This is a genomic window from Streptomyces sp. Act143 (assembly GCF_003143935.1).
In the GTDB taxonomy this organism is placed as follows: Bacteria; Actinomycetota; Actinomycetes; order Streptomycetales; family Streptomycetaceae; genus Streptomyces.
In genome coordinates, this window is the sequence record NZ_QFRX01000001.1 from 6,060,846 (window position 1) to 6,118,516 (window position 57,671).

A 57,671-nucleotide genomic window follows, 5' to 3' on the forward strand; every position below is an offset into this window, starting at 1 on the left:
TTCATGCCGAAGACCGACTCGACGGACGGCGCGGGAGCCTCGGACCGGACCGGTGCCGCCGGTGAGGTCAGCGAGGCGCCGCAGCAGGACGGCGGACAGAGCGGCGGCCAGGACGCCAGCAGTGAGCCCCGGCCCGAGCAGACCACCCCGAAGGCGGACGACGACGCATCCGGTTCCGCCGAGCCGCAGTCCAGTGCCGGCCCCGACGTCGCCGACGGCTTCACCCTGCGCTCCGACGCCGCCGGTTTCCGCGTCGCCGTGGCCGACGGCTGGGACCGTACGCCGGAGAACGGCCGCGGTCAGGTGGTGTACTCGCACGGCGACTTCGACCTGATCCTCGTACCCGGGCGGGACGGCGCGGACGAGTTCGGCGAGGACCCCATGGCGTACCAGCGGGAGGACGAGGCCGAACTGCAGCCCTACCGGAACTCCAGTTGGGCCAGCGCCTCCGGGCTGAAGACGATCTCGGTGGGCGGGAGGACCATGGCCGAGGGGCAGTTCACCTGGACCGACAGCGCGGGACGGGAGCTGTTCGTGCGCAATCTGGCGATCCTCGTCGGCGGGAAGTACCACGTGGTGCAGGTGCGCGGCCCCGAGGCGGAGCGGGACGAGGTCACGCGGCTGTACGAACAGGCGGCGGCGACGTACGAAGTGACCGGCTGAGCGCGCTCCGTGCCGGTTGCCTCCCGCTGCTGAAAGCGACAACTGTCACAGTGCCGTTTCCTTGGCACCCCCGTGGTTCCCTGCGTACGGGCCGGTCTTTACGCTGACCCTGTCAAGACCATTGCGGGGCAACGTGAATCAGATGCAGGGCCTGCTCATCGCGGGCCGCTACCGGCTCGCCGACACCATCGGCAGCGGCGGCATGGGCCGCGTGTGGCGGGCCCACGACGAAGTGCTGCACCGGGCCGTCGCGATCAAGGAGCTCACCGCCGCGCTCTACGTCTCCGAGAGCGACCAGGAGCGGCTGCTCCACCGCACCCGCGCCGAGGCCCGCGCGGCGGCCCGGATCAACCACTCGGCCGTCGTCACGGTGCACGATGTCCTCGATCACGACGCCCGCCCGTGGATCGTGATGGAGCTGGTCGAGGGTCGTTCGCTCGCCGACGCGGTCAAGCAGGACGGGCGCATCGAGCCCGCCGAGGCCGCCCGGATCGGCCTGTGGGTGCTGCGCGCGCTGCGTGCCGCGCACGACGCCGGGGTCCTGCACCGCGACGTGAAACCGGGCAACGTCCTGCTCTCCCACGACGGCCGCGTCCTGCTCACGGACTTCGGCATCGCCCAGATCGAGGGCGACACGACGATCACCCGCACCGGCGAGGTCGTCGGTTCCGTGGACTACCTCGCCCCGGAGCGGGTGCGCGGCCATGACCCGGGTCCGGCATCGGACCTGTGGGCGCTGGGCGCGACGCTGTACACGGCGGTGGAGGGCCGCTCGCCGTTCCGCCGCACGTCCCCGCTCGGCACCATGCAGGCGGTCGTCGAGGAGGAACCGGCCCAGCCGGCGCACGCCGGCGCGCTGGGCCCCGTCCTCACGGCGCTGCTCCGCAAGGATCCGGCCGACCGGCCGAGTGCCGCGGCGGCGGAGCAGATGCTCGCCGAGGTGGCGGAGGGGCGGCGGGCGAGTGCGGCGCAGGAGTATGTGCCGACGGGCGCGGTGCGGTACGAGACGCCGACGACGGGGGCCGTCGGTGGCGGAACCCGGACCGTGCAGACGGCCGCCGCCACGCCGTACCCCCCGGTCGCGCCGGTCGCCGTGGGCGCGACCGCTTCCCCCGGGCGTCGGCGCGGCTGGCGTACGTTCGCCCTGGTCGTCGCCGTCGCGGCCATCGTGGGTGCGGGGGGCGCCGTGGCGTTGCAGCAGTGGGACTCGGGCAGTTCTTCCGTCTCATCGGACGGGAGTCCGACGCCGACCCCTTCGCCGTCGAGGAGTGCCCAAGGGGCCGTTCCCGCCGGCTGGGAGAAGTACGACGATCCCCTGGGCTTCAGCCTGTACCTGCCCAAGGGCTGGGACCGGACGGTCTCCATCGAGGAGAAGGACGGTCTGGCGCAGGTCGACTATTCGCCTGACCAGGGCAAGACCCTTGTGCGTGTCGCCGTCGACACCGCGCCGGACTACAACAGCTCCTACGATCACATGCGGGAGCTGGAGGCGGCGAACAAGCCGCGGCTGAAGGACTTCGCGACCCTGAGCATGAGGCAGGAGGTCTACCGCGACCAGCAGAGCGTGCGCTGGGAGTACACCTGGACCCAGCTGCCGAAGGACTCGCCCTTTCCGGGGCCGTACCGGGCGCTCGACGTGGCGTACATGACGCGTGGCGGTGTCGAGTACGCCCTCTACACCGCCTCGCCCGCCGCCGACTGGGACGCCACCAGCAAGCGGTTCACCTCCGTGCTGCGGGGCTGGCAGCCGAACCCCTCCTGACCCGCCCCAACTTGGCCGGTCAGCGCCCCGGAAGCCGACCGTCCGGCGATGCATCATGGGGCCCATGGGGACCCAGGGGGACAACTTCCGTGTCGTAGCGGGGCGTTACCGCCTGGAGGTGCGGCTCGGGCGTGGTGGCATGGGAGTGGTCTGGCGGGCCACCGATCTGCTGCTCGGACGGCGTGTCGCGGTCAAGGAGCTGTCCCTCGACGAGACGTTGTCCGAGGGCGAGGCCCGGTGGCAGCGGGACCGTACGCTCCGCGAGGCGCGGGCCGTCGCGCAGCTCAGGCACCCGCACATCATCGTCGTCCACGACGTCGTCGAGCAGGACGAACGGTTCTACCTCGTCATGGAGTTGATCGACGGCGGCTCCCTCGCCGACCGGATCGCCGGGTACGGCCCGGTCGGGGCGGCCGAGGCCGCGCGGATCGGGGCCGATCTGCTGAGCGCGTTGCGCGCGGCGCACGCGGCCGGGGTCCTGCACCGGGACATCAAGCCCGCGAACGTCCTGCTGGAGGCCGGTACCGGCCGGGTCGTCCTCACCGACTTCGGGGTCGCGCAGGTCGCGGGCGCGACCACGCTCACCGAGACCGGGTCCTTCGTCGGCTCGCCCGAGTACACCGCGCCGGAGCGGATGACCGGGGCGGGGACCGGCCCCGCCTCCGATCTGTGGTCGGTGGGCGCGCTGCTCTGCACGGCGCTGAGCGGTGATTCGCCGTTCCGCCGCGACTCGTTGAGCGGCGTGCTGCACGCGGTCCTCTCGGCTGAGATCCGCCCGCCGGCGCAGGCCGCGCCGCTGCTTCCCGTCGTACGGGGGCTGCTGGAGCGTGATCCGGAGCGGCGGCTGGACGCGGAGGCGGCGGAGCGGATGCTGCGGACCTTTCTGGAGACGGGGCACCTGCCGGTCGCGGGGAAGCACTCGCTGCGGGGTGTGCTGACGGCCGTGGTGCTGGTCGCCGCGATGGCGGGGGCCGGGGTGTCGGGGGCGGCGCTGTTGCTGCACGACAAGGGCGGTGGCGGGCCCGCGCCGTCGCCGAGTCCGTCGGTGAGCACCTCGGCGACCGCGTCGGCCACCTCGAAGTCGGCCACGCCGAAGTCCGTCACCCCGAAGTCGGCCACGTCGAAGTCCGTCACCCCGAGGTCGGCCACGTCGAAGTCCGTCACCCCGAGGTCGGCCACGCCGAAGTCCGTCACCCCGAGGTCGGCCACGTCGAAGAAACCTTCCTCCTCCTCCCTCTCGGTGTCGCCATCGGCGTCCTTTCCGGCACCCGCCCTGACAAACCGGAGATAGCGGACCGCCCGAGTCACGGCTCTGTGACCGGAAAGCGCTGTGGGTGGATACACCGGCGCTCGCCGCGATATGGATGGACCCATGAGCAGCAACGGGGGAGCCCCTTACGGGTCCGACGAGCCAACGAGTTTCGGTCTGCAACCGCCGAGCCCGCCCACGGCGGTACCGCACCCCGACAACCCGTACAACCCGTACGCGGCACCCACCCAGGTCGTGCCGCAGCAGGCCGCGCCCGCGGCGCCCTCGGTGCCCGCGCCGGACCCCGGCACAGGGCGGCTGATCGCAGGCCGCTACCGGCTGCTGGCCAAGCTCGGGCACGGCGGCATGGGGACGGTCTGGCGGGCCAAGGACGAGACCGTGGACCGTGAGGTCGCCGTCAAGGAGCCCCGCGTACCGGATCATCTTCCCGAGCGTGAACGCGCCAACGCCTTCGAGCGGATGCGGCGCGAGGCGCGGGCCGCGGCCCGGCTCGATCACCCCGCGGTCGTGAACGTGCACGACGTGGCGGTCGTCGACGGCCAGCCGTGGATCGTCATGGAGCTGGTGCAAGGGCGCTCCCTGGGCGACGCGTTGCAGGAGGGCACCCTCGGGGCGCGCGAAGCGGCGAGAATCGGCCTGGAGGTGCTGGCGGCGCTGGAGGCCGCGCACGCCGCGGGCGTACTGCACCGGGACGTCAAGCCGGACAACGTCCTTCTCGGGCGGCACGACCGCGTCGTCCTCACCGACTTCGGTATCGCCCAGATCGAGGGCGAGACCAGCCTGACCGACACCGGCGGTTTCGTCGGCTCGCCCGAATACATCGCCCCCGAGCGGGTGTTGGGCCAGCGCCCGGGCCCGGCGTCCGACCTCTGGTCGCTGGGCGTCGTCCTCTACGCGGCCACCGAGGGCGTCTCGCCGTTCCGCCGCAGCAACACCCCGGCCACCCTCCAGTCCGTCCTCAACGCCACGCCCGCCGCGCCCGCTTCGGCGTCCGGCCCGCTGGCCGAGGTCATCACGGGCCTGCTCGAGAAGGAGCCGGGCCGCCGCCCGAACGCCGCTCAGGTGCGCGCGCTGCTGGAGAAGGCCGCCGAGCCTCCGGCTCCGGCACCGACGCAGGTCGTACGGGTCGCGGCGGAGGGGCCCGCCAAGGGGGTCCGGCTCGGCCGCAAGACCCTCATCGGGTTTGGTGCGGCGGTCGTCGCGGCAGCGGTGGCGGCGTACCTGGTGATCGCGGACCCGTTCGCGGGGCCGTTGCCGGACGACTGGAAGACGGTGCACGAGAAGGACGTCGCCGCGTCACTGGCGGTGCCCTCGGGGTACCAGCCGGGGTACCCCGACCGGAAGACGGACGAGGGGCACTGGGTCACGTACACCGACTGGAGCGGCAGCATCTGGATCGGCCTCACCCTCGACAAGAAGGCCGAGGACACGAGCGAGAACATCGCCGACTCCGCCGCCGCCGAGATGTACGAGGACAACAAGGAGTTCAAGGACCGCGGCGAGTACGACCTCCAGATGCCGGAGAACCCGAGGACGGACACCGACGACGGTGCCACGTACCAGGGGAAGCCGGCCGCCCGGAACACGATCACCTACACGACCGACGACAGCCAGCACCCGCGCCCCCGCGAGCTGCAGATCTTCTACTACAAGACGTCCAAGGGCGACATGTACAAGCTCACCGTCAGCTATCCCGGCAAGGGTGATTTCACGGCCCGGGGCAAGGAGGTGGCGAAGACCGCCATCGCCAACCTGGACGTCGACGTGCTCTGAGGCCCGTGTCCCCGGCGCACCGCCGCCCCGCGTCGACAAGCGCCCACGGCACAAGGTACTCATGGGACATGAGCAACGACGGGGGCGGCGCGAGCCCCAAGGGACGACTCATAGGCGGCCGTTACCGGCTGGTCGAGCGCATCGGCTCGGGCGGCATGGGCACCGTCTGGCGGGCGCTCGACGAACTCGTGGACCGCGAAGTCGCCGTGAAGCAGCCGCGGTTGCCCGGCGACCCCGAGGACGAGGCGCATCAGCGCGCCTCGCACCGGCTCTACCGGGAGGCCCGTGCCGCCGCCCGCGTCGACCATCCCGCCGCCGTCTCCATCCATGACGTGGTCGTGGAGGACGGACTCCCCTGGATCGTCATGGAGTTGGTCCGGGGCGAGTCCCTCGACGCGGTGCTCCGCCGGGGCCCTGTCGGCCCGGCCGAGTCCGCCCGTATCGGCCGCGCCGTTCTCGGCGCCCTGCGCGCCGCGCACTCCGTCGGCATCGTCCACCGGGACGTCAAGCCCGCCAACGTCCTGCTCGGCACCCACGGCCGGGTCGTCCTCACCGACTTCGGCATCGCCCATGTCCAGGGCGAGGAATCCCTCACCGTCAGCGGTGAGTTCGTCGGCTCGCTCGACTTCGTCGCGCCGGAGCGGATGGCCGGCAAGGGCGCGGGACCGGCCTCCGACCTGTGGTCCCTCGGTGTGCTGCTGTACGCCGCCGTCGAAGGGGAGCCGCCGTTCCGGCGTTCCACGGTGGAGTCCACCCTCGCCGCGGTCCTCTCCCACGACCCGCCGGAGCCGGAACGGGCCGGGCCCCTCGGGCCGCTGATCACCGCGCTGTTGGCGAAGGACCCGGACCGGCGGCCGGACGCGGCGGAGGCCGCCGAGGTGCTGGAGGCGGCGGCCGAGGGGTGGCCCGTACCGCCGCTCGCAGCGGTGGCGCCGGCCCAGAAACCGGATCGAATACCCGAGCTGGGGGAGGACGCCGACACCACACGCCTGCGGAAGCCGGAGCCGGCCGCGCAGCCGGACATCACCCCCGTGCCCGTCCCGGCCGCGCAGCCGGACATCACCCCCGTGCCCGAGCCGCCCGCGCAGCCGGACACCACCGCCGTGCCCGTCCCGCCCGCGCAGCCGAAGCCCCGTCCTCTGTCCCACCCCCTGCGCCGCTCCCTGTCCCACCCCCTGCGCCGACCCCTCCCCGCCGCCCTCCTCGCCGTCGCGCTGGTCGGTGGGGCGTGGGCCGGTACCTCCTACTTCCTCGCGGACCCCGCGCCCGCGGACCCCAGGGAGACGGCCGCGGTGCAGACCGCGACACCCGCTCCGAAGGCCACGGACGTCGTCGACGAGCCCTGGACCCGGCACCGGGAGAAGGGCATGAACGCGGTCCTCGCCGTCCCGAGCCGGTACACGGAGTCCGTGCGGCAGGGCAGCCCGAACGACCAGCCCCGGATCGTCATCTACGAGTCCGGTGAGAAGTCCGGGGACATCCAGGTCCGCCTCAGCCAGTGGGACAAGGCTCCCGTCTCGCTGGAGACGCGGGCCCAGCAGCAGTCGCTGGGCTGGGCGTCGTACGGAGACGCGGACACCCGGATCACGGACACCAGCCTGGACGGCTACGACGCGCTCCTCGCCGACACCACCTACGACGACGAGGGCTTCGGCTCCACCCGGGTCATGCAGCTGACGGTCCTGACCGGCGACGGCCGGATGTACGAGCTGCGCGTCGACATGCCCAAGGGGACCCCGCAGGAGAAGGAGGGCACCTCGGTGTTCAAGGCGGCCCGTGACCGGCTGGAGATCGGAAAATCGTCCTCCTGAGGCGAACCCGGGGTGATCGTCCCCGCACAACGCCCTGATCAGCAGGTTTACCGCCAGTGATCGCTGGCGCCGTGTGTGCAGTCCGTGAATCCCTGTTACCGCCGGGTACCCAAAGTTCCCGCCCCGGCATACCCTGCGCGTCATGACGGACTCGCAGGCCCCGGAACTGACCGGCACCAACCCTCTCGCCCCCGCCCCGGAGGGCGCCCGTACCGCCGCCGACGTGGTCACCCCGGAGCTGGTCGCGCAGCTCACCAAGGGCGTGGTCGGCTCCGGTCGCACCGCCAACCACACCCCGTTCACCGGCGAGAAGCTGGCCGACCTGCCCGAGTCGACGCCGGAGGACGTGGCGAAGGCCTTCGAGGCGGCCCGCGCCGCGCAGGCGGTGTGGGCGCAGACGCCCGTACGGCAGCGCGCGGCCGTCCTGCTCCGCTTCCACGACCTCGTCCTGGAGCGTCAGGCCGAGGTCCTCGACCTCATCCAGCTGGAGACCGGCAAGGCCCGGCTGCACGCCCACGAGGAGGTGCAGGCCGTCGCGGTCGCCGCCCGGCACTACGGCCGCCGCGCCGCCGCCTATCTCAAGCCCAAGCGGCACGCGGGCGCCATGCCCACCCTCACGCGCGTCACCGAGCTCCGTCATCCGCGCGGTGTGGTCGGCCAGATCGCCCCCTGGAACTACCCCCTGGAGCTGTCGGTCGGCGACGCGCTCCCGGCGTTCGCCGCGGGCAACGCGGTCGTCATGAAGCCCGACACCGAGACCTGCCTGACCGCCCTGTGGGCGCGCGACCTGCTCATCGAGGCGGGCCTGCCCGCCGACGTCTTCCAGGTCGTCCTCGGCGAGGGCCCGGTCGTCGGCCCCGAGGTCGTCCGGCACGCCGACTACGTCTCCTTCACCGGCTCCACCCGTACAGGGCGCGAGGTCGCCCGAGGCGCGGCGGCCCGGCTGGTCGGCGTCTCCCTCGAACTCGGCGGCAAGAACGCCATGCTGGTCCTGGAGGACGCGGACATCGAGAAGGCCGCGGCCGGCGCCGTCCGCGCCTGCTTCTCCTCCGCGGGCCAACTGTGCATCTCCATCGAGCGGTTGTACGTCCACGAGTCGATCGCCGACGCCTTCCTGGAGCGGTTCGCCGCCCGTACGAAGGCCATGCGGCTCGGCAAGTCCCTCGCCTACGGCGCCGACATGGGCTCCCTGGTGGGGGAGCGGCAGCTGGAGACCGTCACCCGGCACGTGGAGGAGGCCGTCGCCAAGGGCGCCAAGGTCGTCGCCGGTGGCGTCGCCCGCCCGGACATCGGCCCGTACTTCTTCGAGCCGACCATCCTCGACGGAGTGACCGAGCCGATGGCGATCTGCGCCGAGGAGACCTTCGGCCCGGTGGTGTCCCTCTACCGCTTCAAGACCGAGGACGAGGCGGTCGAGGCCGCCAACTCGACGTCGTACGGCCTGAATTCCTCGGTCTGGACGAAGGACGGCAAGCGGGGTCGCGAGGTCGCCGCCCGGCTGCGTACGGGGACCGTGAACGTCAACGAGGGCTACGCGCCCGCCTACGGCAGCGTCCAGTCCCCGATGGGCGGCATGAAGGACTCCGGCCTCGGCCGCCGCCACGGCTCCGAGGGCATCCTCAAGTACACCGAGGCCCAGACGGTCGCCCAGCAGCGGCTGCTGCCGATGGCGCCGTCGCTGGGGATGGACGACGAGAAGTACGCCCAGTTCATGAGCCGCAGCCTGCGGCTCATGAAGGCGTTCCGGTTCCGGTAGGGAGAGAGAGCACACGTGCCACAGGACGACTACGACTACGACGTCATCGTCGTGGGTTCCGGATTCGGCGGTTCGGTCAGCGCTCTTCGCCTCACGGAGAAGGGCTATCGCGTGGGCGTCCTGGAGGCGGGCCGCCGCTTCACCAGGGAGTCCCTCCCCAAGAACTCCTGGGACCTGAAGAACTACCTCTGGGCTCCCCGGCTCGGCATGTACGGGCTCCAGCGCATCCATCTGCTGGGCAACGTCATGGTGCTCGCGGGCGCCGGGGTCGGCGGCGGGTCCCTCAACTACGCCAACACCCTCTACGTACCGCCGAAACCGTTCTTCGAGGACCCCCAGTGGCGTGACATCACGGACTGGGAGGAGGAGTTGAAGCCGTACTACGACCAGGCGCGGCGCATGCTCGGCGTACGGCTCAACCCGACGATGACCCCGTCCGACGTCCATCTGAAGGCGGCGGCCCAGCGGATGGGCGTCGGCGACACCTTCCACCTGGCGCCCGTCGGCGTCTTCTTCGGTGACGGCCAGGACGCCGACGGCTCGGCGAAGGCGAAGGCCGGTGAGCGGGTCGCCGACCCCTACTTCGGGGGCGCGGGGCCGGACCGCAAGGCCTGCACCGAGTGCGGCGAGTGCATGACCGGCTGCCGCCACGGCGCGAAGAACACCCTCAATGAGAACTACCTCTACCTCGCCGAGAAGGCGGGCGCGGTCGTCCACCCCATGACGACGGTCGTCTCGGTCACGGACGACTCGCAGGGCGGGTACGCGATCGTCACCCTGCCGACGGACCAGAAGCGCAAGGGTCCGGGCCGGACGTTCAAGGCCCGCCGGGTCGTCATCGCGGCCGGCACCTACGGCACCCAGACGCTGCTGCACCGGATGAAGTCGGGCGGGCAACTGCCGTACATCTCGCCGAAGTTGGGTGAGCTGACGCGCACCAACTCCGAGGCGCTGGTCGGCGCGCAGACCGACAACCGGCGCTACCGCAAGGTGACGGGCGAGCCCAAGGTCGACTTCACGCGCGGCGTCGCCATCACCTCGTCCGTCCACCCGGACGAGAACACCCACATCGAGCCCGTCCGCTACGGCCGGGGCTCCAACTCGATGGGCGGCCTCTCCATCCTGCAAGTCCCCTACGCCGAGGGCTCGTCGAGAGTGCTGGGGTGGCTGACGAACGCCGCCCGCCATCCCGTCCTCGTGCTGCGCTCCCTCTCCAACCGGCGGTGGTCGGAGAAGACCATCATCGGCCTGGTGATGCAGTCGCTGGACAACTCCCTGACGACGTACCTCAAGCCGGACGGCGTGGGCAAGGGGCTGCTGACCGCCCGGCAGGGTCATGGCGCTCCCAACCCCAAGCAGATCAGGGCGGCTTCGGAGGCGGCCACCGCGATCGCGGCGGAGATCAACGGCTTCGCCGGCTCCAACGTCGGCGAGCTGATGGGCACCCCGCTGACGGCCCACTTCCTGGGCGGCTGCCCGATCGGGGCGAGCCCGGAGGAGGGCGTCATCGACCCCTACCACCGCCTCTACGGCCACCCCGGCATCTCGGTCGTCGACGGCGCGGCCGTCTCCGCCAACCTGGGCGTGAACCCGTCCCTGACGATCACCGCCCAGGCCGAGCGGGCGATGTCGTACTGGCCCAACAACGGCGAGGCGGACCCGCGCCCGGCCCAGGGAGCGGCGTACGAGCGCCTGAAGCCGGTCGAGCCGCAGTCACCGGCGGTCCCGGCGGACGCCTTCGGCGCGCTGCGGCTGCCGTTCCTGGGGATGCCGGCGGTGCCGCCGAAGTCGTAGAGCCGCACCTGGCCACAGACAGAGAGAAGGACCTGCGCCCCCCTCCGAACGCAGGTCCTTCTCTTTTCTTGCAATTAGCTCTTGTTACGCCTCGGCGCCGGCCTTGCGGCGACGCATCGCGAACACGGCGCCGGCACCGGCGACGACCGCGACCCCGCCCACGAGGCCGATGGTCGGCAGCGCGGAGCTGGAGCCGGTCTCGGCGAGGTTGCCGGTCGGCAGCTCGGAGACGTCGCCCTGCGGCTTCTTCACGGAGCCCTTGCCGTTGTCGCTCGGCGTGGCCTCGCCCGGCTTCGGGTTCGAGGAGCCGGCCTTGAGGACCGAGAAGTCGTACTGCGCCCAGCCCTCGGCGATGCAGTCCTGACCATCGACGTTGTCGAGGTAGGCGCCGGAGCCGAAGGAGTAGGCGTCTCCGGCCGGGGCCTTGGCGTCGATGCTGACGCGCAGGCTGACCGACTGGCTCTTGCCCGCCTTCAGCGCGTCGACGTAGAAGAAGTAGTCACCGGCGAAGTCGTCGTCGCCGATGCGGTCCCAGGAACCCGTGTCGGGGTTCTTGAACTCCAGGTCGACGTACGGGCTCAGCCACTTCGCCTCGTCGATCTCGTAGTTCTCGACCTCGGCATAGAAGGCCACACCGTCGACCGTGGTGTCGGACTCGTTGGTGACGACCAGCTTGAAGTTGTGGAAGCCGTCACCGGCGACGATCTTGCCGGGCAGGCCCTTGATGTCCGCGGAGACCTTGGCGTCCGAGAAGTCCTCGTCGAGTTCCTCGCAGTACGGGACGTCCGGGTCGGTCGGCTCCTCGCTCGGGTCGGCCGACTCGGAGGGCTCGGGCTCACCCGTCTCGGACGCGGAGGCGGACGCGCTCGGCGACGTGGAGTCGGTGGCCGAGGGCGAGGCCGAGTTGGTCGGGTCAGCGGTGTCGCTGGGCAGCGAGGTGTCGCTGGGCGTCGGCTCGGCCGTGTCGGACGGGGTGCCCGAAGGCGTCTCGGTGACCGTCTCGGTGGGGGTCGGCGACGTCATCTCGTCCGCGAACGCGGCGGGCGCGGACAACAGCGCGAGCGGGGCTATGACAGCCGTCGCGGCCGCTGCGGCCATGGCACGGCGAAGCTTCATGAAAGACCTCAAGAAGTCCGGTGTGCTGCGCGTCGCAGCACGCGAGTGGGGCAGGTGGGGCCTCGCGTGTGGGGCGCGGGTGTGGCCCTTGGTTCGCAGGGTTTGATCCGTGAAGACTGTGAATGGTTGCCCCTGCATTCACAGAATTCTTATGTGGCCTGGGTCACATGCCTCGTGTGTGTCCTGAGTCACAGCCGGACCCCGCTTGTGAAGGCGCTTTCCCAGCGCCTAGAACTAACGCTCGTGTCTGACAAGCCTGCCGAGGAGTCCTCCTCGACCCCCGAAGTCCCGGACGACGTCTGGGAGCAGTTCGCTCGCGCCAACGAACAGGCCGCTCCGAAGGAGCCCTCCGCCCGCGCCCGCATGGTCACGGACCGGCTGCGGCAGCAGGAGGCGCGGGGCGAGCTGCCGGAGGGGTGGCGGACGGGGCCCGCGTGGCGGGAGAAGAAGCGCGGGCGAGGGGTGTGGAAGGCCCTCGGCGTGCTGCTCGCCGCCGCCGTGGCTGTCGTCGCGATCAAGCCGTCGCTGCTGCCCGGCGACCCCTTCGGCTCCGGCTCCGCCGACGAGGCCGGCGGAACCCTGCCGGCGGAGACGGCGGCGCCGACCGGCCCGCCCGTGTCCGCGGCCCCCGGGACCCCGACCCTGGACGACCCGTTCGCCGGGTCGCCCGCCAAGCGCTGGGCCGACGGTGAGACCGGCATCGTCGTGCCGGAGGCCGAGGCGGTCGGCGGGCGGAGCAAGGCGGACGTCGCACGGGCTCTGGAGCTGACCAGGAAGCTGCTGATCGACGCGAACCTCGACCCGGCGACCCTGCGCGGGGAGCGCCCGGAGACCGCGCTCGGCCTGCTGGAGCCGCACCAGGACGTGCCCGGCTTCCTGAAGAAGGCCCTGAGCAAGCCGGACAAGGCCCACGATCCGCTGCTGATGTTCAGCCGCTTCGACCCGGACGAGGTGCGGCTCGTCGGTGACGTCGTGAAGACCCGCGGCCGCATCACCTTCAAGGCCGGTGAGGGCGCCGCGGTCGCCGTCCACGCCGACTACACCTTCGTCTACCCGGTGGTCCGCACCGACGGCACGACCGAGGTGGCCCGCACCATCGTCCGCCGCGTCCTCGACCTCGAACTCTCCGACCCGGCCAAGTACCGGGTCACGCCCGGCAAGATCGCTGTCGTGAAGTACGACCAGGACATCGGCAACTCGGCCTGCGACGTCTACGACGGCTTCCTGCACCCGCACTTCGACTCGGCCGAGCCCACGGGCGCGGCCCCGACCGGCCCGACGACGGACCCGTACGACCGCAGCAGGGACATCGGAGACGACAAGGGATGCGGAGTGGTGTCCCGCACCTGACCGGTACGCGCGTGCGAAGGGCCCCGCGGGACGGAGCCGCGGGGCCCTTCTCTCGTCAGCACCGGCGTCAGGGCAGCGCCGGTGCCTGGGGAGCGGCGCCGGGGGGTTGCGCCGCTTGTCCTGAGTGCCGGGTCGGCGCCCCGGCATACGCGGGGCGCGCGGATGGTCTCGACCTTTGGCAGTGCCGCAATGCACAGACAATGCGGTGGTGTAAAGGGGGACTTGGGCTTTGTAGGCATCGTGCTGGATGCACCCGGCCTCCGCAACCGTTTGACCCAGCCTTCTGTCCCGCCGGTCGGCCCCGGGCGTCCCCGGAGCCGGCCGTTCTCTTGGGTGACCGGGCTGCTGTCCCCTGCCGTCCGGTCACTTACCTGGAGCGAGGTCCCACGACGTACGGCGAGATCCGGACGTCTCATCGCTCCAGCGAGCCACGCGTGGTTCTGTCGGGCCCGCCCCTGGCTGGCACGGACACCACCACCAACGAAGCGGTCCGCGATCCGGTCACGCGCCGTACGGGTGAGACGGGGCCCGAACTCAGATGCGACCCCTGCACAGTTCGAGCAGCGTCATCGCCAGGGACGTCCCCGGCTTGCCGAGCGCCTCGCTGAAGTGGTTGAGGATCTCCATCTCGCGCGCGAGGTGCACGCGCCGCCCACCGGAGGCGATACGGGTCTGCTGGACGACGGCGGAGACGGCCGCCCGTTCCTGGATGAGGCCGATGATCCGGTCGTCGATGGCGTCGATGCGCTCGCGGGCGTCGGCGATGACCGCTTCGGGTGTGGTGGTGGTCACGGGGGCTCCTCGTGGTTTTTCGAGGCTGCCCCGGAGCGGCAAGATCCGGAAGGAAACGACAGGCGCCCCGGACCTTGTCGGCCCGGGGCGCCTGGGAAGTCGCTTGTCAGTAGCTCAAGCAGCACGACCATGGCAGCCGGCGGGCCGGTTGCCATAGGTAAACAGGTAGGTCGGGTGCGTGAGCATGGCAGCAGTATGCACGTGCGCCGGACCCTGTCCAACCGGGGTCCAGCCACCGGACGGCAGGGGCGGGGACGGCTGCCGGGAGGGGGCGCGGCCGCACCCCGTTAGAATCGGTCATCACAGCCCTCGCCCAAACCGCCGGAAGGCACCCCGTGTCATCAGCGACCCCCGCCGCCGCCCCCGACACCGTTCTGGTCGTCGACTTCGGCGCGCAGTACGCCCAGCTCATCGCCCGTCGCGTCCGCGAGGCGCGGGTCTACAGCGAGATCGTGCCGAGCACCATGCCGGTCGAGGAGATGCTCGCCAAGAACCCGGCGGCGATCATCCTCTCCGGCGGCCCCTCGTCGGTCTACGAGGAGGGCGCCCCCCGCCTCGACCGCGCGCTCTTCGAGGCCGGCGTCCCCGTCTTCGGCATGTGCTACGGCTTCCAGCTGATGGCGCAGAGCCTCGGCGGGACGGTCGACAACACCGGCGCCCGTGAGTACGGCCGCACCGACCTGCACGTCTCGAAGTCGTCCTCCACCCTCTTCGAGGGCACCCCGGACGAGCAGCACGTGTGGATGTCGCACGGCGACGCCTGCTCCGCCGCACCCGAGGGCTTCTCCGTCACGGCCTCCACGGACGTCGTCCCGGTCGCCGCCTTCGAGAACGACGAGAAGAAGCTCTACGGCGTCCAGTACCACCCCGAGGTCATGCACTCCACGCACGGCCAGCAGGTCCTGGAGCACTTCCTCTACCGGGGCGCGGGCCTGAAGCCCGACTGGACCACCGGCAACGTCATCGAGGAGCAGGTCGCCCTCATCCGCGAGCAGGTCGGCGACAAGCGCGCCATCTGCGGGCTGTCCGGCGGCGTCGACTCCGCGGTGGCCGCGGCCCTCGTGGCCCGTGCCATCGGTGACCAGCTGACCTGCGTTTACGTCGACCACGGCCTGATGCGCAAGGGCGAGACCGAGCAGGTCGAGAAGGACTTCGTGGCCGCGACCGGCGTGAAGCTGGTCGTCGTCGACGCGGAGGAGCGCTTCCTGACCGCGCTCAAGGGTGTCTCGGACCCCGAGGAGAAGCGGAAGATCATCGGCCGCGAGTTCATCCGGGTCTTCGAGCAGGCGCAGGCGGAGATCATCGCGGACGAGGGCCCGGCGGTGGAGTTCCTCGTCCAGGGCACGCTCTACCCGGACGTGGTCGAGTCCGGTGGCGGCACCGGCACGGCCAACATCAAGTCCCACCACAACGTGGGCGGCCTGCCCGAGGACCTCGAGTTCAAGCTGATCGAGCCGCTGCGCAAGCTGTTCAAGGACGAGGTGCGGATGGTCGGCCAGGAGCTCGGGCTCCCGGACGAGATCGTCCAGCGCCAGCCGTTCCCGGGCCCCGGTCTCGGCATCCGGATCGTCGGCGAGGTCACCAAGGAGCGGCTCGACCTGCTCCGCGACGCCGACGCCATCGCCCGCGAGGAGCTCACCGCCGCCGGTCTCGACCGGGACATCTGGCAGTGCCCGGTGGTCCTGCTCGCGGACGTCCGGTCCGTGGGTGTCCAGGGCGACGGCCGGACGTACGGCCACCCGATCGTCCTGCGGCCGGTCTCCTCCGAGGACGCCATGACCGCCGACTGGTCGCGGCTGCCGTACGAGGTGCTGGCGAAGATCTCGACGCGGATCACCAACGAGGTCGCGGACGTCAACCGCGTCGTCCTGGACGTCACCTCGAAGCCGCCGGGCACCATCGAGTGGGAGTAGGCCTCCCCGGCACCAGCCCTCAGGTCCGCTTGAGAGTCCGCACCGGCTCTCCGGGCTTCCAGACCTGGACGACGAGGTACTTCTCGTCCTCGACGTAGGTCCGAACGACCTCCGTCAGCTCGGTGCGGAAGAGGTGGAACGGCTCCGGCGGTTCCACCTCTTCGCCGTACGCGGCCTTGATCACCGGGTCGGTCACCTCGACAGCCCGCCCGCTGACGCGCACATCACCGCCGCCCATCGACTGCCCCTCCCCGGGATTCGCCTGGAGTGCGAACCGCGGGTCGCGGAGCAGGTCGAGGGCCTTGAGCGAGTCCGGCATCATGCCGAGCCACAGCTCACCGTTCAGGAACCGCACCTCCAGGCCGCTGGTGCGGGGCGAGCCGTCCTTGCGGAGCGTCGCCAGGGTGTGGTGCGTGAAGGCCCCGAAGCGCTCTTCGGCGACCTTGGCGAGGCCGGGTTCGGCGGTGGTGAAGGTGGACCAGTTCGCTGTCATACGACGAGTCTGGCGCCGATACCCGACACCCGCTGTCCGGTATTACGCGACCTGTGCGGCATACGGCAGCGGACGCACGTACCGCTCCCGTCCCGCGTCGTCCCGCACCTGCGCACAGCCGCCCGCCGTCAGCTGCGTGGCCAGCTTGGCGCGGCGGACCGTGTTGATGCGCAGGGCACCGTACAGGAACGCCGGCATCAGCACGGCGAGCGGGAGAAGGACGGCGTACGCGCCGGTCAGCGGGGCCATCAGCAGGAAGAGGGCCGCGGCGCCCCAGCCGATGGTCTTGAGCTGCCGGGGGTTGCCCGCCTCGACCAGGGCGTCGTACTTGATGAGCGCGATGATCAGGTCGATCTCGGCCTGGGCCTCGGGCACCGGCGTGAGCGAGTTCAGGTACATGCCCGGAACCGTGCCGCCCGCGCCCACCTGCGGGAACGCGGCGAGGTTCGCGGCGGCGCGCTGCTGGGCCGCGGGGTGCGTGTCGCGGACCAGGTGGACATGGAGGATCTTGTGGCGGCCGACGAGGCGGACACCGGCGTAGCGGAAACCGAAGCACTCGGCGACGTAGACCAGCGCCCCGAACAGTTTGTGCTCGGCGAAGGGGTGGACCAGCTCGACGTGGTCCTGGGTCGCGATCTGCCGCATGAGGGAGCTGAGGTGACGTTCGACGAGGCTCAAGGAGGGCTCCGGGGATGACTCAAAACTGGTGCTGGAGTGTCGGGAACTTTTCGTTCCGCACACCAGACCGCCGAGCCGCCGGAAGGGTTGCGCACGGCATCGTTACCTCATACGCCTGTTCTCCTGCGCTGACCGACGGTAACTTCCGCCCCGTAAAGCCACCCCAGTGCTGGAGGACCGATGCACGGGACGTATGAACCGGGACCGACCCCACCGGCCCCCCTGCCCACCGACAGCCTCCGGTTCGCGATGCCGCCGATGCACGACTCCGTCGAGGACGAGCGCCGGCACCGCAAGGAGCGGCTGGCGGGCGCGCTGCGGATCTTCGGGCGGCAGGGCTTCGAGGACGGGGTGTCCGGCCACATCACCGCACGCGACCCGGAGTTCACGGACTGCTTCTGGGTCAACCCGTTCGGGATGCCCTTCAAGCACGTCACCGTCAGCGACCTGGTCCTCGCCAACTCCGAGGGGCAGGTCGTCGAGGGCCGCTACCACGTCAACCAGGCCGCCTTCACCGTCCACGCCCAGGTCCACGCCGCCCGCCCCGACGTCGTCGCGGTCGCCCACTGCCACTCCGTGCACGGCCGCGCCCTGTCCGCCCTCGGCGACCTCCTCGACCCGATCACCCAGGAGAGCTGCGCCTTCTACGAGGACCACGCCGTCTACGACGCCTACTCCGGCGTGGCCGTCGACGCCGCCGAGGGCCGCAGGATCGCCGCCGCCCTGGACACCGGAAAGGGGCTGGTGCTGCGCAACCACGGCCTGCTGACCGTCGGCGACTCGGTGGACGCGGCGGCCTGGTGGTTCCTGTCCATGGAACGCTCCGCCCAGGTCCAGCTGACCGCGAGGGCAGCCGGCCGCCCGGTCCTGATCGACCACAAGGCTGCGGTCGCCACCAGGGAGCAGCTGGGCGGCGACCTGGTGGCGTGGATCAACTACCAGCCCTTGTGGCAGGACATCAGCCGGAGCGAGCCCGATCTGCTGAGCTAGAAGCCCCTCCGAGCTAGAAGCCCCTCCGAGCTAGAAGCCTCTCTGAGCTAGAAGCCCCTCAGGATCACCGCCTTCGTCATCGCGAACTCCTCGTCCGTCAGGACGCCGTCCCGGTGCAGTTCGCCCAGCTCCCGCAGCCTGCGCAGCAGGACGTCGTGATGGTCGGCCCGGGACGCGGCCCCCGCCGGGAGCTGGGGCGGGCGGCCCGCGTGGTCGCCGACCGCGCGGGTGGAGGGGTGCGGGAGCCGGGAGGTGACCGCGGTGGCCACCAGGGCCGTCAGGAGGTCGCGGCGGGCGCTGCCCCACAGGTCCAGGGCGTACGGGTCCTTCTCGGGCGGGAGTTTGGAGAACGCCGTCTCCCGGGTCACGAAGCGCAGGAAACCGTCCTCGTAGCCGGAGTTGGGCAGCCACTCCACGCCCACCAGGTCGCCCAGGGCGATGATGCGCGGGCCGGTCGCGCGTTTGACGCGGTCGGAGGTGTCGGCCCAGTCGATGCGCACCTGGAGGCCGTCGAAGGAGACCGTGCCGTCGGAGGAGCGGACGGAGACCGGGACCGGCGGGCCGGACAGCAGATACGTCTTCGTCGGGTCCTTCGGGACCTGGTCGAGCAGCAGCGCCCGCCGGATCTCCTCCGCCACGTACTCGGCGACCCCGGCCCGGTCCACGTCCACCGCCAGCCGGTACGGGTCCGCCGCGTCCGGCAGCCGCCCCCCGGTCGCCTGCAGCAGCGGATCGGCCCCCTCGCGCAGCCGCATCCGCAGCCGCCCCCGCTTGCGTTCGGGCTCGAAGACGACGCCCGAGACGGCCTCCAGAGGCACGGCGATCTCCCCGTACGTCTGCCGGAACAGCGGCACCGAGCGGTGGAGTCCGGGCGTGATCCTGACCGTCGTGCCGTCGAAGGCCCAGGTCCCGTCGCGCTGGATGATCTCGGCCATACAGAAATTCTCGCAGCCGGGTCAACACGGCGACTTCGAATTCACCCGCCCTGACCACACCTGCCGGACGAGCCCACCGTGGCGTAGGGCACAATTCGCTGTCATTGCGGGGGAGTTGCAGGGCGGCGGCCGAGACTTCGGCAGGGGCCGCGGGGTGCGGAGATCGCGGGGAAGGCGGGCATCGGGCGTGGCGGTGCAGGAGGCGAGACAGGGCGCGGAAACGGGTGCGCACGGGGGTGGCTGCACCTGCGGGGACTGTCCGCACGGGGCGCGGGAGGGCCATCGGCGGGCGGTCGCCGCGTTCCTGCTGAAGCGGGACGAGTTCGCCGCCGGACAGGGCCTGCCGGCCGCCGTGGCCCACTCGGCCTCGGCCTCCCGGCAGTGGGTGTCGGAGGAGCTGACCCAGTCCGCGGAACTCGTCGCCGAACGCGGCCGGGCCGAGGGCGAGGCCTGGCTCACCCGGCTGTGGAGCCGCACCGCGTACACGGTGTGGGCCGGTGTGGTCGTGCTGCTGCTCGGCCAGGCGCTGACGGCGATCGGCGCGGGCTGGACCGCCGCCCGCACCGCCGGGCTGCTGGCCGCCCTGATGACGGCCGGCGCCCTGACCGCCGCCTCCTGGTTCCACCGCGCCCGGGGCGGTGCGCTGGCCCCCGTGATCGGCGAGGACAACCGGCTGTCCACCTCCCGCGCGGTCGCCGTGGCCTGGGTGCTCTTCGTCGCGTACGCGGTGCTCGTCCTCGTCGGCCGACTGGCCGCCGCCTCCGACCCGGCCGAGCGCGACGCCCTGATCGCCGGGCTCGAACTGGCCCGCGGCGCCGGTGCGGTTACCGTCCTCGCCGTGGTCTGCGGGATCGCGGTGCTGGTGCGGCGGGTGGTCGGGCTGCGGGTACTGGGGCAACGCCTCCAGAAGGTGCGCGCCGAGCGCCCACGCGCCGCCGACCTGCTCACCGACGACGCCGGACGCGGCACCTTCGCCGACATCCAGTACGTCGTGATCAGCGCGGTGGCGCTGCTGTTCGCCGCGGTACGGCTGACCCGGCGCCCCGATCAACTGCCCGACCTGCCCTGGGGGCTGGCCGTGATCGTCCTGATCTCGGCGGCGACCTACCTGGCCGGCAAGTACGCCGAGGGCGGCCGTCCCGTCATCCTCTCCGTCGTCCGCGCCCGCGAGGCCGGTGACCTCGACGGCCCGATCCGCACCGGCGACGACATCGAGATCCGCGGCGCCGGGTTCGTGCCCCCGGGGGCGCAGGGGGCCGAGCGGTTGTGCCGGATGACGGTCCGGGTGGGCACGGTCCACGTCCATGTCCCGCTCGTCCCGGTAGCCGGCGGCTTCAGCAACCCGACGGACGCCGTGCTGACGGTACCGGTGCCGGCCGACGTCGAGCCGGGGCGGGTGGAGGTGCAGGTGATCACCGCGGCGGGCGTGGAGACCAACCGGTACCCGATCGATGTGACGGACTGAGCCCTGACCACCACTGAAGAGGCCTGAACCATGAGTGACGACGTCCTGTCCGTCATACCGAGGACCTGGTCGAGGCCCACGAGGACGGCTTCCCGACGCTCGACGTGTCCGTCCCCTGCTGCGGTGCCGCCACCACCCTGGACCGGCTGGACTACGACTGGCCCTGCGGCTTCGCCCGCTTCGAGATCGCCGTCCGGAACCCGGAGACCGGTGGGCTGAGCGAGGAGCAACTGGCCTCCGTCGCCCAGGCCCTGGGCCACCCGGTACGCCAGATCCAGGCACACATCTGACCCACGCCACGACCGGCCCCGGGCGGGGCGCGCCGACGGGGCGGAAACCGGTGATCCGGGCATTGAGCGGTACCTCCCTCTCGCTCGTATGGTCAGGTAAGGGGTCACGGCACGCTGGTGAGAGGCGGCTAGGAGCGATGACTCACGGTTTTCGTACGGACACGCACACTTCCCACGTCGACGGTGGCCGGAGCCTGCGCGACACCGCCACCCACTACGCCCTGCTCCCGCTCCGCGTCTTCCTGGGCGTCACCTTCATCTACGCCGGCCTGGACAAACTCACCGACAGCGCCTTCATGAAGGACTCGGGCTCCGGCTCGATCGGTGACCAGATGCGCGGCATCAAGCAGTCGGCGGCGATCCCCGCGATGGTCGACATGGCCCTGAACAACCCCGTCGGCTTCGGCTACGCCATCGCCTTCGGTGAGCTGGCCGTCGGCCTCGGCACCCTCCTCGGCCTCCTCGCCCGCCTCGCCGCCCTCGGCGGAGCGCTGATCTCCCTCAGCCTGTGGCTGACGATGAGCTGGGCGTCGACGCCTTATTACTACGGCAACGATCTTGCCTACTTGATGGCCTGGCTGCCGCTGGTGCTGGCCGGGGCGCCCTACCTGTCGTTGGACGCGTTGATCCGGGTCCGGCGCCGAGAACCTGTGGGCGTGTACTCCCACTGACGGGACCGGACCGGCGTGCACTGACGGGACCGGCGGGCGTCAGACTGCGGAACCGGGGAGCGCTCGGCGGTGGATCGGCGGGTGCTCGGTCAGGTGTTGGGGGGTGTGCTCAGCCAGGTATCCCGGACGGAGGCGTCTCCGGGGTCCTGGCGCCGCCGACCGCCTTGCGGCGGCGTCTCACCGACCGGGTCAGGAGTCCCACCGCGCCCGCCAGGCACAGCCCGCCCGTGACCACGGGGATGATCGCGAACCACGGGGTCTCCCAGGCGCCGCCCGCGTCACCGGCGTAGATGATGCCCGCCAGGGTCAGGAAGAAGCCGGCGACCAGCTTTCCGGGCCGGAACTCATGACGCAGCACGGCTCACCTCCGCCTGTCCGACGCCGACCTGGAGGTCGAGGTCGAGGGTGCCGGAGGGCTTGACGCCCTTGGCCGGGGCCAGCGTCGCCTCCTTGTACTTACCCGGTTCCACGTCCACGTCCTTCTCGTCGTCGCCGGGCAGTTGGATGTCGCCCACGCCCACGTCGATGCTGACCTTCACGGTCGCGCCCTTCGGCACGATCACCTTCAGCTTGCCGACCCCCACCTCGGCCCTGGCCGTCACCGTCTGCGTCCTGGTCAGATCAAGCGCCGTCAGATCCAGCGTGCCGATGCCGGTGCCGAGGTCGTATTTCGGGCGGAGGTCCGCCACCGCGGCGGGCCGCCAGGTCTCGCGCACCCACTGGGTGCCGATGTCCTTGGGCACGGCGGCCGAGCCCGCGAGCAGTCCCGCCGTGAGCACCGCCAGGAAGATCGAGCCCGCGCCCGTACGCCCGAGGAAGGAGCTGACCGCGATGCCCAGGCCGAAGACGATCAGCGCACTGGCCAGACCGGTCTGGAGGCTGGTGCCGAGAGGGTGCTCGTCCCACGTCAGGCCGGTGCCGAGGCCGCCCGCGAGGAGGGCGAGCAGGAAGACCCAGCCGCCGATCCAGCGCGGGCCGCGCTGCCGGGGCTGCTGCGGCCGAGCGGTGCGCAGGTCGGTGCCCAGGTGGCCGTAGCCGGGAGCGAGGCCGATGTCGATGGCGTCCGCGAGGTCGCGGGTGCGGGAGTCGCCGGGGCCCCAGAGGTAGCCGGTGCCGCCCTCGTGCGTGCCGTCCTTGACGATGGGCTCGCGCCACCAGGAGGGGTAGGAGGCGCTGACCGGCGGGGCCTGGGCCTCCGGCGGGGCGTCCGCGGCGGCCTGGGCGGCGAGCGGATCGGTGTCGGGGGTGCCGCGCTGCCGCGACCAGTACCCGGCGCCCGCGAGGAGCAGGGAGACGACGACGGCGAAGGTCAGCACCGTCCCGTTGTTCAGCATCGTCAGGAACACGCCGCAGCCGACCAGCGCGAACAGCACGGCCGCCAGGGCCTGGCCGTCGACGCGGCCGGTCAGCAGCTTGCGGACCTCGTTCTCCTCGTCGTCCTCGTAGGGCACGAAGAGCCAGGCGAAGCCGTAGAAGATGAGGCCGAGGCCGCCGGTCGCGGAGAGCACGGCGAGGGTGATCCGGAAGATCACCGGGTCCATGTCGTACTGCCGCCCGAGGCCGGCGCACACGCCCGCGAGCGTCTTGTACCGCCGGTCGCGGCGGAACTTCGGCGGCGGCGCGGCCGTTGCGTCATCGCCGGGGAGATCCGTCCCGTCGGTCTCGCCCGGTCGCCGCCCAGCCGCACCCGGTCGGTCCTGCTCCTTCCGCGCGCCCGCACCCGCCTGTGCGCGCGGTTCCTCACCGGCGGCGGTCGCGGAGGGCGCGGCGGACGAGGCGCCCTCGTCGGGCGCCGGGTCCGCGGCGTGCTGGTGATCTGTCATGTGTCCATGGTGACGGGCGAGCTGCCGCGACGGGAGTCGGAACGACCCTGGCCGGACCCTGATATCGCCCCTGACCCGGGGCCGGGGAGACGTTCCGGCCCGCGGCCGTTTCCGTGCCCTTCGAAGATCAGGGGAGTCTAGGGGGCCGACCCTGATGCTCCGGCCGTTCCGCCGTGTGAACATCGATGGCATGCCGGAAGCAGCCGCAGCAGCGCCACTCGTCGAACCGCGGCCGCCGCGCAAGCTCTACCGCAGCAGTGACGGACGCTGGCTGGGGGGTGTGGCGCGGGGGCTCGCCGGGCATCTCGGGCTGCCCGTGATCTGGGTGCGCCTCGTCTTCGTCGGCCTTTTCATGGCGGACGGCCTCGGCGCCCTGCTGTACGCCGCGTTCTGGTTCTTCGTGCCGCTGGGAGTCGGGGGCGTGAGCGGTCAGAAGCCGCCGTCCTTCGTCACCACCGAGACCTCACCCGACGGCCGCCGCCGGCTCGTCGCCCGCAGACCGGACCGCGGCCAGATCGTCGCCCTGCTGCTCATGGTCGTGGTGGCCATGGTTTTTGTGGGCAATGTGAACCTGGGCACCGGCGCGAAGGCCTATCTCTGGCCCGCCGTCCTCGTCGGCGCCGGTGTGGCCCTGGTGTGGCGCCAGGCCGACAACGCCCGCCGGGCCCGCTGGGCCGAGGTCGGCCGCCGCAGGCGCACGCTCAGCCTGCTGCGCGCCGCGGGCGGCGTCCTGCTGGTCACGGCCGGTGTGTCCGGGATCTTCGTCATGCAGGGCTCGGCCGCCCACCTCGGCTCGGTCCTCCAGGCGGCCCTCGCGGTCCTGGTCGGCATCACACTCCTCGCCGGCCCCTACCTCGTGCGCATGACCCAGGACCTCTCCGAGGAGCGCCTGATGCGCATCCGCGCCCAGGAGCGCGCCGAGGTCGCCGCCCACGTCCACGACTCCGTGCTGCACACCCTGACCCTGATCCAGCGCAACGCGGAGAACGCGAACGAGGTGCGCCGCCTCGCCCGCGCCCAGGAGCGCGACCTGCGCACCTGGCTCTACAAACCCGAGGGCACGGGCAAGGACGAGGCCGACGAACCCGACACCCTCGCCGAGGCGGTGCGGCGCAACGCGGCCGAGATCGAGGACAAGCACGGCGTCCCCCTGGAGGTCGTCATCGTCGGCGACTGCCCCCTCGACGAACGCATCGGCGCACAGATGCAGGCCGCGCGCGAGGCGATGGTGAACGCGGCCAAGTACGGTGGCGAGGGCGGCGCGGTGCAGGTCTACGCCGAGGTCGAGGGAAAGACGGTGTTCGTGTCGGTCCGGGACCGTGGCCCCGGCTTCGACCTCGATTCGATACCCGCCGACCGCATGGGTGTCAGAGAATCGATCATCGGCCGCATGGAGCGCCACGGCGGCACGGCCCGCCTGCGCGCGGTGCCGGGCGGCGGCACGGAGGTCGAGCTGGAGATGGAGAGGGCGGAGAAGACGTCATGAGCGACCCGACCGAGGCGAACGACACGACGACGAGTGAGCGCCGGGTGCGAGTGGTCCTCGTCGACGACCACCGCATGTTCCGTACGGGGGTGCAGGCGGAGATCGGCCAGACCGAGCAGACCGGGGTGGAAGTGGTCGGCGAGGCCGCCGACGTCGACCAGGCGGTCACGGTCATCACGGCCACCCGTCCCGAGGTGGTTCTCCTCGACGTGCACCTCCCTGGCGGCGGCGGAGTCGAAGTCCTGCGCCGCTGCGCCCCGTTGATGGCGGACGCGGAGCAGCCGGTGCGGTTCCTGGCGCTGTCCGTGTCGGACGCGGCGGAGGACGTGATCGGCGTGATCCGGGGCGGAGCGAGGGGCTACGTCACCAAGACGATCACCGGCACCGACCTCGTCGACTCCATCTTCCGCGTGCAGGACGGCGACGCGGTGTTCTCGCCGAGGCTCGCCGGTTTCGTGCTGGACGCCTTCGCGTCGACGGACGCGCCGCCGGTGGACGAGGACCTGGACCGCCTCACGCAGCGCGAGCGCGAGGTGCTGCGGCTGATCGCGCGCGGCTACGCGTACAAGGAGATCGCCAAGCAGTTGTTCATCTCCGTGAAGACGGTGGAGTCCCATGTGTCGGCGGTCCTGCGCAAGTTGCAGCTGTCGAACCGCCATGAGCTGACGCGGTGGGCGACGGCACGTCGGCTGGTGTGACGAACCAGACCGTCTTGCCGACACCGTCGGTTCGCGGTTCGGTGCCCCACGTCTCGGCGAGCAGCGTCACCAGGATCAGGCCCCGCCCCGACTCGTCGTCCGGGGAAGGGTTCCGGAACGTCGGCATGCTCTCGTCCGCGTCCGTCACCGAGACGCGAAGACGCCGGTCGTCGCCCAGCACGCACCGGACCCTGATCTCCCGGCCGGGGGAGACGCGGGCGTGCCGGTAGGCGTTGGTCATCAACTCGCTGAGCAGCAGCACGGCGGTGTCGGTGACCTCGTCCGGGAGCTTCCAGTCGGCGGCCTGCGCACGGAGAAGAGCGCGGGACCGGCCCACGCTGCGGGGGTGGCGGGGCAGTTGCCACACGACGGCTTCCTCGGGCATGCGCGGTTCTCTTCCTTGCGGGTGGTTGTCCGTCATTTGCCGTGATCAGGCTGGTGGTTGACGCGTAGCCTCGGGGAGTGGCGGAGTGTGTACAGAGGGTGCGTGTACACGGCGTGTCGGTGGAGGCGGGTGGGCGCGAACGATGACTCAGCCGAACTGGCGGTACTGCGGCGGGCAGGTCAAGTTGTGGCGCGAGGAGGCGGGGGTCGCCCGCCAGGCGCTCGCCGAGGAGGCCGGGTACGACTACGAGTACGTGAAGTCGATGGAGTGCGGGCGGCGACGGCCGACGCTGCGGTTGTTGCAGGTCGCGGACCAGATGTGCGGAGCGCGGGGGAAGCTGCTGGCGGGGCATGAGTTTCTGAAGCCGGAGCCGTTTCCGGCGCGGTCGCAGGAGTACATGGAGCTGGAGGCCGAGGCGATCGCCGTGCACGACTACTCGCTGGGGCTCATTCCGGGGTTGTTGCAGACTCGGGGGTACGCGACGGCGCTGATCGGCGAGAGCTGCCCGCCGTTGGACGACGAGACGGTGGAGGAGCGGGTTCGGGCGCGGTTGGCCAGGCAGGAGTCGTTGAAGCGGCGGACTGGCACGGTGTACGGCTTCGTCATCTATGAGGCCGCGCTGCGTACGGGAGTTGGCGGACCGGAGGTCATGCGTGAGCAACTGCTCCATCTGCCAGAGGTCGGCACGCGTCGGAACGTGTCCATCCAGGTGCTGCCCTTCGGCAAGTGCGGGGGCCTCGCACTCAATGGGTCGTTCATCCTGCTGGAGACGGCTGATCGTGAGCACTTCGCCTATGTCGAGAGTCCGGAGACCAGTGCGCTCCATGCTGACGCGCACAAGGTCGGTGACCTCGCGCAAGCCCATGGCATGATCCGCATGCAGGCTCTCGGAGTTGAGGAGTCGGCTGCGTTCATCAGGAAGGTGGCACAGGAGCTATGAAGACTGAACTGACGTGGTTCAAGTCCAGCTACAGCGACTCCCAGGGCGGCGCCTGCCTCGAAGTAGCCCTCCACCCCCACACCACCCACGTCCGGGACTCGAAGCTCGGCCCCCAAGGCCCCCGCTTCGAAGTCCCCTCCGACGCCTGGGCCGCCTTCGTCGCCTACGCTTCCCGCGAGGCCTGAGCCTCGAGCTTCGGGCGTCGAGATCCGAGCTTCTCTTTCAAGGAATGGGCGGAAAGAATCCACCCGCCCTCCCACCCTCCCCGCGTCCAACTCGCGCGCGCACCAGCCGAGATGACTTTTCGTGATCGGCTTGCGACGCGCAGTCGCGAACCTCTAGCGTTCGCGACAACAAACAACCCCGGTCGGGTGCTACCAACACCCGCCGGGGTCTCACCCTCAAGATCGAAGAGAGCGATCTCGTGGCTTCTGAAGACTTTAACGCTGCTCCGCCCGCGCCCGCAGCCCATCCCATGGCCAAGCCCGGCTACGGCAAGCGTTCCGCGCCGGACCAGCAGCGCTCCCGGCGCGGCGACTTCGCCCACCTCCCGCCCCGCGAGGCGTACCTCGCCGGCCTCATCGACCGGCTGCCCGAGAACGCGGCGATGGACGCCAAGACCCTCGCCAAGGCGCAGCCCCTCTACGGGCAGCAGGCCGTGCGCACGGCGCTCAACGAACTCGGCCGAGCCGGGCATCTGCGGCGCGTACGGCGTCGCGTACCGCCGGGTGAGGGGGAGACCGGTACGCGATGGGTGTTCCTCACGTACTGGTCGCGTACCGCACGTGACGACGAATGGTGGGCCAGGGGCCTCGAAGGTGACGTGACGCCCGAGGGCGAGACCAGGCCGGTCGTGGACGACGTACCGTCACCGTCCCGGGCCTCCCAGGCCTACGACACCCTCGCCCGCCTCGGTCTCCGCGAACCGCGCCTCGCCCTGTCCGCCGCCGACTGCGCCGCCCTCGAAGAGCTGGCCGACGCATGGCTCGCCCGAGGCGCGTCGCCGGAGCAGCTGACGCAGGTTCTTGTCGCCGGGCTCCCGGACCCGGTGCACGCGCCCCGCGCCTTCCTGCGGCGGCGGCTGGTCGACAGAATGCCGCCCGAGCGTTCCGCCCCTGCGCCCGCGCCAGCACCCCGCACGCTGATGGAGTGCACCGACTGCCGCGTACCCGGCCGTCCGGAGGCGCTGTCCGGAGGGCTTTGCCGGGCCTGCCGAGGCGGGGACGGCGGCGGAGCGGACGAGCAGGCGCAGGCGCGATCCGCCACCGTGCGGGCCTGGGCCGCACAGGTGCGGACAGCGATCCGTACGCCCGCTACGGCTCGACCGTCGCCATGAGGGAACGGCGTCCGCTTCCGCGCCGGACAATCGTGATCAGGGTGGCTGGTAGAGAGGAAAGGGCGCTCAGGGACAACAGGATCAACGGCCACAGTGTGGGGGCGCCGGTGGACAGGAGGAGGACGCTGGTGAGCAATGCCATCAAGGCGACGCCCAGCAGCGTGGTGGCCATGAACTTTGTCACGCGCGTCCTTCTTGCGTCGGCCGTCGACGCCAATACGTACTCCATCTCAAGCGGGGTGAACCCTGCGGTCGTCCGTCCTGGGGTCCGGTAGAGCAGCGAGGGCGGTTCGCTGAGCAGCCCTTCCCGGCGACGTCCCGACCGGACCCAGTCCCGCGCGGCGACCTTCAGTTGCTGGCGCAGCGAAAGCTCGGCCCCGGCCTGGTCGACCCAGGCCTGGAATCTGGGCCATGCGCTGATCAGCGCATGGTGAGCGAGCAGGACCTGCGGCTCGTTCCCGGCTTCGGCCGAGATGACGAGGAGCCGCTCCTGGACCATCCGTTCGCACACCCCCTCGGTCTCCATGAGCGAGAGGTAGGCGACAGGGAGAGCCTGCCTCCAGTACCGACCGTCGGCGTCGACCGTCACGAGGTGCAGGAGCAGATCGCGAGCCCGACTTCTGTCGTCTTCGGAGAAGGAGGCGAACACTTCCTCCGCCGTGTGCGCCAGGCTGCCCTGGATGCCCCCGGTCTCTTGGTAGGACCGGTGGGTGAGGTAGCCGTCCTCCCGCCGCTTCCACATCTCGCGCAGCGTGAATTGCAGGAGCGGCAGGGCGCCGGGCTCGTCCCCCATGTCCTGGAGCAGGCGTTCGGTGAGGCCCGGTTCCAGATGGAGCCCGGCGGCCAGGGCCGGTTTTTCGACCGCCTCGCGCATCTCTCGTTCGGACATCGGCGGCACGGCCACGGTGTGCTTCATGAGCGCCGGAGCGTGGCTCCTGGCCTGTGCGACGAAGTCGGCGCGCAGGACCGTGATCAGCCTCGCCGACACGTCAGGATCCTTGGCCAACTCCACCAACAGGCCGTAGATCACGTCGCGTTGGTCGGCACTGGCAAGGGTGAACAGTTCCTCGAACTGGTCGAGCACGACGACGGTGCCTTTACGCGCAATCTGGCGAAGCGCCTGCAACTGCTCGATCCCGCCGGAATGGTTGACTCTGACGATCCGCCAGAGTTCGCTCCCCGGCAGCACACCCCTGCGCAACGCGGGAATCACCCCCGCGTTCACAAGGCTCGTCTTGCCGCTGGCCGCGCCGCCGACGATCGTGCACCTCCCCTCCGTGCGCAGAGAGTCCAGCACTCGGTCGACAAGCTCACCGCGCCCGAAGAACACCGCCGCGTCGGCCTCGGAGAACGGCTGAAGTCCGAGGTACGGGCTGCGCTCCACGAGGGCGGGCTCAGGCTCGGTCGGCATCCGTGTTCGCAGACTCGCTCGTACGGCCTCCACCAGCCCGTCCGGCTCCAGCCCCGCCCGGTAGTCGAGAAACTGCAACTCCCGCAGTTCGTAAGGGGGTTGACCTGTGCCCGGGAGCATGACCGGAAGCACCTGCGCGAGACCACCGGCGTTGACGACGGCCGCGAGTTCGCGCTGCTGCCAGGGACTGAGTTGTCCCAGTTCGCCGACTAGGAACAGGGCGAGCCGTGCCGAGACCTGGGCCGACGTGGGCAGGCGCGTCCCCGCGGGTGCATCCGGCTCCGCGACGCGGACATCGCGAGCCTCCAACAGGTCACGGATCCGGCCCGCCACCTCCCTGTCGCCACCGCTGTACGACAGATAGACGTCCGCCTGAGCGAACCGGGACGTGGGGTCGTACTGCGTCACGACCGGCTCCACTGCCTGCCGACCGCTTCCCTCCAGCACCGCCTCCGACCGCAGCCGCGCCAGCCGGTTGCCGCTCGGTGCCAGCAGGGCGATGGCGTTGCGCAGACTGTCGTAGGCCCGGGCCAATGACCGCCGCTCCTGGGCCCTCCCCGGATCGGTGATCACCTGCTCGTCGAAGGCGTAGGCAGGCACGTACGGCACCTGCAACTCCCAGAAACCCAGCCCCGACGCCCTCAGCGCCTCCGGCGTGAACGTGTCGAAGCTCCGGCGGAACCGGTGGGCGAAGTCCGCCAGGAGCTCCGCGTCCTGCTGGTCGATGCGTGCCGGCACCACCAGCGCCTCCAGGGGGCGGTCACCTCGTACCGCCCGCACCTGCGGTGACAGGAAGTGCCGGACCATCCACTCCGTGCCCTCGACGTTCTGAAGGTTGGCCGCGCACAACGCGACGATGACATCGGCCAGTTGGTACGCGCACACCCCGCCCAGCTCGGTGACCCCCGTACGGCTGTCCACCAGGACGATGTCGTACCGCTCCGCGCACGCCCTGCGGAACCACTCGAAGAACAGCTCGCCCGACCAGACGTAGTAGAAGTCCTGCCAGTCGAAGCGGCGCAGCTCGGCGCCGTAGCGGGTCATCTGGTCGTCCGTCAGGCGCAGGCCCGCCGGGAGCAGGTCGAGACGGCCGCCGTCCGAGCGGGGCGGGTAGACCGTGGAGATGTAGCGGTCCAGGTCGCGGTAGGCGTCCTCCGCGCCCTCGTCCGCAGCCGAAGAGGCCACGGACATGGCGTACTTGAAGGCCAGGAGCAGGTCCAGCAGGCCCTCGCGGCCACGGACTCGTCCGTGGTCGATCGGGAAGAAGTGCTCCAGGCCCGGCGCCTCCAGGTCGAAGTCGACCATCAGCACCCGCATGCCGCTGCGCGCCAGCTGGTCGGCGATGTTGGCCAGGGCCATGGAGCGGCCGACGCCGCCCTTATAGGAGTAGAACGTGACGATCACGCCGCTCAGCCTTCCGTGACGAGGCGGGCCATGGCTCCGCTGGGACGGGTGCCGAGTTCCTCTTCCAGCCGTCGGGCCTTGTCGGCGCTGGGCCGGGCGTTGCGGTAGGCGTCGAGGGTCTGGGGGAGGCTGGCGCGCAGCCAGCGGTCGAGGTGGCGTCTGCTGGCGACGTTCATCTCGCACAGCGGGTCGAGCGCGTCGCCGAAGCGGTGGTGGGGGTGGTGGAGTCGTTCGGCCAGCACCTGCCGGATGAGCTCGTGCGGGGTGCCGGCGGCCGGGTCGCCGGGAGAGAGGGTGATGAGGGAGACCTGAGGGCCCTCGTACAACGGCGATGCGCGGAAGGCCTCCGCCAGGTCCGGGTGGAGCAGGGAGAGTTCGTCGGCCACCACCAGGCAGCCGTTGCGGGACACGTCCTGGAAGACCAGGGAGTGGGCGAGGTCGTAGGAGAGCAGGTCGTCGAAGAGGTACGGCTGGAGTCTGATCTTTCTGCCGCGCAGCAGCAGATCGGGGTGGTTGACCCCGGACACCGCGGTCTCCAGGACCTGGGTGATGGTCCGGCTCTCGGTGCCGAACGGCGTCCAGTCCGCCCGTGTCGTGCCGTACCGGGCGCGGATCGACTCCGGGGGCAGGCCGAACCCGTCGACGATGTCCCTCACCTGCCCGGACGCCGTGCCGAGCAGGTCGTCCGCCTCCGTGCCGGTCATGGCCACCACGACGACGGGCAGACCTATCTCGTGGTCGGGACGTTGCAGGCCGACGGTTTGCAGGAGGGCCGCGTGCAGCCGGTTCGGCAGGGTGCGGGTCGCGGACTCGACGAGTGTCTCGGTGATGCCCCAGCGCGCGGCGTCGGAGACGGCGACTTCGGTGTCCGCGTGCGGTGCGACGATGCCGAGCAGGGGGTGTCCGGTGCGGGCGCGGGCCAGGTCCAGGATGCGGCGGGTGCGGTCGGGGTTCTCGCCGAGCATGGTCGTCAGCGGCGCGGACAGCAGGAGGCCGACCGTGCGGGCCGAGGTCACGGCACGGTCCAGGGCGAGCATCTCCTGGGGGGTGGTGGTGAGGAGGTCGGTGGAGGACGTGGTGACGTTCCACATCGCTCCTACCGCCGCGGCCAACCGGGTCGCCGCTTCGCGGTCCTTGGGCGCGTGCAGCAGATGGAGGTCGTGGACCAGCTTCCGGGGATGCGGCGGCTCCGCCACGGGCCGGGGCGGGGCCATGGCCCCCGGCGGCAGATGCAGGTCGGCGGCCACCGCCGACACCACGTCCGCGGCGAGGTCGCCGGGGTTGGTGAACCAGCCGATGCCGTGCACCTTCTTCAGCTCGTCGCGCAGGCGCTTGATGCCGGTGGCCTCCGGCGTGCCGGGGGCGGTCAGCGCGTCGACGTGGCCCATCGGCCACGAGGCCCCGTCCTCGACCAGGAAGATCAGCCGCCTGCGGCCCGCCTCACCGGCTCTGCGGTACTCCAGCTCGGTGATCGACCGGCCGTCCGGGTTCTGCGGACCGACGTCGGGGACGTACCCGTAGCGAAAGGCGAAGAGGCCGACATAGACGTCACAACTCTCCACGTCGGTCAGGCACTTCTCTAACGGCCGTTCGTCGAAGGCCGCGTAGTCCTCCATGGCGATGACGTCCAGCGGAAGCCTGCGCAGCCTGGCCAGTACCGCCGCCCGGTACTTCTCCAGGTCGGACACGGTCGACGACAGATACACCCTCACCCTGCGTACCTCGCTCCTCACGCGGTGGGAACAAGGTACAGGCGGCCGGGCCGCGGGGTGACCCCCTCGCTCACACCACCCGCGTCGCCCCCGCGAACGGCATCTCGTCAAGAGGTGCGATGCGCACCGTCGACGTCGGGTTCGGTGCGTGGATCATCTGGCCGTTGCCGATGTAGATGCCGACGTGGGAGATGGCGGAGTAGAAGAACACCAGGTCGCCCGGCTGGAGTTCGGAGCGGGAGACGCGGCGGCCCGTGTCGATCTGGGCGTAGGTGGTGCGGGGCAGGGAGATGCCCGCGGAGCGGTACGCGGCCTGGGTCAGGCCCGAGCAGTCGAAGGCGTCGGGGCCGGTGGCGCCCCAGACGTAGGGGCTGCCGATCTTGGAGTAGGCGTAGGCGATGGCCGCCGCGGCACGGGAGTTGGGGGCCTGGGCGGTGGAGGCGGTGCCGGTGGTGGGGGTCAGGGTGTCCCGGCCGCCGCCCGCACCGCCGGAATCCCGCGACGCGTGCTGGGTCTCGGTCGCGCGCTGGTCCGCAGGCAGTTGCGCCAGCAGGTGGCGGGCCGCCGCCAGCTTGCTCGTGATGGTCTTCTTGTGGCGCTTCAGCTCCGCCTGGCGGGACTTGAGGGAGGTCAGCTCGATGTGGGCGGCGCCGCGGAGCTGTTCGATCTCGCGGAGCTGCTCGCGCACGCTCGCCAGGGACGCCGCCTGCCGGGTGCTCGCCCGGTCCACGAACTCCGCGCTGTCCAGGTACCTGTCGGGGTCGGAGGAGAGGGCCAGTTGCACGGCGGGGTCCAGGCCGCCCTCCCGGTACTGTGCCGCCGCCATCGAACCCAGCGCGTCCCGCGTCGAGTTGAGCTTGTCCGTCTTGCGTGCCGCCTCGTCGCGGAGCGTCTTCAGCCGTCCCTCGGCCGCGTCTGCCTTCTCCTTGGCGCCGTTGTACTTCTCGGTGGCGACCTCCGCCTCCTCGTACAGCTTGTCCACCTTCGCCTTCACCTGTGCCGGTGTCAGGTTCGGCTCGGCGTGCCCGATCCCGTCGAAGCCCGTCGCCGTCGCCGCGCCCGCGAGGGCGATCGTCGCCGCCGCGCGGGCCGTGTTGCCGCCGACCGTGCGCTGCTTGGGCTTGCGGTGCGCTGCCACGTGGACTGCACGTCCTTTCGTACCGTACGAGCTACCGCCTGGTCCGGGGGTCCGGGGTGCCGCCCCGGGCCGTCACCGGCCGTGCCGACGCCAGGGGGAGCGTCGTACGACCGCCCGGGGCGGGTTACGCGTCCGGCGGCGGCCCGCACAGGGGGAGCGGGCCGCCGCCGGACCTTCTCGGCGGTGGTGATCGACTGCCGCCCCTGGCCCGGGCGGCGGTGGGGAGCCGGTCACCTGGTGGAGGACGCTAAACCTGTGTGTGTCGTGGGGGTAACGGGATGCGCGGAACTGGTCCCAGGCGTCCGCCGGGTGACCGGATACGACCGCGATCCCGCTGCGACGCAGCCGACTTCACGCGGGGTGCTGACCGAACTGCCGATATCCAGGCGTGGGCGGGCCGCCGGGTGCTATGGGCCGCATATATGCAAGATCGTTGGCGAGAGGAGGGGAGGCGAGGGGATAGTCCAGGGTTACTCAAGGGGCACTGAAATAGGCTCCGGGCTCATGGACGTACTCATCTCTGTCTTCCTCGTACTGCACTTCGTCGGCATCGTCGTGCTGCTCGGCGGCTTTCTCACCCAGGTGAAGGCGATGAACCAGGGGACCGCCCGTTTCCACCCGCTGATGCTCCGTGGTGCCCTCGCCATGCTGGGCACCGGCGTGCTCCTGGTTGCGCTCAACAAGGCGGACGACCAGTCGCTGAACAGCGTCAAACTCGCCGTGAAACTGGCCGTGCTGGTCGTGCTCCTCGGGCTCATCTATGTGAAGCGGGACGAGGCCAGGGTGGACAAGGCGCTGTTCAGCGCGGTTCCCGCACTCGTCGTCGTGAACATCCTCATCGCCGTGCTGTGGAGCTGACGGCACCGATGCCGGCCCGGGCCGCGGCGACGGCTCCCGAGGCGACCGCCAGCCACACCGCCACGGCGATCCACAGCAGCACCTCGCCGGGCGTCTTCAGCCAGGACACCTCCAGGGCGGCGGCGACGGACATGGTCGCCGCCGCCGTCATCCCCATGGGGAACACGGTCGCCCAGCGGCGTACGTCGTAACGCGGGCGCCGCCACCCGATCTCGGCGACGAGCAGGACGACGTACCAGGACAGGTCGAGGACGAGCAGAGCGACGGTCACGGCGCGCAGGACGCCGCGGTCGTCGGCGTTCCACAGGTACAGGTTCGTGCTGTCGGCGGCGACCAGCTTCGACCCCGCCAGCGCCGAGATGGCCATCGCCCCGCCCGCCACCCAGTGGTCGCCGGCGCCCGCGACCACCTGGCGCAGGTCGAAGCGGGCCAGGGCGAGGCCGTAGAGGACCAGGCCGAGCCAGAACATCACCAGCGCCGTGTGCGCGAGCCAGGCCGTCGACACGGCCGCCGCGAGCGTCGCGCCCAGCACGGCCAGGCCCTGCGTCGCCACGCACGCCAGGAACACCGCCCCCGGCATCCGCCGCTTCCAGTGCCCCACGACCAGGACGATCAGCACCGGCCACAGCAGCGCGGCCAGCGCGAGCAGCGCCTCCGCGAGCTGCTGCCGGCCCAGGGCGGAGAAGCGGGTGCCGAGCACCGTGGTCGCCGCGATCGCGGTGAGCGCCCCCGGCGTCTCCGCCTCCGCCACCCATCGCGTCCGCTCCCGCAGCAGTCGTACGGCGAAGTCGGCGGCCAGCGCCACCCAGGCCAGGCACGCCGCCACCAGGGCGATGCGGGACACCACCTCGTACCCCGACAGATGCAGACCGACCGACACGATGCCGGTCGCCATCACCGCGGAACCGGCGGCGGGGGGACGTTGCGCCCACCAGGTACGGAAGGGGGAGGAGTGGGGCGTTCGGGGCATGGGGTGATGCTAAGGAGCGGGCCGGGGGATGGTGGTGGGGCACGCGCGCGTGTGTGTGGAGAAAAACGCTTACGCGCGCGTGCGTGACGAAAAGCGCGTACGCGCGCGTGACGAAAAAACGCGTACGCGCGCGTGCGTGGAGAAAGCGCGCGGGCGCGGAGCGGTGGGCGGCTTGGGACGGGCCGCGTCTGAGTATGTGCGCTCATGACACGGGTGAGCCCGGCCGGTGAGACTGCGCCCATGTCCTACAGACGATCAGTCGCCCTGGCCGCCCTCCCTGTGCTCGCGGCACTCACCCTGACCGCCTGCGGAAGCGAGCGGGCCGGGGACGGACCCGCGGCGGCGGCCTCCCCGACGCGTTCCTATCCGCCCCCGCCGCGGTGCGCCCAGGCCGCCGAGACGCCCGCGCCCGCCTCCTCTTCCCCCGCCCCGAGGGCGACCGGGCGGCGGGACGCGGGTCCCGGCGACCAGCCCCCCAACTACGCCGACAACCACGCGTACCGCATGCAGGCCTCCCTGAGCGCGGAGGGGCGGGCCAGTGGGCTGGCGTCGGCCGGGCTCATCCGGAAGGAGCTGCAGAAGGTCCGGGACGAGGGCGGGGCGGGGCAGTACGGGGTCTTCGCCGACGAGCGCGTCGAGGCGGCGCTCCGGCGGCTCGGCTGCGGGCCGGAGCACGGCGTCTTCGTCGGGAACGGGTTCTACGCCGTCTACACCGGCATCGCGTGCGTGTCCGGCCTGGTGACCGAGGGCGAGCTGACCACCGAGGTGCACGGTGTCTACGCCGAGCCCCAGCCCGGGGCGGGGCCCTGCGTGGAGAACCGCGGTGGTCACTGACCCCGGCGGCCCACCTCAGGCCGGGCGCACCACGCTGTGGATCGCCGACTCGCCGTCGTAGTAGATCGACTCCTCGCGGACGTACGCCCCCGGCTTCGGCGCGTGGATCATCATGCCGTTGCCGATGTAGATGCCGACGTGGCTGATGTCGTCGTAGAAGAAGACCAGGTCGCCGGGCTGGGCGTTGGAGAGGGAGACCGTGGTGCCGAAGTTCACCTGGTCGTAGGTGGTGCGGGGGAGGGAGATGCCGGCGGCGTTCCAGGCGGCCTGGGTGAGGCCGGAGCAGTCGTAGGAGTCGGGGCCGGTGGCGCCCCAGACGTACGGCTTGCCGATCTGCGCGCGGGCGAAGGCGAGCGCCTTGTCGGCCTTGGTGGCGTAAGAGGTGTCGGCGGTCTCCGAGGACGACGACGAGGACGACGACGAGCTGCTCTCCTGCTGGGCCGCCGCTTCCTCCGCCGCCTTCTGCTCGGCGGCCTTCTGCTGCTCCGCCAGCTCCGCGGCCTTGCGGGCGGCTTCTTCCTGCTTCTTCTTCTCGATCGCCGCGAGCCGCGCCTTCTCCTCGGCGGTCAGCTGCGACAGCAGCTCGCGCGCGTCGGACAGCTTGCGCTGGACGGTCGCCTTGGCGGTCTTCAGGTCGCTCTGCGACTCGGTGAGCGTCTCGAGGCTCTTGGTGGCCTCCTGGCGCTTCTTCATCGTCGCGGACTGGGCGGAGATGTAGTCGTCGACCGCGCCCTTCTGACGGTCCGTCATGCGGCCCATCAGCTGCGTCTGGTCGAAGTAGTCCTGCGGGGTGTCCGCGAGCAGGAAGGTCGCCGTGTCGGGCGCGGTGGCGCCGGTGCGGTACTGGGCCGCGGCGAACGAACCGAGCTCCTCGCGCGCCTCGTTGAGCTTCTGGGTGCGCCGGGCGACGTCGTCGAGGAGGGTGTCGACCTCCTCGCGCTGCTTGGCGGTCTTCTCCTTGGCCGAGTTGTACTTCTCGGTCGCCGACTCCGCCTGCCGGTAGAGGTCGTCGACCTTCTTCTCGACCTCTTCGAGACTCGGCTTGTCGTCGGTCGAGGGGGCGGCGGTGGCCGTCTGGGAGAGCAGCGCCACGGAGGTGAGGGCGGCCGTTGCGAGCGCGGGGGTGCGTATGCCTGCTACGCGCGTTCCCGCAGGACGCGGCTTTGCGTGCGACGCCAAGGGAGGCGACTCCTTCCATGTTCCGCCTACCGAGTTAGCTGTCGGGTTCGGGCGGGTGGTTCGGAAGGTGTGCCCTACGGCCGTCCCCCGTGCGGGAGGTGGCCGATTCACCCCAAGGTCGGTGTGGGTCCCCGGCTCCGGCTGCCCCGACGGGCGCACCGGACTCGGCGGAGGCCGCGCGGCCCGGCGACGTTCGCCGGTGGGGGTCGTACGGCCTGCCCGGCACGGTAGCCAACTCGTGTGGCCGCTGTGAAGGTTGATGTCCGATAGGCCCGATACATTTTCGTGACCTTAGGTCAGGACGTGGCCGAGCGTGGTCAATACGGAATGATCTGCGGAGATTTGTACGTATTTTGGGCGGAGTGGCGGCGTCCGGCCCGTTCTGGGCGCTAACTTCCAGCCGACCCGCGGTCGCACACCGTGGGTGGGAGGGACACGGCCATGAAGACCCGTACATCACTCGTCGTCGCCACCGGCGTCGCACTCGCCGCCACCGCGGGCATCGCCCCCGCGACGGCCTCCGGAGGGCACAGCGGCGGCAAACCCGTCGTCCGCGTCATCGCGACCGGCCTCGACAACCCGCGCCAGCTCTCCTACGACGACGGTCACGTGTACGTCGCCGAAGCCGGCCGGGGCGGCAAGAAGTGCATCGGTGCGGGCCCCGAGGGCGAGACCTGCATCGGGCTCTCCTTCGCCGTCACCAAGATCTACTGGGACGGGAGCGCCTGGCAGCACTACCGGGTCGTCCGCGGCCTCCCCTCGGGCGCCGCCCCCGACGGCGGCCTCGCGACCGGCGTGGACGGTGTCTCCGCCCTCCACGGCGAGCTCTGGGGCATCGAGACCTTCGCCCCGCCGGAGGCCGGCGTCCCGGTCACCCCGCCGTGGAACAAGCTCGGCAAGCTGCTGAGCATCGAGCAGAACGGTGATCACGGCAAGGCGAGGATCGCCGCCGACATCTCGGCCGTGGAGCTCAGGTACAACCCGCACAAGGCCTCCGTGGACTCCAACCCGTACGCCGTCCTCGCCCTCCCCGACGGCCGGAAGATCGTCGCCGACGCCGCCGGGAACGACCTGGTCGTCGTCTCCCCGCAGGGCAAGGCGAAGCCCTTCACGGTCTTCCCGGACCACGACAAGCGCGAGACCGTCCCCACCTCCCTCGCCCTCGGCCCCGACGGCAACCTCTACGTCGGCGAGCTCAACGGCCTCACCGAGAAGCCCACCGCGCGCGTGTGGAAGGTCGACCCGTGGACCGGCAAGATCCTCGGCTGGAAGTCCGGCTTCGGCCCGATCAGCGGGATCGCCTTCAACAGCGGCGGCGACCTGTACGTCAGCCAGCTCTTCCAGGGCGTCGTGACCAAGGTCGCCCACGGCAAACGTACGAACGTGAAGGTGCCGTTCCCGGCGGGCCTCGCCGTCGACCCGTACGACGGCAAGGTGTACGTCTCCGCCTGGTCGGTCGCGGACCGTGACGGCACGGTGATGGAGGGCAAGAAGACGCCGGGCGGGCAGGTCTGGAAGATCCTCGGGTTCTAGGGAGCCGCCGGATTCCGGGCATGTTCTCGGGGCGGCGGCGGGGTGTCAGTGGGGAGCCCTAGACTCGGAGAGCGATGACAGGCCTCTTTGACGACAGCTTCCTGGCGAACCTCCAGGCCCCCCAGGGGCACGAGGAGGAACCCCCGCCGCCGCCCGAGGACGAGCACGGACCGGAACCCGAACACCTTCCGGACGATCTGTTCGGCGGGAAGTTCGACGTGCCGCCGGACCGGGACGCGTACTACCGCGACGGCGCCCCGCGCCCGGCCCTGGACGCGGCGGCGCTGATCGAGGGGCTGAACGAGAACCAGCGGGCCGCAGTCGTGCACTCCGGCACCCCGCTGCTCATCGTGGCCGGCGCCGGATCGGGCAAGACGCGGGTGCTCACGCACCGCATCGCCTACCTGTTGGCCGAGCGGAACGTGCACCCGGGGCAGATCCTCGCGATCACCTTCACCAACAAGGCCGCGGGCGAGATGAAGGAGCGCGTCGAGCAGCTCGTCGGCCCGCGCGCGAACGCGATGTGGGTGATGACCTTCCACAGCGCGTGCGTGCGCATCCTGCGCCGGGAGAGCAAGAAGCTCGGCTTCACGTCGTCGTTCTCGATCTACGACGCCGCCGACAGCAAGCGGCTGATGGCGCTCGTCTGCCGGGACCTCGACCTCGACCCCAAGCGCTTCCCGCCCAAGTCCTTCAGCGCCAAGATCAGCAACCTCAAGAACGAGCTGATCGACGAGGAGGACTTCGCTGCCCAGGCCACCGACGGCTTCGAGAAGACCCTCGCCCAGGCCTACGCGATGTACCAGTCGCGGCTGCGCGAGGCCAACGCCCTCGACTTCGACGACCTGATCATGACCACGGTCAACCTGCTGCGGGCGTTCCCCGATGTCGCCGAGCACTACCGCCGCCGCTTCCGGCACGTCCTCGTCGACGAGTACCAGGACACCAACCACGCCCAGTACGCCCTGGTCAGAGAGCTGGTCGGCACCGGAGCGCAGGACACGGACGTCCCGCCGAACGAGTTCGACGTCCCGCCCGCCGAGCTCTGCGTCGTCGGTGACGCCGACCAGTCGATCTACGCCTTCCGCGGCGCGACGATCCGCAACATCCTCCAGTTCGAGGAGGACTACCCGAACGCGACGACGATCCTGCTGGAGCAGAACTACCGCTCCACCCAGACGATCCTGTCCGCCGCCAACGCGGTCATCGAGCGCAACGAGTCCCGCCGCCCCAAGAACCTGTGGACCAACGCGGGCGCGGGCGCGCGCATCACCGGCTACGTCGCCGACACCGAGCACGACGAGGCACAGTTCGTCGCCGAGGAGATAGACCGACTGACGGACGCGGGCGAGGCGAAGGCCGGCGATGTCGCCGTCTTCTACCGCACCAACGCCCAGTCCCGAGTCTTCGAGGAGATCTTCATCCGCGTCGGCCTGCCCTACAAGGTCGTCGGCGGCGTCCGCTTCTACGAGCGCAAGGAGGTCCGGGACGTCCTGGCCTACCTGCGCGTCCTCGCCAACCCCGAGGACTCGGTGCCCCTGCGGCGCATCCTCAACGTCCCCAAGCGGGGCATCGGCGAGCGCGCCGAGGCGATGATCGACGCCCTCTCCCAGCGCGAGAAGATCAGCTTCCCGCAGGCGCTCAAGCGCGTCGACGAGGCGTACGGCATGGCCGCGCGGTCGACCAACGCCGTGAAGCGGTTCAACGTGCTGATGGAGGAGCTCCGTACGATCGTCGACTCCGGCGCGGGACCGGCCACCGTCCTGGAGGCGGTGCTCGAACGCACCGGCTACCTCGCCGAGTTGCAGTCCTCCACCGACCCGCAGGACGAGACCCGGATCGAGAACCTCCAGGAACTCGCCGCCGTGGCCCTGGAGTTCGAGCAGGAGAGCGAGGAGGGGGAGGAATCGCCCGGGCTCGCCGCCTTCCTGGAGCGGGTCGCGCTCGTCGCCGACTCCGACCAGATCCCCGACGAGGACGAGGACGGCTCCGGCGTCATCACCCTGATGACCCTGCACACCGCCAAGGGCCTGGAGTTCCCGGTCGTCTTCCTCACCGGCATGGAGGACGGCGTCTTCCCGCACATGCGCTCCCTCGGCCAGACCAAGGAACTGGAGGAGGAGCGGCGCCTGGCGTACGTCGGGATCACGCGCGCGCGGGAGAGGCTGTACCTGACCCGCTCGTCGCTGCGCAGCGCGTGGGGGCAGCCGTCGTACAACCCGCCCTCGCGCTTCCTGTCGGAGATCCCGGAGCAGCACGTGGAGTGGAAGCGCACCGGCGCCACCGCGGCCCCGGCGGGCCCGGTCTCCGGCGTCGCGTCCTCGCTGTCGTCCTCGCGCTCGCGCTCCTCGGCCTCGGGCGCGTCCGGCTTCGCCACTCGCCGCGCCGCCGAGAAGCCGGTCGTCTCCCTGGCCGTCGGCGACCGCGTCACCCACGACCAGTTCGGGCTCGGCACCGTCATGGCGGTCAAGGGCACGGGCGCGAACGCGGAGGCGACGATCGACTTCGGCGAGGCCAAACCGAAGCGGCTGCTGCTGCGGTACGCGCCGGTGGAGAAGCTGTAAGCAGTACGGGCCCCCGCCGCAGAGGTGGGGGCCCGTGAAGAACGCGGCGCTTACGTCGGGTCCAGGCCGTGGCTGCGCAGCCACGGCAGCGGGTCGATCGCCGAGCCGCCGGCCGGGCGGACCTCGAAGTGCAGGTGCGGGCCGGTGGAGTTGCCGGAGTTGCCGGAGTACGCGATCGGGTCGCCGGCCTTGACCGTCGTACCGGAGGCGACGCGGTAGCTGGAGAGGTGGCAGTACCACGTCTCCGTGCCGTCCTTCGCGGTCACGATCATCATGTTGCCGTAGGCGCTGTTCCACTGCGTCCGCACGATGCCGTCGGTCGCGGCCATCACGGTGGTGCCGTACGAGACCGGGAAGTCGATGCCGGTGTGCACCGACATCCAGTTGACGCCGGCCTGGCCGTAGTAGGCGCTGAGGCCGTGCTGGGCGACCGGGAGGGCGAACTTGGGGCGCAGCCGCTCCTTGCGGGCCGCCTCCTCCGCCGCCTTCTTCTTCTCGGCCGCCTGCTGGGCCTTGAGGTCGATGCGCTCCTGCGTACGGCTGGCCCGGTCGGCGAAGTCGTCGGCGCCCGCGGAGAGGCTCTCCAGCTGCGTGTCCAGCTTGTTGTTCGCGGCGGACGGTTTGACGGCGGTCGCGTCGGACGCGGTCGTCGAGGTGTCCTTGTCGCTGCTCATACCGCCGACGGAGGCGGCGGCGATGCCCGTCACGCCGATGACGCAGGCGGAGGGCACGGCGATCTTCATCAGCGCGGAACGCCTGGCGGGCGGGCGGCGGCGGGAACGGCCCGCACCGCGGGCGGCCATGCGCGAGCCCGGGACGGGGGTGGGGTCTTCCTGGTCGTCGAGGAGCGGGGGCGCGTCGGCTGCGGCTTCGCTCTCCTCTTCGGAGAGGGCGGGCAGCTCGCCCGTGTCGCTCAACTCGGCTTCGTGTCCGGCGGGTTCGTCGTAGGCGATCTGCTCGAACAGCGCGGTCGCCTGATGGTCGACAGGCTCCTCGTGAGCCGGCGTGGCGCTGTCGGCGTTCCACTGGGTGGCGTCGTAGGCGCCGGTGTCGAAGGTCTGGGTGCCCCACTGCCAGTGCTGGGTCTGGTCGGCGGCGTTCCCGGACTGGTCGGGCTGGAGCCAGGCGCCCGCGTCCCACTGACCGCTCGCGTCGACCGCACCGACGGCACCGACCTGCGGCGGGATCGCGGAGAGCTGCTGATACTCGCCGGTCCAGCCCGTGGTGTCGTACGCGCCGGTGTCGTAGGCGGCGTGGTGCTGGGCCGCGTACGCGTCGTAGTTCAGGGTCTGATGGGTGCCCGTCGACCACTGCTGGGCGTCGTACGACCCGGTGCTCGCGGCGTTCTCCCCGGGGAGGCTGCCGAACAGCGGGTCGGTGTCGAAGTGCGCGGTGGTGTGGGCGCCGGTGTCGTAGCCGTAACCGGCGAAGTCGGCGCCGTACTGGGCCTCCTGCGTGCCGTACGACGCGTAGTGCGTCGACGAGGCATCAGAAGCCGGAGCCGGGGTGGTCATGGTCCCCGACGTGTACGGGTCGTTCACCAACTTCTCTTTCGCCTCGACAACAGGGGCTGCCAGAGCAGTGCGGTGACTGTACCCGGCGGTATGCGGGCGCGACAATCTTCGGCAGGTTTCGCGTCTGAAGGAAACGGGCATTCGGCCGTGTTTCGGGGGACTGTGGGCGCGACTTTGGCTTTGTGTTCGAAGATTGTTCGACGTTGGACGGCTGTCTCAGCGCTGTGCCGGGGCTGTCACGCCACCGTGAGACCGTCGGCGTCCGCGGCGGTCGCCGTTCCCGTCCCCGTGGTGTCGAGGGCCTGCCGTATCCCGGTCGCGACGGCCGGATGCACCGGGAGGGCGAGGTGCCCGATCCCGGTCACCTGGATGTTCTGCGCCATCAGGTCGGGATGGTCGATGCAGGCGGTCTCCAGCGGGTCCATCAGGTGGTCGAAGTCGCTCCAGAAACTCACGAAGTGCGTACGGCAGCCGGGCGCGGGCCGGCCGAGTTCGGCGAGGAGGTCGGAGCCGGGGCGCATCTGGCGCACGATCGGATGGGCGTCGGCCAGCGGGACCACCCGGGTGCCCGAGTGCGGGGTGCCCAGCGTGACCAGGGTGCGGACCCGGAGGTCGCCGCCGAGGCACTGCACGTAATAACGCGCGATCAGCCCGCCCAGACTGTGCCCGACGACGTCGACCTGCTCGCTGCCCGTGCGCTCGCAGATCTCCTCGATGTGCCGGCCGAGCAGCTCCGCCGCGGCGCGGATGTCGCACGTCAGCGGGGAGTAGTTGAGCGACTCGATCTGCTGGTGGCCGTACTGGAGGAGGCTGCGGCGCAGCAGGACGAAGACCGAGCGGTTGTCGATGAAGCCGTGCAGCAGGACGACCGGCGGCTTGGCCTCCGTCGGCAGCTGCGCGGGGCCGTCCCGGGAAGGGAGCGGGGCGGCCGGCGCGCGGCGTTCCTGGAAGACACCCGAGGGATAGAGCAGAAGGTGTCCGGCGAGGATCGCGATCTCCAGGGCGGTCGCCTTCAGCAGCGCCACGGACAGTCCCGCCAGTCTGCCCGGGAGCAGCCGCTGGCAGAGCGGAAACAGGGGCTGAACTGCCCGGGTGACCTTCATGGCCGACCTCCTGTCGGCACACAGAAGGACTCCTCTGTCCCCCGTGTGCCCTCATGGGATACCGGGCCGAAGGCGGCCGGCGTGGCATGCGGAGGGCGCGTGGGGTGGGCCAGGCGGATGGCGTGACCGAAGTGTGCCGCGCCGATGACGTGACGAGACTCTCTGCCGGTGTGGCGACGAGGCTCCCCGCTGTCGTGCCTTACCTGCCTTACGTGCCTTTCGTGCCTCCGCCGGCACACCGCACCGCCACGGCGCGCGGCCCGCGGCGCGGTGGTGCGGCGACCTCGTTGCGGCTCCCGTTGCGCTTGCTCCCGCTGCGGTACCGGGGCCGCAGGGATCTGCGGTCCGTGTGCCGCAAAGACTCGGAACGGTGCGCGGCGAACGTGTCCCACCGTGTGATTTCCCCCTCGGTCCGCACCGCGAAACTGCCGCTTGCGGGATGCTGGAGATAACGTTCGTTCACTTCCCCGCACAATGTGGTGTGAGGAAGCCGAAGGCGCTTCATGGAGGCAGTGATGGGTGTGGCAGCCGGTCCGATCCGCGTGGTGGTGGCGAAGCCGGGGCTCGACGGCCACGATCGCGGGGCGAAGGTGATCGCGCGGGCTCTGCGCGACGCCGGTATGGAGGTCATCTACACCGGCCTCCACCAGACCCCCGAGCAGATCGTCGACACCGCGATCCAGGAGGACGCCGACGCGATCGGCCTGTCCATTCTCTCCGGCGCCCACAACACCCTCTTCGCCGCCGTGATCGACCTGCTCAAGGACCGCGAGGCGGAGGACATCCTGGTCTTCGGCGGCGGCATCATCCCCGAGGCGGACATCGCCCCGCTGAAGGAGAAGGGCGTCGCGGAGATCTTCACCCCCGGGGCCACGACGCAGTCGATCGTGGACTGGGTGCGGGCGAACGTGCGGACGCCGGCCGGCGCCTGAGCGCTCCGCCGGACGAGCGGCGATGTGCCGTCGTCCGGCTGCGGCGGGTCGGCGTGGCCGCACGGCTACGCCGGTCCGAGTTCCTCGAGCATCGACGCCCGCAGTCGCAGCGTCGTGCCCAGGCGCTGGAACGCCTCCGCCCAGTAGCCCCCGGCTCCGGGTGACGCGTCCTCGGTCTCGTCCGGTACCGCCAGCAGCCCGTCGAGCCGACTCGCCTCCGCCGGATCGAGACACCGCTCGGCCAGTCCCATCACCCCACTGAAACTCCATGGGTAACTCCCCGCGTCCCGTGCGATGTTGAGCGCGTCCACCACGGCCCGCCCGAGCGGCCCGGCCCACGGCACCGCGCACCCCCCGAGCAGCTGAAACGCCTCCGACAGGCCGTGCGCCGCGATGAAACCGGCCACCCAGCCGGCCCGCTCGCCCGGCGCCAGCGTCCCCAGCAACTTGGCACGCTCGGCCAGTGACACCGCCCCGGGACCACCGGCCTCGGGCGCCGCGGGAGCCCCGAGCAGCGCCCGCGCCCAGCCGGCGTCCCGCTGCCGCACCGCCGCCCGGCACCACGCCGCGTGCAGTTCGGACCGCCAGTCGTCCGCCACCGGCAGCGCCACGATCTCCTCGGCCGTCCGCCCGCCGAGCCGCGCCGACCAGGTGGCCAGCGGGGCGGCCTCCACCAATTGCCCGAACCACCATGACCGTTCACCCCGTCCCGCCGGAGCCTTGGGTACGACACCGTCCCGCTCCATGCTCGAATCGCACTCGTGCGGGGCTTCCACGACGATCGACGGCACCTCGTGCGTCCGGTCCAGGGCCACGCACGCCGCCGCCCGGACCGCCATCCGCGAGGCGAGCGCCGACCCCGGCAGTGCCGACAGCAACTCGGCCGCCGTCGCCCGGACGTTACGGCTGCGATCGGACAGCGCCTGCTCCAGGAACGGCTCGTCGTCCGCGCCCAGCCCCGTCCGCAGCGAGTCGAGGAACATCAGCCGGTCCTCGGCCCGCTCCGTCGCCCAGGTCGCCGACAGCAGCTCCCGCGCGGCGGCGGGTTCGCGGGCCCGTATCGCCGCGAGCAGGGCGACCCGCTCGGCGAACAGGCCCTCCTGCCACAACTGCCGGACCCGCTCCCCGTCCTGCGGGTGCGGCAGCGCCGCGTCCCCGCCCGGCGCCGCGCGCAGCGCGAACCGCCACTCCGGATTCAGCCGCGCCAGCCACACCGCGCGCGAACCGGCGAACGCCAGCGCCGCCGGCCGCAGGTCCGTACGCCCCCGGGCCGCGTCCAGCAGCGCCGGGAGCAGCTCCGCGGGTGCCGCGAACCCTCGGGCGTTCGCCGCCGCGAGCCACTGCGGCAGCAGCTCCATGAGGTCCGGTGCCGTGCCCCTGCGGCCTCCGCCGCCCGTGCCGGGGCGGTCGGACAGCAGCATCGCGAGCCTGCGGGCCGCGGCGGCGGGCAGCGCGGGGCGCGGGTCCGCGGGCGCCGGCTCGGGGCGCGCCGCCGCCCGCGCGGGCCGCAGCCCCGCCCGCCGCCGTACGGTCTCCGCCGCGGCGGCGTCCAGCAGCGCGACCGGGGCATCCCGGCCCGTCGCCCCGACCACCGTCGGCCGCCGGTCGGTACCCAGGAGCGCGGTGGTGACGAGGTCCTCCCAGGTGGCCGGGGGTGCCGCCGGAGGCGGGGCGGGCGTCGCGATCATCGGTGGGGGTGTTCTGTTGATTGGGGCGGGCGTCGCGTTCGTCGGTGGGGGTGTTCTGTTCGCTGGGGCGGGCGTCGCGTTCGCCGGTGGGGGTGTTCTGTTCGCTGGGGCGGGCGTCCCGTTCACCGGTGCAGGCGTCCTGTTCATACGAGTGCCTTTCGTCGGCGGATGCTCGCGGTGGCGTGGGCGTGGCTGCTGCGCGCGTACGTGATGTGGACGTTGTCGTCGTTGTCGCCGCCGCTGTCGCTGTGGTGGTTGGTGTGGTGGTCGTACGCGTGGGCCTGGCTGCCGAGGCATGTGGCGTGCACGTTGTCGTCGTGTGCGGAGCGGACGGTGAACGTGGCGCGGCCGGTGGTGTACGTAGGCACTCCCAGGTCGGTCGAGTGGGTCGGAGAGGTCGGGTCGGCTGGATCGGGCAGGTCGATCAGGTCGGCTGGGTCGGTCGCGGCGATCGGGGTCAGCACAGCCGGACCGGCTCGCCCGTCCCTTCGGGCCAGGCCGTCAGCGGGGTGAAGCCGCGGTGGCCGCACTCGCCGAAGACCTTGACCGGGGCGCCGCCGGACAGCGCGACCAGGCGCCACAAGCCGGGGCGGGAGCGGGCGGTCGGCGTGAGCGGCAGCGCCGCGCCGTCGGCGTCCGCGAGCTGCCAGCCGTCGCCGTCCGGGGTCGGGACGACCTGGTCCAGGGTCACCGGGACCGAGTCGAGCCACGGATCGTCGCGCAGCGCGTCGCCGTAGCGGGCGGCGGCCTCCGACGCCGTCATCCCCGGCGGACGCAGGGAGGAGGGAGCCGGTGGTGCGAACTGCTCGCCCAGGGCCGCGCGCAACTGGCCCGCGCCCGGATACGCGGAGACCTCCGCCTCCAGGGACAGCCCCACCGGCAGGGCGAGTTCGGGGGCGCGGCCCGCGGCGCCGTAGGAGAGGAGCAGGGCGCTGCGGCCGGAGCCCGTGCCGTGCAACCAGATGCGGCGGGTGGTCAGGCGGGCGTCCGCCGTGTCGTACTGGGCGAGCACCAGCCAGTGGTCCCGTACCGGCGGGCCGTCCGCGGAGGCCGGCAGGCCGATGCGGGAACGGACCGTCGCCGCCAGGCCCTCCGGCAGGCGGTCGCGATGCAGCCAGCCCTGGTCCAGGAGGTGGAGGAGGGCGCACTCCTCCAGCAGCCGCACCGGCCAGCCGGGACCGGAGGCCGGGACCGCCCCCAGCTCCCGCACCCGTGCCGCCAGCCCGGAAGCCTGGGCGTCGACCATACGGGCCGCCGTCTCCTCCCACAGCCCGTACCCCGCCTGTTCGGCACCGGCCAGCCCGCCGCGCAACAGGTCCGCGAGGCGCTGCTCCAGCTCCGTCGCCCCCGCGGTGACCCGCTCGGCCCGGCGCTCCGCCCGACGCCGCGCCGCCTCCGGATCACCGGAACCGGACGACGCGGACTCCGCGGACTTCTTCTCCTCGGCGCGCCGCCTTCTCCCCTCTATCCACTGCTCCGCCCAGTCCGGCGCCTGCCCCGACGGCACCGCTCCGTCCTCGCCCGCCCAGAGCAGCAGCAGTCCGAGCGCGTGCTTGCACGGGAACTTCCGGCTCGGACAACTGCACTTGTACGCGGGCCCGGACACGTCCGCGATGTCCACGACCGTCTGATACGGCTTGCTGCCACTGCCCTTGCACAGCCCCCACACCGTCCCCTCGTCGGAACTCCCCGCCTCGGACCACGGCCCCGCCGCCCCGAGTTTGCTTCCCGCTTTGCGTGACGCGGCGTCAGGCGCCAGTGCCAGCACCTGGTCCGCAGTCCAGCGCACCCCCTGCTGAGTCATGTCCTCGACGGTAGGTCCCACCACTGACAATCGGTCCGGCGACCGGGGCGGCCGGGCCGTCGGTGAGCGCGTTTCCGCAGGTCAGGGTGATTGTCAGTGGTGTGGTGCAAGGTGGGTGCCAGATCCGAGAACGGCAGAACCGGCCGAGCTGGAGGGGGACTTCGCCATGTCTGTGTCCGTTGAGCCGATGCCCGTCGAAACAGGGGAGACGACGTCTGCCCAGGCGTTGCGACCGCACGCCGAGGACGCGTTCGCCGCCGAACTCACCGCGCTGGCCGCGCAGGACGACCGCCCGCGCCCGGCCCGCTGGAAGCTGTCGCCGTGGGCGGTGGCGACGTACCTGCTGGGCGGCACCCTGCCCGACGGCACCGTGATCACACCGAAGTACGTGGGCCCGCGCCGCATCGTCGAGGTCGCCGTCACCACGCTCGCCACCGACCGCGCCCTGCTCCTGCTCGGCGTGCCCGGCACGGCGAAGACCTGGGTCTCCGAACATCTGGCCGCGGCGGTCAGCGGCGACTCGACCCTGCTGGTGCAGGGCACGGCCGGCACCCCGGAGGAGGCGATCCGGTACGGCTGGAACTACGCGCAACTGCTGGCGAACGGCCCGAGCCGGGACGCACTGGTGCCGAGCCCTGTCATGCGGGCCATGGCGGAGGGGATGACGGCGCGGGTGGAGGAGCTGACGCGCATCCCCGCCGACGTCCAGGACACGCTCATCACCATCCTGTCCGAAAAGACGCTGCCGATACCGGAGTTGGGACAGGAGGTGCAGGCCGTCCGCGGCTTCAACCTCATCGCCACGGCCAACGACCGCGACCGCGGGGTGAACGACCTCTCCAGCGCCCTGCGCCGCCGCTTCAACACGGTCGTGCTGCCGCTGCCGGAGAGCGTCGAGGCCGAGGTCGACATCGTCTCGCGGCGCGTCGACCAGATCGGCCGCTCGCTCGACCTGCCCGCCGTGCCCGAGGGGATCGACGAGATCCGCCGCGTGGTGACCGTCTTCCGTGAGCTGCGCGACGGGGTCACGGCCGACGGACGCACGAAGGTCAAGTCGCCCAGCGGCACGCTGTCGACGGCGGAGGCCATCTCCGTCGTCACCAACGGCCTCGCCCTGGCAGCCCACTTCGGGGACGGGGTGCTGCGCGCCGGTGACGTCGCCGCGGGCATCCTCGGCGCCGTCGTCCGCGATCCGGCGGCCGACCGGGTCGTCTGGCAGGAGTACCTGGAAGCGGTCGTCCGCGAGCGCGACGGCTGGACGGACTTCTACCGCGCGTGCCGCGAGGTGAGCGCGTGAGCGGGGACGACCTGGGGTGGGGAAAGCCTGGCGGGGGCCAGGGAAGCGGCGGATCGGGAGGTTCGGGCGGCTCGGGGGGTTCCGGGGGTTCGGGCGGAGGCCAGGGATCGGCGGTCCCCGAGGGGAGGGGATGGCGTGGGAGGGGATGGCGTGACCGGGACTGACGGGGGCGGGGCCGGGGGCGGAGTGATCGGCGGGGAGCCGCTGCTGCTCGGCGTACGGCATCACGGGCCCGGGTCGGCCCGGGCGGTGCGGGCGGCGCTGGACGCGGCCCGGCCGGGGATCGTCCTGATCGAGGGCCCGCCCGAGGCCGACGCCCTGATCCCGCTGGCCGCCGGCGCGGACATGCGGCCACCGGTCGCCCTCCTCGCCCACGCCGTGGACGAGCCCGGCCGGTCGGCGTTCTGGCCGCTGGCCGAGTTCTCCCCGGAGTGGGTGGCGATGCGATGGGCCCTGGAGCACGAGGTCCCGGCCCGCTTCATCGACCTGCCGGCGACGCACTCGCTGGCGTGGGGGAGGGACCTGACCACTGACGGGATCGAGGGGACTGACGGGTCCGACGGGACGGGGAACGCCGATGCGGTCGACGTGCGGGTCGACCCCCTCGCCGTGCTCGCCGACACGGCCGGGTACGACGACCCCGAGCGCTGGTGGGAGGACGTCGTCGAGCATCGGGGCGGCGCCGGGGACGACGTGTTCGGGCCGTTCCTCGCGCTGGAAGAGGCCATGACGGCGCTGCGGGAGACGTACGGCCACGGGGGCCATGACAAGGACCTCGTGCGGGAGGCGTACATGCGCCTCCAAGTGCGCGCGGCACAGCGTGAGTTCCGGGGCGGGGTGGCCGTCGTCTGCGGGGCGTGGCATGTGCCCGCACTGCGCGGCCGGACGTCCGTCGCCGCCGACCGGGCGCTGCTGAAGGGGCTGCCGAAGGTCAAGACGGACATGACGTGGGTGCCGTGGACGCACCGCAGGCTGTCCCGGGTCAGCGGCTACGGCGCGGGCATCGACTCGCCGGGGTGGTACGGGCATCTGTTCACCGCGCCGGACCGGCCGATCGAGCGGTGGATGACCAAGGTGGCGGGGCTGCTGCGGGAGGAGGACCGGATCGTCTCCTCGGCCCACGTCATCGAGGCGGTGCGGCTGGCGGAGACGCTCGCGGCGATGCGCGGACGCCCGCTGGCCGGGCTGGGCGAGACCACCGACGCCGTGCGGGCGGTGATGTGCGAGGGCTCGGACGTGCCGCTGTCACTGGTGCACGACCGGCTGGTGGTCGGGGACGTGCTCGGTGAGGTGCCGCAGGGCGCGCCCGCGGTGCCGTTGCAGCGGGACCTCGACCGGGCGCAGCGCCGGCTGCGGCTCAAGCCGGAGGCGCTGGAGCGGGAGTTGGAGCTCGATCTGCGCAAGGAGATCGACTCCGCCCGCAGCAGGCTGCTGCACCGGTTGCGGCTGCTGGGCGTGGCGTGGGGTGAGCCGGTGACGTCGCGGGGGAGCACGGGCACGTTCCGGGAGACATGGCGGTTGCGCTGGGAGCCGGAGCTGGCCGTGCGGGTCGCCGAGGCCGGGGTGTGGGGGACGACCGTGCCCGCCGCGGCGACGGCCAAGGCGGAGGCGGACGCCGTCGGAGCGCCGGGTCTCGCCGACGTCACCGCCCTCGCCGAGCGCTGTCTGCTGGCCGAACTCCCGGACGCCCTCCCCGTGGTGATGCAGGTCCTCGCCGACCGCGCGGCCCTGGACGCGGACGTCGGCCATCTGGCCCAGGCGCTGCCCGCCCTGGTCCGTTCCCTGCGGTACGGCGATGTCCGCGGCACCGACACCCACGCCCTCGCCGAGGTCGCCGAGGGCCTCGCCGAGCGGATCTTCGTCGGCCTCCCGCCGGCCTGCGCCGCACTCGACGCGGACGCCGCCGCGGAGATGCGGAGCCATGTGGACGCGGTGCACGGGGCGGTGGGGCTGCTGGGGGACGCGACCGGGGCCGGCGGGGCGGACGGCCGTGGAGCGGGCGGGACGGAGCGGGCCCCGAACGCCCTCCGGGCCCGCTGGCGCTCCGTGCTGCGGGTGCTGGGGACGCGGGACGCCGTGCCGGGTGTCATCCGGGGGCGGGCCGTGCGGTTGCTGCTCGACGACGGGGAGCTGGGGCAGGACGAGGCGGCGCGGCTCATGGGGCTCGTGCTGTCGCCGGGCACGCCACCGGCGGACGCGGCGGCCTGGATCGAGGGTTTCGTCGGGGGGAGCGCCGGGGGCGGACTGCTGCTGGTGCACGACGAGCGGCTGCTCGGGCTCGTCGACGACTGGCTGACCGCGGTGCCCGCCGACGCGTTCACGGATGTGCTGCCGCTGCTGCGCAGGACCTTCTCGGCGTACGAGGCGGGGGTGCGACGGACCCTCGGTGAACTGGTCCGGCGGGGTCCGGGGAACGGGAGCGGCGTCGGCGCGGGCGCCGGCGGTGCCGGGATACCCGGCTTCGCGGCCGACCTCGACGGCGCGCGGGCGGACGCGGTGCTGCCGGTGGTGCGGCTGTTGCTGGGGCTGGACGGCGTTCCGGTCCTTCGGAACGCCGAGGACAACGACCTTGCGGGGGTGGGGACATGATGACCGAGCGGACGAGCGGGCCGGACGAACGCGCCGAGAAGGCGGGCGAGTTGACGGTCCGGCAGCAGGCGGCGGGGACGACGGCCGAAGGACGGCCGGCGGTGAGGGTGCGGGTGATGCCGCTCTGGGCGCGGCCTTCGGCGGAACCGGAAGAGCCGGGATGGTCCATGGCAGGGCCACCGGCGGCGGAACGGGCCCGGTCCGGTCACCCGCTGCCCGACCTCGTCCGGGCGGAGTGGCTGGGATGCGCGCAGGGTTCGGTGGGACGGCCAGTGCGTGAGCAGGCTCCGGCGGAGTGGCTGGGGTGCGCGCAGGGTCCGGTGGGGCGGCCAGTGCGTGAGCAGGCTCCGGCGGAGTGGCTGGGGTGCGTGCAGGGTTCGGCGGATCGGTCTTTCTCAGGAGTCGGCGTATGACGGTCGAGGCACTGGACCTGGGGCAGGAGCGGCTGCGGCGATGGCGGCTGGTGCTCGGCGGGGACGCGGCGGACGGCACCGGTTGCACGCTCGCCGGACGGGACGCCGCGATGGACGGGGCCCTGGCCGCGCTGTACGGGAAGGGGGACCGGCAGGGGCAGCAGCAGGGACGGGACCGTTCCGCGGGTCTGGGGGCGTCGGCGCCGTCCGTGGCGCGCTGGCTCGGCGACATCCGGACGTACTTCCCGTCCTCGGTCGTGCAGGTGATGCAGCGCGACGCCATCGAGCGGCTCGGCCTCGCCACGCTGCTGCTGGAGCCGGAGATGCTGGAGGCGGTGGAGGCCGACGTCCATCTCGTCGGCACGCTGCTCTCGCTCAACAAGGCGATGCCGGAGACGACGAAGGAGACGGCGCGGGCGGTCGTGCGCAAGGTCGTCGAGGACCTGGAGAAGCGGCTCGCCACCCGCACCAGGGCCACCCTCACCGGCGCCCTCGACCGCAGCGCCCGTATCAGCAGGCCCCGTCACCAGGACATCGACTGGAACCGCACGATCGCGGCCAACCTCAAGCACTACCTGCCGCAGTACCGGACGATCGTCCCCGAGCGGCTCATCGGCTACGGGCGGGCGTCGCAGTCGGTGAAGAAGGAAGTCGTCCTCTGCATCGACCAGTCGGGGTCCATGGCGGCGTCGGTCGTGTACGCGTCCGTGTTCGGGGCGGTGCTCGCCTCCATGCGGTCGATCAGCACCCGGCTCGTCGTCTTCGACACCGCGGTCGTCGACCTCACCGATCAGCTCGACGACCCGGTCGACGTCCTCTTCGGCACCCAGCTCGGCGGCGGCACGGACATCAACCGGGCGCTCGCGTACTGCCAGTCGCAGATCACCCGCCCCGCGGACACGGTGGTCGTGCTGATCAGCGACCTCTACGAGGGCGGCATACGCGACGAGATGCTCAAGCGGGTCGCGGCGATGAAAGCGTCGGGGGTGCAGTTCGTGGCGCTGCTCGCGCTGTCCGACGAGGGGGCGCCGGCCTATGACAGGGAGCACGCGGCCGCGCTCGCCGCGCTGGGTGCGCCGGCCTTCGCCTGTACGCCGGACCTGTTCCCGGAGGTGATGGCCGCGGCGATCGAGAAACGGCCGATTCCGGTGCCGGAGGGGTGATGTGGCGACCCGGTGACCGTCGACTCCGTCCAGCAAAAGGGACATGAGTACCCATCGGTAACAGGGGGCTTGCGCAACCTCCGTACTTACGTGCGAGTATCGACGCCTCTTCAGCGTCGCGTCGGCGCGTGGCTCTTCACGCGTGACGTGTTCCGCCGCACGGGAGGACCCACCCCCTGTTGACCTGGTCAGCCGCTCTGCCCGGTGCCGCTCTGCGCGTGTTGCGCACGGCGGCAGGTCGGCGTGCGCTGCAAGTGGTCCTGCTGGTGGGCGGGTTGTTCGCGCTCGGGTTCCTCTGCGGGGAGCGGGCGACCGCGGCGGAGGGAGTGCCGACGCCGACGTCCCGTGTGGTCGCGTCCGCACCGACGCCTGAAGCGCACCCGACCGCACCGCTGCCCGACCTCACGGACCTCACGGACGACACGGACGACACGGTCAAGCACGTCGTGGACGTGGACGCATCGGGCGTCGTGGACGTCGTGGACGTCCTGGGTGTCGAGGACAAGGTGCTCCGCCCGGCGACCGAGCACGTCGTCGGTGCCGTGGACGGCAAGGTCGTACAGCCGGTCGGGGACCTCGTGGAGACGGTCACGGATCAGCTGGCCGAGGCGCAGGCGCAGTTGCCTTCGGTGCCGCCCCTGTCGTCGTTGCCGAGCCTGCCGTCGTTCCCGTCCGTGCCCGAGTTGCCGACGCTGCCGGAAGCCCCCGAGCTGCCGGTGGTGCCGGAGTTGCCGGGGCAGACCTTGCCGGCGCCGGTCGCGGCGACGCCGCGGCCGGACGCACCGGCCGACGGCCCGGCCGGCGGGCAGGACTCTGACAAGGCGAGGACGAGCAGGGACGGCGGTGCGTACGGCCCGTCGTCCGTCGGCGGTTCCCCCGCCACGGGTACGACGGCCAAGGTGCACGGGCACCGTGGCGCCGCGAAGGGCGGGTACGCCCCCGTGCACCAGGCGCCCACGGGTGACCAGGACGGGGTGCTGGGCCACCGGCCCGGCGTGGACAACGGCTCGCCGCGGCACGGCGACGCACAGGCCGCGTCCCTGAGCGACCGGGCACCGCTGCGGCTCGTGCCCGGCGGCGTCGCGCGCACCGACGCGGACGGCACCCGGGAGCGGCACCGGGACATCCCGGTTTCCCCGGCCTAGGACGGACGCCCGCACCCCGCTGCCCATCCGGCGCGCGGGGGCGGCACAGGTCTGCCCGACCGTCCAGCCGTCCGAAGCCCGGCAACCCCTGTCGCTCAGGGCCTTCGGACCACCCCTCCCAAGGATCTGACGTACCCATGAACAAGAACATCCGTCGCTCCCTCGTCATAGCCGCCGGCGTCTCGGGCGCCTGGGCGCTCGGTTCCGCCGCGGCGAGTGCCGACGAACTGCCCGCCTCCTCCCTCTCCGTCTCGGACACGACGACGGACCTCACCGGTGACCTCGCGGAGGGCGTCACAGAGACGGTGACCGGCGTGACCGGCACGGTCGACGGCGTCGTCACCGGGGTGGCCGACACGCTCGACGACACGACAGTCACCACCCCGCAGACCGCTCAGACCGCTCAGACCGCTCAGACCGCTCAGACCGCTCAGACCGCCCAGACCGCCCAGGCCACCCAGACGGCCCAGGCGGCCAAGGCCGCCGCGGCTTCCACGGCCTCCCCGACCTCCAAGGCCGGCAAGATCAAGGGCGCCGCAGCCATCCAGGGCGCGAAGGCCGCCCGTGTCGCCCGTGCCGCGCAGGCGCAGCTCGACGCGACGGCCGCAGCGACGGCCGGAGCGGCGACCGCCACGGCGTCCGGCGACACGGTCGGCGCCGCCCGGACCACCGTCTCCGACTCGGGCGCCCCGCAGGACGGCGTCGACTACCTCTTCGGCCCCCTCGCCGCCTTCGCCCCGGAGCTGGAGCGGGCCCTCGCCGGCGCCCAGACCAAGCTCCAGGGCGCCCAGTCGGCGGCGCGCACGCAGGCGCGGGGCGTCGACGGCGTCGTAAGGACGAAGGCGCAGCAGGTCGTCGCGGGGGCGGGCCGCACCGGGTCCGCCACGACCGGCACGGCGCACACCGCGCTCACCGGCACCGGGGCCCGCGCGGCCGGCGTCGCCACCACCGCTCGGGCCGAGGCCGACGCCCTCGCCCCCGTCGTCGACGAGACCACCGCCGCAGCGATCCCCCCGCTGGCCGGCGCCGTACTGAACGGCGCGGTGCCGGTCGTCACCCATGCGGCGGACGGAGCGGCACCGGTCGCCGCCGGTGCCGTGCACGGCGTCCCGCCGGTCGTCACCGGCACGGTGGGCGGCGTCGCCCCCGTCGCCATGGACGCCGTCACCGGGGTGGGCCGGACCGCCGGTCACACCGTCGGCGCCGCGACCGCACTCGCGGACGGCGTCGTCACCGGCGTCCTGCCCGTCGCCACCGGCGTCACCGCCGGTGCCCAGGGTCTCGCCACCGGCGCGGTCCACGGCGTCGCCCCCGTCGCCACCGACGCCGTCACCGGGGTCCGGCAGGTCGTGGGCGGTGTCGTCGGTGAGGTGCCGCCGTACGCCACCGGGCTCGTCGGGCAGGTCGCCGCCGACGTCACCGGGACGGTGCTGCCGCCCGTCGTGAACACCGCCGTGCACGGGGTCGTGCCGGTCGCGGAGCGGGCCGTGGCGGACGTGGACGCGCTGGCGTACGGCGTGACGGGGGACGTGCGGCACACCGTCGGCGAGGTGCCGCCGCTCGCGTACGGCGTGGCCGGGCACGCCACCGGCCTGGCCGGCGGGGTGAGCCAGGACGCGGCGCCCTTCGCGTACGGCGTCACCGGAGCCGTCCAGCCCGTCGTCGGTGTCGTCCAGCCGGTCGTCGGAATCGTCCAGCCGGTCGTGCAAGGTGTCGGCGGCAGCGCCGGGACCTTCGTCCACGACGTCACCCAGGACGTCGCCCCCTTCGCGTCCGGCGTGACGGGGGACGTACGGGCGACCGTCGACGGTGTCGTGCCCGTCGTCGGTCACACCGTCGGCGGCGTGGCCCCCGTCGCCGGGAACGCCCTCGCCGGCACCCAGGGTGTCGCCCGGTCCGTCACCCCGGGGCACGGCGTCTGACCCTTCCCACCCACACCCGACTCCGCGAGGAAGCACGCCCGGACGGCCGAAAGCCGTCGGTCCGTCCGGCGTGACCCCTCGCGGTCGGAGCCGGTCGGTCCTCATTGGGGTGGGGATCATCGGCTCCGCGCCCCTCGAGGGGCTGTTCAGGGGGCCTCACCGGGTCAACCCCAGCCCGGTGAGGCCCTTCCGCGCGACCCCCTCGACCCCTCACACCTGACACGCCGTGCCAGTGAGGACGGCATCATGTGACAGGTATCACCGCTCAGGTGTGACGCTCGATTTAGGGGCCCTCCGCAACCAGCGAT

The 57,671-nt window shown here is 71.8% G+C and carries 45 protein-coding genes, 1 pseudogene and 1 riboswitch (1 of these 47 only partly in view); of the genes and pseudogenes, 28 read left to right on the forward strand and 18 right to left on the reverse strand.

Annotated features, from left to right (window positions below; genetic code table 11):
* The 7 genes and pseudogenes from DI272_RS27700 to DI272_RS27730 all read left to right on the forward strand — a co-directional run.
* Positions 1-663, forward strand: partial view of a protein kinase gene (locus DI272_RS27700; RefSeq protein WP_109497936.1) — the 3' end only. The gene continues 2,148 nt to the left of window position 1, outside the view; 663 of the gene's 2,811 nt are visible here — the last part of the coding sequence; its start codon lies off the left edge, out of view; it ends in the stop codon at positions 661-663.
* Between the two features lie 142 nt (positions 664-805).
* Positions 806-2,425: a serine/threonine-protein kinase gene (locus tag DI272_RS27705; RefSeq protein ID WP_109497937.1), complete on the forward strand. Its 1,620-nt coding sequence runs from the start codon at positions 806-808 to the stop codon at positions 2,423-2,425.
* A 64-nt stretch (positions 2,426-2,489) separates the two neighbouring features.
* Positions 2,490-3,320, forward strand: a pseudogene (locus DI272_RS27710) (serine/threonine-protein kinase); the annotation flags it as partial.
* Positions 3,321-3,797: 477 nt separating this feature from the next.
* Complete coding sequence (locus DI272_RS27715; RefSeq protein WP_109497939.1) at positions 3,798-5,468, forward strand: serine/threonine-protein kinase; 1,671 nt, start codon at positions 3,798-3,800, stop codon at positions 5,466-5,468.
* A gap of 68 nt (positions 5,469-5,536) precedes the next feature.
* A complete protein-coding gene (locus tag DI272_RS27720) occupies positions 5,537-7,279 on the forward strand; it encodes a serine/threonine-protein kinase (protein ID WP_109497940.1) in 1,743 nt (580 codons plus the stop codon).
* Between the two features lie 142 nt (positions 7,280-7,421).
* A complete protein-coding gene (locus DI272_RS27725; protein WP_109497941.1) occupies positions 7,422-9,035 on the forward strand; it encodes a succinic semialdehyde dehydrogenase in 1,614 nt (537 codons plus the stop codon).
* 15 nt (positions 9,036-9,050) lie between these two features.
* Positions 9,051-10,829: a GMC oxidoreductase gene (locus DI272_RS27730; protein ID WP_109497942.1), complete on the forward strand. Its 1,779-nt coding sequence runs from the start codon at positions 9,051-9,053 to the stop codon at positions 10,827-10,829.
* Positions 10,830-10,913: 84 nt separating this feature from the next.
* Here the strand turns inward: DI272_RS27730 and DI272_RS27735 are convergent, their stop codons facing one another.
* Positions 10,914-11,945 (reverse strand): LAETG motif-containing sortase-dependent surface protein, encoded by a 1,032-nt coding sequence (locus DI272_RS27735; RefSeq protein ID WP_109497943.1) that lies wholly within the window; start codon positions 11,943-11,945, stop codon positions 10,914-10,916.
* Positions 11,946-12,188: 243 nt separating this feature from the next.
* On the opposite strand from DI272_RS27735, the gene DI272_RS27740 reads away from it, so the two are divergent.
* Positions 12,189-13,295: a hypothetical protein gene (locus tag DI272_RS27740; protein ID WP_109497944.1), complete on the forward strand. Its 1,107-nt coding sequence runs from the start codon at positions 12,189-12,191 to the stop codon at positions 13,293-13,295.
* A gap of 534 nt (positions 13,296-13,829) precedes the next feature.
* Here DI272_RS27740 and DI272_RS27745 read toward each other — a convergent pair.
* Positions 13,830-14,087, reverse strand: coding sequence for a chorismate mutase (locus DI272_RS27745; protein WP_181387328.1), 258 nt, complete (start codon positions 14,085-14,087; stop codon positions 13,830-13,832).
* A 335-nt stretch (positions 14,088-14,422) separates the two neighbouring features.
* Between DI272_RS27745 and guaA the strand changes: the two genes are divergently transcribed.
* Entirely contained in the window at positions 14,423-16,000 is a 1,578-nt protein-coding gene (gene guaA / locus DI272_RS27750; protein ID WP_109497946.1) for a glutamine-hydrolyzing GMP synthase, read from the forward strand.
* A gap of 19 nt (positions 16,001-16,019) precedes the next feature.
* Here guaA and DI272_RS27755 read toward each other — a convergent pair whose 3' ends face one another.
* Both DI272_RS27755 and DI272_RS27760 read right to left on the reverse strand, forming a co-directional pair.
* Positions 16,020-16,493: a pyridoxamine 5'-phosphate oxidase family protein gene (locus DI272_RS27755; RefSeq protein WP_109497947.1), complete on the reverse strand. Its 474-nt coding sequence runs from the start codon at positions 16,491-16,493 to the stop codon at positions 16,020-16,022.
* 42 nt (positions 16,494-16,535) lie between these two features.
* The gene (locus tag DI272_RS27760) at positions 16,536-17,171 is read right to left on the reverse strand and encodes a hypothetical protein (RefSeq protein ID WP_109497948.1); all 636 of its coding nucleotides are present in this window, start codon (positions 17,169-17,171) and stop codon (positions 16,536-16,538) included.
* Between the two features lie 180 nt (positions 17,172-17,351).
* Between DI272_RS27760 and DI272_RS27765 the strand changes: the two genes are divergently transcribed.
* Complete coding sequence (locus DI272_RS27765) at positions 17,352-18,161, forward strand: class II aldolase/adducin family protein (protein WP_109497949.1); 810 nt, start codon at positions 17,352-17,354, stop codon at positions 18,159-18,161.
* A gap of 47 nt (positions 18,162-18,208) precedes the next feature.
* Here DI272_RS27765 and DI272_RS27770 read toward each other — a convergent pair whose 3' ends face one another.
* Positions 18,209-19,096 (reverse strand): DUF4429 domain-containing protein, encoded by an 888-nt coding sequence (locus tag DI272_RS27770; RefSeq protein WP_109497950.1) that lies wholly within the window; start codon positions 19,094-19,096, stop codon positions 18,209-18,211.
* Between the two features lie 187 nt (positions 19,097-19,283).
* On the opposite strand from DI272_RS27770, the gene DI272_RS27775 reads away from it, so the two are divergent.
* The 3 genes from DI272_RS27775 to DI272_RS27785 all read left to right on the forward strand — a co-directional run bounded on the left by DI272_RS27775 (position 19,284) and on the right by DI272_RS27785 (position 21,522).
* A complete protein-coding gene (locus tag DI272_RS27775; protein WP_109497951.1) occupies positions 19,284-20,561 on the forward strand; it encodes a hypothetical protein in 1,278 nt (425 codons plus the stop codon).
* 104 nt (positions 20,562-20,665) lie between these two features.
* Positions 20,666-20,851: a hypothetical protein gene (locus DI272_RS27780; protein ID WP_181387329.1), complete on the forward strand. Its 186-nt coding sequence runs from the start codon at positions 20,666-20,668 to the stop codon at positions 20,849-20,851.
* Between the two features lie 137 nt (positions 20,852-20,988).
* Entirely contained in the window at positions 20,989-21,522 is a 534-nt protein-coding gene (locus tag DI272_RS27785; RefSeq protein ID WP_109497952.1) for a TQO small subunit DoxD, read from the forward strand.
* A gap of 109 nt (positions 21,523-21,631) precedes the next feature.
* On the opposite strand, the gene DI272_RS27790 is transcribed toward DI272_RS27785, so the two are convergent.
* Together DI272_RS27790 and DI272_RS27795 are read right to left on the reverse strand one after the other, a co-directional pair.
* Positions 21,632-21,880 carry a hypothetical protein gene (locus DI272_RS27790; protein WP_109497953.1) on the reverse strand — a complete coding sequence of 83 codons (249 nt, stop codon included), beginning with the start codon at positions 21,878-21,880 and terminating at the stop codon, positions 21,632-21,634.
* The gene (locus tag DI272_RS27795; RefSeq protein WP_109497954.1) at positions 21,867-23,345 is read right to left on the reverse strand and encodes a PspC domain-containing protein; all 1,479 of its coding nucleotides are present in this window, start codon (positions 23,343-23,345) and stop codon (positions 21,867-21,869) included. Before DI272_RS27795 ends, DI272_RS27790 begins: the two co-directional genes overlap by 14 nt.
* A 154-nt stretch (positions 23,346-23,499) precedes the next feature.
* Between DI272_RS27795 and DI272_RS27800 the strand changes: the two genes are divergently transcribed.
* Together DI272_RS27800 and DI272_RS27805 are read left to right on the forward strand one after the other, a co-directional pair.
* Positions 23,500-24,831 carry an ATP-binding protein gene (locus DI272_RS27800; protein ID WP_109497955.1) on the forward strand — a complete coding sequence of 444 codons (1,332 nt, stop codon included), beginning with the start codon at positions 23,500-23,502 and terminating at the stop codon, positions 24,829-24,831.
* Positions 24,828-25,529 (forward strand): response regulator transcription factor, encoded by a 702-nt coding sequence (locus DI272_RS27805; protein WP_109497956.1) that lies wholly within the window; start codon positions 24,828-24,830, stop codon positions 25,527-25,529. The genes DI272_RS27800 and DI272_RS27805 overlap by 4 nt, the downstream gene beginning before the upstream one ends.
* Here the strand turns inward: DI272_RS27805 and DI272_RS27810 are convergent.
* The gene (locus DI272_RS27810; protein ID WP_309221672.1) at positions 25,420-25,950 is read right to left on the reverse strand and encodes an ATP-binding protein; all 531 of its coding nucleotides are present in this window, start codon (positions 25,948-25,950) and stop codon (positions 25,420-25,422) included. The two genes, DI272_RS27805 and DI272_RS27810, sit on opposite strands and share 110 nt — an antisense overlap.
* 106 nt (positions 25,951-26,056) lie before the next feature.
* Between DI272_RS27810 and DI272_RS27815 the strand changes: the two genes are divergently transcribed.
* The 3 genes from DI272_RS27815 (at position 26,057) to DI272_RS27825 (ending at position 28,190) form a co-directional block, all read left to right on the forward strand.
* Positions 26,057-26,854 (forward strand): helix-turn-helix transcriptional regulator, encoded by a 798-nt coding sequence (locus DI272_RS27815; RefSeq protein ID WP_109497958.1) that lies wholly within the window; start codon positions 26,057-26,059, stop codon positions 26,852-26,854.
* On the forward strand, positions 26,851-27,039 hold the full coding sequence (locus DI272_RS27820; protein WP_109497959.1) for a DUF397 domain-containing protein: 189 nt from the start codon (positions 26,851-26,853) through the stop codon (positions 27,037-27,039). Before DI272_RS27815 ends, DI272_RS27820 begins: the two co-directional genes overlap by 4 nt.
* A gap of 290 nt (positions 27,040-27,329) precedes the next feature.
* On the forward strand, positions 27,330-28,190 hold the full coding sequence (locus DI272_RS27825) for a hypothetical protein (RefSeq protein ID WP_258314696.1): 861 nt from the start codon (positions 27,330-27,332) through the stop codon (positions 28,188-28,190).
* Here the strand turns inward: DI272_RS27825 and DI272_RS27830 are convergent.
* The 3 genes from DI272_RS27830 to DI272_RS27840 all read right to left on the reverse strand — a co-directional run bounded on the left by DI272_RS27830 (position 28,168) and on the right by DI272_RS27840 (position 33,855).
* On the reverse strand, positions 28,168-31,005 hold the full coding sequence (locus DI272_RS27830) for a KGGVGR-motif variant AAA ATPase (RefSeq protein WP_109497961.1): 2,838 nt from the start codon (positions 31,003-31,005) through the stop codon (positions 28,168-28,170). The two genes, DI272_RS27825 and DI272_RS27830, sit on opposite strands and share 23 nt — an antisense overlap.
* Before the next feature lie 5 nt (positions 31,006-31,010).
* The gene (locus DI272_RS27835; RefSeq protein ID WP_181387330.1) at positions 31,011-32,717 is read right to left on the reverse strand and encodes a DUF4062 domain-containing protein; all 1,707 of its coding nucleotides are present in this window, start codon (positions 32,715-32,717) and stop codon (positions 31,011-31,013) included.
* A 70-nt stretch (positions 32,718-32,787) separates the two neighbouring features.
* Entirely contained in the window at positions 32,788-33,855 is a 1,068-nt protein-coding gene (locus DI272_RS27840) for a C40 family peptidase (RefSeq protein WP_109497963.1), read from the reverse strand.
* A 504-nt stretch (positions 33,856-34,359) separates the two neighbouring features.
* Here DI272_RS27840 and DI272_RS27845 point away from each other — a divergent pair.
* Entirely contained in the window at positions 34,360-34,713 is a 354-nt protein-coding gene (locus DI272_RS27845) for a hypothetical protein (RefSeq protein WP_109497964.1), read from the forward strand.
* Here the strand turns inward: DI272_RS27845 and DI272_RS27850 are convergent.
* Positions 34,691-35,683, reverse strand: a complete 993-nt coding sequence (locus tag DI272_RS27850) for a tellurite resistance/C4-dicarboxylate transporter family protein (protein WP_109497965.1) — start codon at positions 35,681-35,683, stop codon at positions 34,691-34,693. The genes DI272_RS27845 and DI272_RS27850 overlap by 23 nt on opposite strands.
* A 240-nt stretch (positions 35,684-35,923) precedes the next feature.
* On the opposite strand from DI272_RS27850, the gene DI272_RS45530 reads away from it, so the two are divergent.
* Positions 35,924-36,517 (forward strand): hypothetical protein, encoded by a 594-nt coding sequence (locus DI272_RS45530; RefSeq protein ID WP_258314697.1) that lies wholly within the window; start codon positions 35,924-35,926, stop codon positions 36,515-36,517.
* Positions 36,518-36,532: 15 nt separating this feature from the next.
* Here DI272_RS45530 and DI272_RS27860 read toward each other — a convergent pair whose 3' ends face one another.
* Positions 36,533-37,696, reverse strand: a complete 1,164-nt coding sequence (locus DI272_RS27860; protein ID WP_109497966.1) for a C40 family peptidase — start codon at positions 37,694-37,696, stop codon at positions 36,533-36,535.
* Positions 37,697-37,704: 8 nt separating this feature from the next.
* Positions 37,705-37,876: riboswitch (cyclic di-AMP (ydaO/yuaA leader) on the reverse strand.
* A 261-nt stretch (positions 37,877-38,137) separates the two neighbouring features.
* Here DI272_RS27860 and DI272_RS27865 point away from each other — a divergent pair.
* The gene (locus DI272_RS27865) at positions 38,138-39,229 is read left to right on the forward strand and encodes a ScyD/ScyE family protein (protein ID WP_109497967.1); all 1,092 of its coding nucleotides are present in this window, start codon (positions 38,138-38,140) and stop codon (positions 39,227-39,229) included.
* A 74-nt stretch (positions 39,230-39,303) separates the two neighbouring features.
* Positions 39,304-41,793: a DNA helicase PcrA gene (gene pcrA, locus DI272_RS27870; protein WP_109497968.1), complete on the forward strand. Its 2,490-nt coding sequence runs from the start codon at positions 39,304-39,306 to the stop codon at positions 41,791-41,793.
* A gap of 50 nt (positions 41,794-41,843) precedes the next feature.
* Here the strand turns inward: pcrA and DI272_RS27875 are convergent, their stop codons facing one another.
* Both DI272_RS27875 and DI272_RS27880 read right to left on the reverse strand, forming a co-directional pair.
* Entirely contained in the window at positions 41,844-43,334 is a 1,491-nt protein-coding gene (locus DI272_RS27875) for a M23 family metallopeptidase (RefSeq protein WP_258314698.1), read from the reverse strand.
* A 209-nt stretch (positions 43,335-43,543) separates the two neighbouring features.
* Positions 43,544-44,410 carry an alpha/beta fold hydrolase gene (locus DI272_RS27880; RefSeq protein WP_109497970.1) on the reverse strand — a complete coding sequence of 289 codons (867 nt, stop codon included), beginning with the start codon at positions 44,408-44,410 and terminating at the stop codon, positions 43,544-43,546.
* 515 nt (positions 44,411-44,925) lie between these two features.
* On the opposite strand from DI272_RS27880, the gene DI272_RS27885 reads away from it, so the two are divergent.
* Entirely contained in the window at positions 44,926-45,342 is a 417-nt protein-coding gene (locus DI272_RS27885) for a cobalamin B12-binding domain-containing protein (RefSeq protein WP_109497971.1), read from the forward strand.
* Positions 45,343-45,407: 65 nt separating this feature from the next.
* On the opposite strand, the gene DI272_RS27890 is transcribed toward DI272_RS27885, so the two are convergent.
* The 3 genes from DI272_RS27890 to DI272_RS27900 form a co-directional block, all read right to left on the reverse strand.
* Entirely contained in the window at positions 45,408-47,030 is a 1,623-nt protein-coding gene (locus tag DI272_RS27890; RefSeq protein WP_181387331.1) for a DUF5691 domain-containing protein, read from the reverse strand.
* A gap of 143 nt (positions 47,031-47,173) precedes the next feature.
* Positions 47,174-47,494 carry a hypothetical protein gene (locus DI272_RS27895; protein ID WP_109497973.1) on the reverse strand — a complete coding sequence of 107 codons (321 nt, stop codon included), beginning with the start codon at positions 47,492-47,494 and terminating at the stop codon, positions 47,174-47,176.
* Positions 47,488-48,834: an SWIM zinc finger family protein gene (locus DI272_RS27900; RefSeq protein WP_109497974.1), complete on the reverse strand. Its 1,347-nt coding sequence runs from the start codon at positions 48,832-48,834 to the stop codon at positions 47,488-47,490. Before DI272_RS27900 ends, DI272_RS27895 begins: the two co-directional genes overlap by 7 nt.
* 166 nt (positions 48,835-49,000) lie before the next feature.
* On the opposite strand from DI272_RS27900, the gene DI272_RS27905 reads away from it, so the two are divergent.
* The 5 genes from DI272_RS27905 to DI272_RS27925 all read left to right on the forward strand — a co-directional run bounded on the left by DI272_RS27905 (position 49,001) and on the right by DI272_RS27925 (position 57,363).
* Positions 49,001-50,131, forward strand: a complete 1,131-nt coding sequence (locus DI272_RS27905; protein WP_109497975.1) for an AAA family ATPase — start codon at positions 49,001-49,003, stop codon at positions 50,129-50,131.
* 150 nt (positions 50,132-50,281) lie between these two features.
* Positions 50,282-52,720: a DUF5682 family protein gene (locus DI272_RS27910; RefSeq protein WP_109497976.1), complete on the forward strand. Its 2,439-nt coding sequence runs from the start codon at positions 50,282-50,284 to the stop codon at positions 52,718-52,720.
* Between the two features lie 409 nt (positions 52,721-53,129).
* Positions 53,130-54,296: a VWA domain-containing protein gene (locus DI272_RS27915; protein ID WP_109497977.1), complete on the forward strand. Its 1,167-nt coding sequence runs from the start codon at positions 53,130-53,132 to the stop codon at positions 54,294-54,296.
* 179 nt (positions 54,297-54,475) lie between these two features.
* Positions 54,476-55,441, forward strand: a complete 966-nt coding sequence (locus tag DI272_RS27920) for a hypothetical protein (RefSeq protein ID WP_109497978.1) — start codon at positions 54,476-54,478, stop codon at positions 55,439-55,441.
* Between the two features lie 137 nt (positions 55,442-55,578).
* The gene (locus tag DI272_RS27925; RefSeq protein WP_109497979.1) at positions 55,579-57,363 is read left to right on the forward strand and encodes a hypothetical protein; all 1,785 of its coding nucleotides are present in this window, start codon (positions 55,579-55,581) and stop codon (positions 57,361-57,363) included.
* Positions 57,364-57,671 lie beyond the last annotated feature (308 nt).

What these genes read in the sequence shown, in the direction of transcription:
- DI272_RS27705 (WP_109497937.1), top strand. Translation starts at nt 806, where the DNA reads ATGCAGGGCCTGCTCATCGCGGGCCGCTACCGGCTCGCCGACACCATC.
- DI272_RS27715 (WP_109497939.1), top strand. Translation starts at nt 3,798, where the DNA reads ATGAGCAGCAACGGGGGAGCCCCTTACGGGTCCGACGAGCCAACGAGT.
- DI272_RS27720 (WP_109497940.1), top strand. Translation starts at nt 5,537, where the DNA reads ATGAGCAACGACGGGGGCGGCGCGAGCCCCAAGGGACGACTCATAGGC.
- DI272_RS27725 (WP_109497941.1), top strand. Translation starts at nt 7,422, where the DNA reads ATGACGGACTCGCAGGCCCCGGAACTGACCGGCACCAACCCTCTCGCC.
- DI272_RS27735 (WP_109497943.1), bottom strand. Translation starts at nt 11,945, where the DNA reads ATGAAGCTTCGCCGTGCCATGGCCGCAGCGGCCGCGACGGCTGTCATA.
- DI272_RS27755 (WP_109497947.1), bottom strand. Translation starts at nt 16,493, where the DNA reads ATGACAGCGAACTGGTCCACCTTCACCACCGCCGAACCCGGCCTCGCC.
- DI272_RS27765 (WP_109497949.1), top strand. Translation starts at nt 17,352, where the DNA reads ATGCACGGGACGTATGAACCGGGACCGACCCCACCGGCCCCCCTGCCC.
- DI272_RS27770 (WP_109497950.1), bottom strand. Translation starts at nt 19,096, where the DNA reads ATGGCCGAGATCATCCAGCGCGACGGGACCTGGGCCTTCGACGGCACG.
- DI272_RS27785 (WP_109497952.1), top strand. Translation starts at nt 20,989, where the DNA reads ATGACTCACGGTTTTCGTACGGACACGCACACTTCCCACGTCGACGGT.
- DI272_RS27795 (WP_109497954.1), bottom strand. Translation starts at nt 23,345, where the DNA reads ATGACAGATCACCAGCACGCCGCGGACCCGGCGCCCGACGAGGGCGCC.
- DI272_RS27800 (WP_109497955.1), top strand. Translation starts at nt 23,500, where the DNA reads ATGCTCCGGCCGTTCCGCCGTGTGAACATCGATGGCATGCCGGAAGCA.
- DI272_RS27805 (WP_109497956.1), top strand. Translation starts at nt 24,828, where the DNA reads ATGAGCGACCCGACCGAGGCGAACGACACGACGACGAGTGAGCGCCGG.
- DI272_RS27810 (WP_309221672.1), bottom strand. Translation starts at nt 25,950, where the DNA reads ATGACGGACAACCACCCGCAAGGAAGAGAACCGCGCATGCCCGAGGAA.
- DI272_RS27815 (WP_109497958.1), top strand. Translation starts at nt 26,057, where the DNA reads ATGACTCAGCCGAACTGGCGGTACTGCGGCGGGCAGGTCAAGTTGTGG.
- DI272_RS27820 (WP_109497959.1), top strand. Translation starts at nt 26,851, where the DNA reads ATGAAGACTGAACTGACGTGGTTCAAGTCCAGCTACAGCGACTCCCAG.
- DI272_RS27825 (WP_258314696.1), top strand. Translation starts at nt 27,330, where the DNA reads ATGGCCAAGCCCGGCTACGGCAAGCGTTCCGCGCCGGACCAGCAGCGC.
- DI272_RS27845 (WP_109497964.1), top strand. Translation starts at nt 34,360, where the DNA reads ATGGACGTACTCATCTCTGTCTTCCTCGTACTGCACTTCGTCGGCATC.
- DI272_RS27850 (WP_109497965.1), bottom strand. Translation starts at nt 35,683, where the DNA reads ATGCCCCGAACGCCCCACTCCTCCCCCTTCCGTACCTGGTGGGCGCAA.
- DI272_RS45530 (WP_258314697.1), top strand. Translation starts at nt 35,924, where the DNA reads ATGTCCTACAGACGATCAGTCGCCCTGGCCGCCCTCCCTGTGCTCGCG.
- DI272_RS27865 (WP_109497967.1), top strand. Translation starts at nt 38,138, where the DNA reads ATGAAGACCCGTACATCACTCGTCGTCGCCACCGGCGTCGCACTCGCC.
- pcrA (WP_109497968.1), top strand. Translation starts at nt 39,304, where the DNA reads ATGACAGGCCTCTTTGACGACAGCTTCCTGGCGAACCTCCAGGCCCCC.
- DI272_RS27880 (WP_109497970.1), bottom strand. Translation starts at nt 44,410, where the DNA reads ATGAAGGTCACCCGGGCAGTTCAGCCCCTGTTTCCGCTCTGCCAGCGG.
- DI272_RS27885 (WP_109497971.1), top strand. Translation starts at nt 44,926, where the DNA reads ATGGGTGTGGCAGCCGGTCCGATCCGCGTGGTGGTGGCGAAGCCGGGG.
- DI272_RS27890 (WP_181387331.1), bottom strand. Translation starts at nt 47,030, where the DNA reads ATGATCGCGACGCCCGCCCCGCCTCCGGCGGCACCCCCGGCCACCTGG.
- DI272_RS27900 (WP_109497974.1), bottom strand. Translation starts at nt 48,834, where the DNA reads ATGACTCAGCAGGGGGTGCGCTGGACTGCGGACCAGGTGCTGGCACTG.
- DI272_RS27905 (WP_109497975.1), top strand. Translation starts at nt 49,001, where the DNA reads ATGTCTGTGTCCGTTGAGCCGATGCCCGTCGAAACAGGGGAGACGACG.
- DI272_RS27915 (WP_109497977.1), top strand. Translation starts at nt 53,130, where the DNA reads ATGACGGTCGAGGCACTGGACCTGGGGCAGGAGCGGCTGCGGCGATGG.
- DI272_RS27925 (WP_109497979.1), top strand. Translation starts at nt 55,579, where the DNA reads ATGAACAAGAACATCCGTCGCTCCCTCGTCATAGCCGCCGGCGTCTCG.